At 61.2% G+C, this 55,667-nt stretch carries 52 protein-coding genes and 1 pseudogene (1 of these 53 running past the window's edge); 32 read left to right on the forward strand and 21 right to left on the reverse strand.

The features are described from left to right. The 4 genes and pseudogenes from ACIONG_RS15375 to ACIONG_RS15390 form a co-directional block, all read left to right on the forward strand. Positions 1-221 (forward strand): annotated as a pseudogene (locus tag ACIONG_RS15375) (arginine decarboxylase); the annotation flags it as partial. A 233-nt stretch (positions 222-454) separates the two neighbouring features. After that, a complete protein-coding gene (locus tag ACIONG_RS15380) occupies positions 455-1,798 on the forward strand; it encodes a type VI secretion system Vgr family protein (protein ID WP_213027437.1) in 1,344 nt (447 codons plus the stop codon). Continuing rightward, positions 1,795-2,589, forward strand: coding sequence for a DUF4123 domain-containing protein (locus ACIONG_RS15385; RefSeq protein WP_401300678.1), 795 nt, complete (start codon positions 1,795-1,797; stop codon positions 2,587-2,589). Before ACIONG_RS15380 ends, ACIONG_RS15385 begins: the two co-directional genes overlap by 4 nt. A 17-nt stretch (positions 2,590-2,606) precedes the next feature. Continuing rightward, positions 2,607-3,482: an alpha/beta hydrolase gene (locus tag ACIONG_RS15390; RefSeq protein ID WP_401300680.1), complete on the forward strand. Its 876-nt coding sequence runs from the start codon at positions 2,607-2,609 to the stop codon at positions 3,480-3,482. On the opposite strand, the gene ACIONG_RS15395 is transcribed toward ACIONG_RS15390, so the two are convergent. Both ACIONG_RS15395 and ACIONG_RS15400 read right to left on the reverse strand, forming a co-directional pair. Then, positions 3,476-4,825 carry an MATE family efflux transporter gene (locus ACIONG_RS15395; RefSeq protein ID WP_401300683.1) on the reverse strand — a complete coding sequence of 450 codons (1,350 nt, stop codon included), beginning with the start codon at positions 4,823-4,825 and terminating at the stop codon, positions 3,476-3,478. The genes ACIONG_RS15390 and ACIONG_RS15395 overlap by 7 nt on opposite strands. A 149-nt stretch (positions 4,826-4,974) precedes the next feature. Then, positions 4,975-5,268, reverse strand: coding sequence for a hypothetical protein (locus ACIONG_RS15400; protein ID WP_007914623.1), 294 nt, complete (start codon positions 5,266-5,268; stop codon positions 4,975-4,977). 242 nt (positions 5,269-5,510) lie between these two features. Here ACIONG_RS15400 and ACIONG_RS15405 point away from each other — a divergent pair, with 242 nt between their 5' ends. The 5 genes from ACIONG_RS15405 (at position 5,511) to ACIONG_RS15425 (ending at position 10,034) form a co-directional block, all read left to right on the forward strand. Then, the gene (locus ACIONG_RS15405; RefSeq protein ID WP_007951009.1) at positions 5,511-5,813 is read left to right on the forward strand and encodes a MazG-like family protein; all 303 of its coding nucleotides are present in this window, start codon (positions 5,511-5,513) and stop codon (positions 5,811-5,813) included. Further along, positions 5,813-6,562, forward strand: a complete 750-nt coding sequence (locus tag ACIONG_RS15410) for a methyltransferase (RefSeq protein ID WP_401300686.1) — start codon at positions 5,813-5,815, stop codon at positions 6,560-6,562. The genes ACIONG_RS15405 and ACIONG_RS15410 overlap by 1 nt, the downstream gene beginning before the upstream one ends. Positions 6,563-6,574: 12 nt before the next feature. Beyond that, positions 6,575-7,183 (forward strand): DUF4136 domain-containing protein, encoded by a 609-nt coding sequence (locus tag ACIONG_RS15415; RefSeq protein WP_213027442.1) that lies wholly within the window; start codon positions 6,575-6,577, stop codon positions 7,181-7,183. 54 nt (positions 7,184-7,237) lie between these two features. Then, positions 7,238-7,795, forward strand: coding sequence for a DUF4136 domain-containing protein (locus ACIONG_RS15420; protein WP_401300689.1), 558 nt, complete (start codon positions 7,238-7,240; stop codon positions 7,793-7,795). Positions 7,796-8,045: 250 nt separating this feature from the next. Continuing rightward, positions 8,046-10,034, forward strand: a complete 1,989-nt coding sequence (locus ACIONG_RS15425) for a pilus assembly protein TadG-related protein (protein ID WP_401300692.1) — start codon at positions 8,046-8,048, stop codon at positions 10,032-10,034. On the opposite strand, the gene ACIONG_RS15430 is transcribed toward ACIONG_RS15425, so the two are convergent. Both ACIONG_RS15430 and ACIONG_RS15435 read right to left on the reverse strand, forming a co-directional pair. Then, positions 10,031-12,766 (reverse strand): PAS domain-containing protein, encoded by a 2,736-nt coding sequence (locus ACIONG_RS15430; RefSeq protein ID WP_401300695.1) that lies wholly within the window; start codon positions 12,764-12,766, stop codon positions 10,031-10,033. The genes ACIONG_RS15425 and ACIONG_RS15430 overlap by 4 nt on opposite strands. Then, on the reverse strand, positions 12,763-13,203 hold the full coding sequence (locus tag ACIONG_RS15435; protein WP_401300697.1) for a TadE/TadG family type IV pilus assembly protein: 441 nt from the start codon (positions 13,201-13,203) through the stop codon (positions 12,763-12,765). The genes ACIONG_RS15430 and ACIONG_RS15435 overlap by 4 nt, the downstream gene beginning before the upstream one ends. A 75-nt stretch (positions 13,204-13,278) precedes the next feature. Between ACIONG_RS15435 and ACIONG_RS15440 the strand changes: the two genes are divergently transcribed. Then, positions 13,279-13,749 (forward strand): prepilin peptidase, encoded by a 471-nt coding sequence (locus ACIONG_RS15440; RefSeq protein WP_401300700.1) that lies wholly within the window; start codon positions 13,279-13,281, stop codon positions 13,747-13,749. Positions 13,750-13,873: 124 nt separating this feature from the next. Next, positions 13,874-14,647, forward strand: a complete 774-nt coding sequence (locus tag ACIONG_RS15445; RefSeq protein WP_401300703.1) for a response regulator transcription factor — start codon at positions 13,874-13,876, stop codon at positions 14,645-14,647. A gap of 28 nt (positions 14,648-14,675) precedes the next feature. Here the strand turns inward: ACIONG_RS15445 and ACIONG_RS15450 are convergent, their stop codons facing one another. Continuing rightward, on the reverse strand, positions 14,676-15,092 hold the full coding sequence (locus ACIONG_RS15450; RefSeq protein WP_103306298.1) for a response regulator: 417 nt from the start codon (positions 15,090-15,092) through the stop codon (positions 14,676-14,678). Positions 15,093-15,163: 71 nt separating this feature from the next. Beyond that, entirely contained in the window at positions 15,164-15,373 is a 210-nt protein-coding gene (locus ACIONG_RS15455; RefSeq protein WP_038360610.1) for a Flp family type IVb pilin, read from the reverse strand. Positions 15,374-15,711: 338 nt separating this feature from the next. On the opposite strand from ACIONG_RS15455, the gene cpaB reads away from it, so the two are divergent. The 12 genes from cpaB (at position 15,712) to ACIONG_RS15515 (ending at position 27,911) form a co-directional block, all read left to right on the forward strand. Next, positions 15,712-16,659: a Flp pilus assembly protein CpaB gene (cpaB, locus tag ACIONG_RS15460; RefSeq protein WP_401300706.1), complete on the forward strand. Its 948-nt coding sequence runs from the start codon at positions 15,712-15,714 to the stop codon at positions 16,657-16,659. 21 nt (positions 16,660-16,680) lie between these two features. Next, entirely contained in the window at positions 16,681-17,952 is a 1,272-nt protein-coding gene (locus ACIONG_RS15465; RefSeq protein WP_103306295.1) for a type II and III secretion system protein family protein, read from the forward strand. After that, positions 17,949-19,139, forward strand: a complete 1,191-nt coding sequence (locus ACIONG_RS15470) for a pilus assembly protein (RefSeq protein ID WP_103306294.1) — start codon at positions 17,949-17,951, stop codon at positions 19,137-19,139. The genes ACIONG_RS15465 and ACIONG_RS15470 overlap by 4 nt, the downstream gene beginning before the upstream one ends. Beyond that, on the forward strand, positions 19,136-20,407 hold the full coding sequence (locus tag ACIONG_RS15475) for a CpaF family protein (protein ID WP_401300710.1): 1,272 nt from the start codon (positions 19,136-19,138) through the stop codon (positions 20,405-20,407). Before ACIONG_RS15470 ends, ACIONG_RS15475 begins: the two co-directional genes overlap by 4 nt. A gap of 10 nt (positions 20,408-20,417) precedes the next feature. Further along, positions 20,418-21,302, forward strand: a complete 885-nt coding sequence (locus ACIONG_RS15480; RefSeq protein WP_103306292.1) for a type II secretion system F family protein — start codon at positions 20,418-20,420, stop codon at positions 21,300-21,302. Then, positions 21,299-22,189, forward strand: a complete 891-nt coding sequence (locus ACIONG_RS15485; protein WP_213027450.1) for a type II secretion system F family protein — start codon at positions 21,299-21,301, stop codon at positions 22,187-22,189. Before ACIONG_RS15480 ends, ACIONG_RS15485 begins: the two co-directional genes overlap by 4 nt. Positions 22,190-22,199: 10 nt before the next feature. After that, positions 22,200-22,901, forward strand: a complete 702-nt coding sequence (locus tag ACIONG_RS15490) for a hypothetical protein (RefSeq protein WP_401300714.1) — start codon at positions 22,200-22,202, stop codon at positions 22,899-22,901. Beyond that, positions 22,901-23,179, forward strand: a complete 279-nt coding sequence (locus tag ACIONG_RS15495; RefSeq protein ID WP_401300716.1) for a DUF3613 domain-containing protein — start codon at positions 22,901-22,903, stop codon at positions 23,177-23,179. The genes ACIONG_RS15490 and ACIONG_RS15495 overlap by 1 nt, the downstream gene beginning before the upstream one ends. 107 nt (positions 23,180-23,286) lie before the next feature. Further along, positions 23,287-23,577, forward strand: coding sequence for a hypothetical protein (locus ACIONG_RS15500; RefSeq protein WP_401300718.1), 291 nt, complete (start codon positions 23,287-23,289; stop codon positions 23,575-23,577). A 397-nt stretch (positions 23,578-23,974) separates the two neighbouring features. Beyond that, positions 23,975-24,337 (forward strand): DUF6124 family protein, encoded by a 363-nt coding sequence (locus ACIONG_RS15505; protein WP_103306288.1) that lies wholly within the window; start codon positions 23,975-23,977, stop codon positions 24,335-24,337. A 462-nt stretch (positions 24,338-24,799) separates the two neighbouring features. After that, positions 24,800-25,162 (forward strand): DUF6124 family protein, encoded by a 363-nt coding sequence (locus ACIONG_RS15510; protein WP_103306287.1) that lies wholly within the window; start codon positions 24,800-24,802, stop codon positions 25,160-25,162. Between the two features lie 343 nt (positions 25,163-25,505). Continuing rightward, complete coding sequence (locus tag ACIONG_RS15515) at positions 25,506-27,911, forward strand: autotransporter outer membrane beta-barrel domain-containing protein (RefSeq protein WP_401300722.1); 2,406 nt, start codon at positions 25,506-25,508, stop codon at positions 27,909-27,911. A 128-nt stretch (positions 27,912-28,039) separates the two neighbouring features. On the opposite strand, the gene ACIONG_RS15520 is transcribed toward ACIONG_RS15515, so the two are convergent. From ACIONG_RS15520 to ACIONG_RS15535, 4 genes are all read right to left on the reverse strand, one after another. Then, positions 28,040-29,710 carry a ShlB/FhaC/HecB family hemolysin secretion/activation protein gene (locus ACIONG_RS15520; RefSeq protein WP_401300725.1) on the reverse strand — a complete coding sequence of 557 codons (1,671 nt, stop codon included), beginning with the start codon at positions 29,708-29,710 and terminating at the stop codon, positions 28,040-28,042. 133 nt (positions 29,711-29,843) lie between these two features. Continuing rightward, positions 29,844-31,487 carry a collagen-like triple helix repeat-containing protein gene (locus tag ACIONG_RS15525; protein WP_401300728.1) on the reverse strand — a complete coding sequence of 548 codons (1,644 nt, stop codon included), beginning with the start codon at positions 31,485-31,487 and terminating at the stop codon, positions 29,844-29,846. 412 nt (positions 31,488-31,899) lie between these two features. Next, positions 31,900-32,754 carry a MaoC family dehydratase gene (locus tag ACIONG_RS15530; RefSeq protein WP_401300730.1) on the reverse strand — a complete coding sequence of 285 codons (855 nt, stop codon included), beginning with the start codon at positions 32,752-32,754 and terminating at the stop codon, positions 31,900-31,902. Between the two features lie 2 nt (positions 32,755-32,756). Then, entirely contained in the window at positions 32,757-34,109 is a 1,353-nt protein-coding gene (locus ACIONG_RS15535) for a 3-oxoacyl-ACP reductase (RefSeq protein WP_401300732.1), read from the reverse strand. Positions 34,110-34,348: 239 nt separating this feature from the next. Here ACIONG_RS15535 and ACIONG_RS15540 point away from each other — a divergent pair, with 239 nt between their 5' ends. From ACIONG_RS15540 to ACIONG_RS15550, 3 genes are all read left to right on the forward strand, one after another. Next, on the forward strand, positions 34,349-35,626 hold the full coding sequence (locus ACIONG_RS15540; RefSeq protein ID WP_401300735.1) for an acetyl-CoA C-acetyltransferase: 1,278 nt from the start codon (positions 34,349-34,351) through the stop codon (positions 35,624-35,626). 341 nt (positions 35,627-35,967) lie between these two features. Continuing rightward, complete coding sequence (locus tag ACIONG_RS15545; RefSeq protein ID WP_103306280.1) at positions 35,968-36,864, forward strand: PA4780 family RIO1-like protein kinase; 897 nt, start codon at positions 35,968-35,970, stop codon at positions 36,862-36,864. Positions 36,865-37,096: 232 nt separating this feature from the next. After that, positions 37,097-38,305: an MFS transporter gene (locus ACIONG_RS15550; RefSeq protein ID WP_401300738.1), complete on the forward strand. Its 1,209-nt coding sequence runs from the start codon at positions 37,097-37,099 to the stop codon at positions 38,303-38,305. On the opposite strand, the gene cueR is transcribed toward ACIONG_RS15550, so the two are convergent. The 3 genes from cueR to ACIONG_RS15565 all read right to left on the reverse strand — a co-directional run bounded on the left by cueR (position 38,259) and on the right by ACIONG_RS15565 (position 41,574). Next, the gene (gene cueR, locus ACIONG_RS15555; RefSeq protein WP_096819703.1) at positions 38,259-38,672 is read right to left on the reverse strand and encodes a Cu(I)-responsive transcriptional regulator; all 414 of its coding nucleotides are present in this window, start codon (positions 38,670-38,672) and stop codon (positions 38,259-38,261) included. The two genes, ACIONG_RS15550 and cueR, sit on opposite strands and share 47 nt — an antisense overlap. After that, positions 38,669-41,062, reverse strand: coding sequence for a heavy metal translocating P-type ATPase (locus ACIONG_RS15560; RefSeq protein WP_401300741.1), 2,394 nt, complete (start codon positions 41,060-41,062; stop codon positions 38,669-38,671). The genes cueR and ACIONG_RS15560 overlap by 4 nt, the downstream gene beginning before the upstream one ends. A gap of 128 nt (positions 41,063-41,190) precedes the next feature. Then, on the reverse strand, positions 41,191-41,574 hold the full coding sequence (locus ACIONG_RS15565; protein ID WP_213027459.1) for a hypothetical protein: 384 nt from the start codon (positions 41,572-41,574) through the stop codon (positions 41,191-41,193). A 150-nt stretch (positions 41,575-41,724) separates the two neighbouring features. Here ACIONG_RS15565 and ACIONG_RS15570 point away from each other — a divergent pair, with 150 nt between their 5' ends. Next, positions 41,725-41,922: a cation transporter gene (locus ACIONG_RS15570; RefSeq protein WP_315446400.1), complete on the forward strand. Its 198-nt coding sequence runs from the start codon at positions 41,725-41,727 to the stop codon at positions 41,920-41,922. A gap of 212 nt (positions 41,923-42,134) precedes the next feature. Beyond that, the gene (locus ACIONG_RS15575) at positions 42,135-43,331 is read left to right on the forward strand and encodes a multidrug effflux MFS transporter (RefSeq protein WP_401300744.1); all 1,197 of its coding nucleotides are present in this window, start codon (positions 42,135-42,137) and stop codon (positions 43,329-43,331) included. A 6-nt stretch (positions 43,332-43,337) separates the two neighbouring features. Here ACIONG_RS15575 and ACIONG_RS15580 read toward each other — a convergent pair whose 3' ends face one another. The 3 genes from ACIONG_RS15580 to ACIONG_RS15590 form a co-directional block, all read right to left on the reverse strand. Then, positions 43,338-43,511 (reverse strand): hypothetical protein, encoded by a 174-nt coding sequence (locus tag ACIONG_RS15580; protein ID WP_177431451.1) that lies wholly within the window; start codon positions 43,509-43,511, stop codon positions 43,338-43,340. Positions 43,512-43,665: 154 nt separating this feature from the next. After that, complete coding sequence (locus tag ACIONG_RS15585; RefSeq protein ID WP_401300747.1) at positions 43,666-44,679, reverse strand: zinc-binding alcohol dehydrogenase family protein; 1,014 nt, start codon at positions 44,677-44,679, stop codon at positions 43,666-43,668. 32 nt (positions 44,680-44,711) lie between these two features. Further along, entirely contained in the window at positions 44,712-45,005 is a 294-nt protein-coding gene (locus ACIONG_RS15590) for a putative quinol monooxygenase (protein WP_103306272.1), read from the reverse strand. Between the two features lie 120 nt (positions 45,006-45,125). Between ACIONG_RS15590 and ACIONG_RS15595 the strand changes: the two genes are divergently transcribed. The 3 genes from ACIONG_RS15595 (at position 45,126) to ACIONG_RS15605 (ending at position 48,628) form a co-directional block, all read left to right on the forward strand. After that, a complete protein-coding gene (locus ACIONG_RS15595) occupies positions 45,126-46,055 on the forward strand; it encodes a LysR family transcriptional regulator (protein ID WP_401300750.1) in 930 nt (309 codons plus the stop codon). A gap of 317 nt (positions 46,056-46,372) precedes the next feature. Next, positions 46,373-47,104 (forward strand): ArsR/SmtB family transcription factor, encoded by a 732-nt coding sequence (locus ACIONG_RS15600; RefSeq protein WP_401300753.1) that lies wholly within the window; start codon positions 46,373-46,375, stop codon positions 47,102-47,104. Positions 47,105-47,245: 141 nt separating this feature from the next. Then, positions 47,246-48,628, forward strand: a complete 1,383-nt coding sequence (locus tag ACIONG_RS15605) for an MFS transporter (protein ID WP_401300756.1) — start codon at positions 47,246-47,248, stop codon at positions 48,626-48,628. 117 nt (positions 48,629-48,745) lie between these two features. On the opposite strand, the gene ACIONG_RS15610 is transcribed toward ACIONG_RS15605, so the two are convergent. The 3 genes from ACIONG_RS15610 to ACIONG_RS15620 all read right to left on the reverse strand — a co-directional run bounded on the left by ACIONG_RS15610 (position 48,746) and on the right by ACIONG_RS15620 (position 51,978). After that, complete coding sequence (locus ACIONG_RS15610; protein ID WP_213027464.1) at positions 48,746-49,699, reverse strand: adenosine deaminase; 954 nt, start codon at positions 49,697-49,699, stop codon at positions 48,746-48,748. An 80-nt stretch (positions 49,700-49,779) separates the two neighbouring features. Then, positions 49,780-50,745: a 2-oxoglutarate and iron-dependent oxygenase domain-containing protein gene (locus ACIONG_RS15615; RefSeq protein WP_401300760.1), complete on the reverse strand. Its 966-nt coding sequence runs from the start codon at positions 50,743-50,745 to the stop codon at positions 49,780-49,782. A 159-nt stretch (positions 50,746-50,904) separates the two neighbouring features. Beyond that, positions 50,905-51,978, reverse strand: coding sequence for a BMP family ABC transporter substrate-binding protein (locus tag ACIONG_RS15620; RefSeq protein WP_213027466.1), 1,074 nt, complete (start codon positions 51,976-51,978; stop codon positions 50,905-50,907). Between the two features lie 287 nt (positions 51,979-52,265). Between ACIONG_RS15620 and ACIONG_RS15625 the strand changes: the two genes are divergently transcribed. Beyond that, positions 52,266-53,357 (forward strand): calcium:proton antiporter, encoded by a 1,092-nt coding sequence (locus tag ACIONG_RS15625; protein WP_213027467.1) that lies wholly within the window; start codon positions 52,266-52,268, stop codon positions 53,355-53,357. 133 nt (positions 53,358-53,490) lie between these two features. Here ACIONG_RS15625 and ACIONG_RS15630 read toward each other — a convergent pair whose 3' ends face one another. After that, positions 53,491-54,849 (reverse strand): 8-oxoguanine deaminase, encoded by a 1,359-nt coding sequence (locus ACIONG_RS15630; RefSeq protein ID WP_213027468.1) that lies wholly within the window; start codon positions 54,847-54,849, stop codon positions 53,491-53,493. 253 nt (positions 54,850-55,102) lie between these two features. Then, positions 55,103-55,667 carry the 3' portion of an SDR family oxidoreductase gene (locus ACIONG_RS15635; RefSeq protein WP_315446409.1) on the reverse strand. The gene runs 122 nt beyond the window's last position, so only the last 565 of its 687 coding nucleotides appear in the window; its start codon lies off the right edge, out of view — the gene reads right to left on this strand; it ends in the stop codon at positions 55,103-55,105.

The following is a 55,667-nucleotide window of genomic DNA, read 5'->3' on the forward strand; positions in this document are numbered from 1 at the left end:
TGAACATCTATCAGAACGCCGATGGCAGCGTGTACCACGCCGGCATCGAGACCCACGACACCATCGAAGACATGCTGCGTTACGTGCACTTGTCGCCGGAAGAACTGATGACTCACTACCGCGACAAATGCGCCAGTGCCCGCATCAGTGCCAGCGAGCGCACGCAATTTCTCGATGCCTTGCGTCTGGGCCTGACCCGCTCCTCCTACCTGTCTTCCTGAGGCCAGGTTGCTATCTTGCCGGGTTGTCTGAAATTTTCCCGAAAGCTGTGGAAAATTCGGATGACCCGGTGGGATATATCCCAAAATCTTCGCGAAATGCTTGGCTATCCCCGCCAGCAAAGTCATCCGGTCTGCTTTTCGCGTAGGTCATTTCCTAAGTTGTACTTCAGCTCTCTACTCGGCCATGGCTCTCGGCGAGAATCCCCGACCGCCCCTCCTGTAGAGATCCGCCTATGTTCGATCCAGTCTGCGAGTCGTCGTTTCGTCTCGATGTAGCGGGCCTGTCCGACCCTTTCGAAGTCTTGGCCTTTACCGGTAGCGAAGCCATCAGCGAACCCTTTGCGTTCGAAATCGATGTGTTGATCGACGATCCGCAACTGGATCTCGCCGGTCTGCTTTACCGTTTCGCGTATTTGTGTTTCGGACCGTCAGGGGAGGGCGTGCACGGGCAATTGCAGAGCCTTGTCCAGCATGAACACGGGCTCGGTTCGAGGTTGTGCCGGATTCGTCTGGGGCCCAAACTCGGTTGCCTCGATCTGCGCATCAGTCAACGCATCTTTAGTGGCCGTTCGGTGCCGCAGATCATCGAGCAAGTGCTCAGGGAGCATGGGATTGTCGGCGCTCAGCGACGCTTCGAGCTGCACGGCGACTACCCGGCCCGCACGTTCTGCACGCAATACCGTGAATCGGATCTGCAACTGTTGCAACGTCTGTGTGCGCAGGCGCGGATTCACTATTTCTTCGAGCACGGGCGCGACCGGCATTGCCTGGTGTTCGGCGACGATCAGGCGCAGTTGCCATTGGCAGGCGCTGCGCTGTATCAGGACGTAGATGACGGCCATCGCGTCGCTCCCACCGTGCATCACTGGCAATTTGAAGAAATTTTGCAGGCGGATTCGCGGCAGGCGCAACGAGCCGAAGGGCGCAGCGATCTGACCACGTTGCGCAGCGGTCACTGGCTGCGATTGGTCGGCCATCCTTTCGCTGAGTGCAATCGTCAGTGGTTGTTGACCCGTATTGAACATTGCGCTGATCCGTCCCTCGATCTGCCTTATGCCAACCGGCTGTTTGCCGCTGCGCAGCTGTCGCCGGCGGCGGTTGCGGCAGCGTCACGGCTGCGCATGCATAGCCTGCAACGGGCCTGGGTGGTGACGGTCGACGAACCGCAGCCCGACCGTTTGCGGCCGGTGGCGGTGCAGTTCGACTGGCTCTATCAGGGCGAGGGTGCGGCGCCAAGTCACTGTTGGCTGCCGCTCGCGCCGTCCTTGGCCGAGGCGCCGTTGGCGGCACTGGGTGATGGGGTCGAGGTGGTGGTGAGCTTCTTTGAAGGTGACCCGGATCAGCCGATGATCAGCGGCGTCTTACAACCGCCGATGGCCGTCGCGCAGATCACCGATGATCCTCCGTTGCCGCTGCCGGACAAATTGGTGAGTGAAGGGTTGCAGCAGTTGCTGGCGTCTGGCGAACCGTTGTTGCTGTTGTGCCTGATCCCGGGCGGCGGCAGTTTCAGCCACTGCGCAGAGGCCGTGTGCAGTTGTCGGTTGATGGCTTCGCTTGAACAGAGCGGCGCAACATGAGCGGCGCGGCGCTTGAGCCTATGGCGCAATGGCTGCTGCTCGACAGCCCGGATGCTGCGCGGGCGCTGACGGTGTTACGCCAGGCGTTTCCCGGAATACGGCGCTTCTGGCTGTTCGAGGGAACCGAATTCGAGCCGGTCAGCGAACATGGCCCGGTATTGGTCGACCTGTGCGACAGCTCCGCGTTGTCAGCCTTGTGTCACAGCGATCCGGACACCTGGCGTGGGCTGTTGCTCAGCAGCGACGTGCCTGCGCAGGTGTTGCTGAGTCACTTGCAGCGCATGCTCACGGTCTCGTTCGGATTGAATCATCGGGCCTTGCTCAGCTACTACAACCGCCAGACCGCGAGCTATTTTTTCGACGCCTGCGATGCCGGCGAATTGAGCCGCTGGCTCGGGCCGATCCGCCAGTTGCGCTGGTTCGGCGGCACCTGGGCCGACCGTGCAATCGGCAGTCAGGGCTGGCAGCAGTTGCGCAATCCGGGGCTGGTGGTCGAACCCTTGAACATCGAAGAAAGCCTCACCCGGCGTCAACGCGAACATCTGCAAACGTGCCTGCTGGAACAGCACATCTGGCGGTGGTGCCAATCGCTGGGAACCGACTACATAACGATGGCCTCCCATGTTCAACAGGGGCTGGCGCTGGGCTTCAGCGACCGCACCGTGCTCGATGGCTGGTTGTGGCTACGCTTGCTGCATCCGCGTGCCGTATTGGTGCCGCCACCCGAGGGCTTGACCCAGCAGGAGCGGCTTGAGCATGTTCGGCGCCAATGGCGCGATGGTCCGGTTTGACATGAGGTTTGGCGCCTATGAGAGCTTTTTTTCGGCAAAGGTTTGGCGCGTTGATCGGCGCTGTTGTGCTATTGGCGCTGAGCGCCTGTTCGCCGGTGAAACTGCTCAATGCCTTGACCCCGGACAGCACGTTCGAGAAAACCACCGGCATTGCTTATGGCGACGATCCTCGGCAGAAACTCGATGTGTACGTGCCACGTCGGGCGCTGGCGGATGCGCCGGTGGTGGTGTTTTTCTACGGTGGCAGCTGGAACAGCGGTGCGCGCGAAGACTACGGCTTTGTCGGCGAGGCGCTGGCGTCTCGCGGCATCGTCGCGGTCGTGGCGGATTATCGGTTGTTTCCGCAGGTGCGTTATCCCCTGTTTCTTGAGGATGGCGCGCGAGCGGTGGCCTGGACCCGGGCGCACATTGGCGAGTTTTCCGGCAATCCGCAGCGCTTGTATCTGATGGGGCACAGTTCGGGTGGCTACAACGCGGCGATGCTGGCGCTCGATGGCAGCTTGCTCGGTGCGGTGGGCATGTCACCGAAGGATCTCAGCGGCTGGATCGGCCTGGCCGGGCCCTACGATTTTCTGCCAATCAAGAATCCCGAGGTGCGTCCGGTGTTTTTCTGGCCGGACTCACCGCCGCAATCGCAGCCAATCAATCATGTCAGTCGCGGCGCGCCACCCGCCCTGCTGATCGCGGCGAGCAAGGATGACCTGGTCAACCCGACACGCAACACCGGCGGTCTGGCGCGCAAACTGCGCGAAGCCGGGGTGCCGGTGCAGGATCTGTACTATTCGCGGCCCAGTCACATCACCTTGGTCGCAACGCTGTCGCGACCGTTGCGACGACTGGCGCCGGTGCTCGATCAAGTGGTCGGGTTCATCGAGCACACGCCGACTCAGTGAGCGCCGCCATTGAACCAGCCGTCGTTCCGCTTGAGCCACCAGGCCTGCGCACCGAGGGTCAGGCTGCGCAGCACCATGAACAACAGGAACGTTATCCACAGGCCGTGATTGCCCAGACCTTGCAGTGCCCAGGCGAACGGCACGAGCAAAACCACCGTCATGAGCATGCCGTTGCGCATTTCCCGGGCACGGGTGGCGCCGATGAACAAGCCGTCGAGCAAATAGCTCCAGACCGCAATCAATGGCAGCACGGCGAGGTACGGCAGATAAATGAACGCGGTGTCGCGCACGCTTTGGATATCGGTCTGCATTTCGATGAACAAGTGCCCGGCCAGCAGGAACAGCAGGGCAAAACCGAGGCTGGCGATCAGCGACCAGCCTCCGGCAACCACCAGCGAGCGACGCAAGGCGAGGCGATCACGAGCGCCGATGGCGTGGCCGCACAATGCCTCGACCGCGTGGGCCAGACCGTCCAGCGCATGGGCCGTCAACAGCAAACCGTTGAGCAACAGGGCGTTGGCGGCGACTGTTGCGTCGCCGAGTCGCGCGCCTTGCACCGTGATCAGGAAAAATACCGATTGCAGCGCCAGGCTGCGAATGAAAATGTCGCGATTGACCGCCAGCAGTGGACGCCAGCTCTGCCACAGCTTGAGTGCGGCCCAGACGATGTGCCCGGGATAGGCGCGCAGCGCCTTGCGCGTCAGCAACAAGCCGAGCAGGGCACCGCACCACTCGGCAATCACCGAGGCCCGTGCCGAACCGACCACGCCCCAGTCCAGACCGATGACGAACCACAGATTGAGGGCGATGTTGATCAGGTTGGTGGTCAGCAGAATCGCCAGCGGCGCCCGGGCGTTCTGGGTGCCGAGGAACCAGCCGACCAATGCATAACTGGCCAGCGCTGCCGGCAGGCCAAACAGCCGGGTGTGGAAGAAGTCGCGAGTAAGTTGATCAAGCTCCGCCGATGGCTGCATGAAGTGCAGCGCGACACCGCTCAGCGGAACGCCCAGGGTGCCGAGGACCAGCGCCAGGCCCATCGCCAGCAGCAACCCTTGCAACAGGATCTGCCGCAACGCCGCGCCGTCGCTGCGCCCGGCGGCCTGAGCCGCGAAGCCGGTAGTGCCCATGCGCAGAAAACCCATGGCCCAGGCGAGAAAGGTGTACAGGCTGGCGCCAACTGCCACCGCGCCGAGTTGATGGGCGTGCGGCAAATGGCCGATGACGGTGCTGTCGACCAGCGCCACCAGCGGCACGGAAATATTGGAGAGGATCATCGGCGCGGCAAGCGCCCAGACCTTGCGATGGGTCGGGCGGTCGCGCCAGTCGGCAATCAGAGTGGACATGCGGGCTCCTTGGGGGAGCGGGATTGTAGCGATTCATGCGATCCAATGTGGGAGCGAGCCTGCTCGCGAAGGCGATGTGTCCGTCGGCGTAGATCTCGGGGGTGCCGGCCATTCGCGAGCAGGCTCGCTCCCACAGGGGGGCGGTGGTGTTAATGAATAATCCAGCTCAGCAACCACAACCCCAGCAGCAACCAGATAATCCCGGCAATGATCGACGCATTCATGAACGCGCGAATCGCCGACCACAGCAGCATCAACCCGACGATCAGCGCGATGATGCTGATGATCGACGTGTCCATCCCCAGCGTCTTGGCCAGCCCGTCGACAAAGTTGCCACCGGCATTGCTCAGTATGTTGAACAGGCCACTGAGGCCATCAACGATAAAGCGGATGACCGAACCGAGCGCCTGGCCGAGCCATTCGAAAAAGCTTTCTACCTGCATGTGTGCATCCTGATGAAAGAGCTGAGCCTTGGGCCACAACGCAGGTGGCCGAGTTCCCTGCATGATAGTGGGTTTACTCAATCTCTGTGGGAGTGAGCCTGCTCGCGAAGGCGTTGTGTCAGTGACATCAATGGTTGATGACACAGCGCATTCGCGAGCAGGCTCGCTCCCACACTAGATCACCTGCGCTGCTTGCCTTTGGTGGACATCCCCCCGAAGCTATACGCCTTCAGGAGAGCCCGATGAACCTTGTTGAACTGACCGAACGCCTGCACGCCATTCGCGACCGCAATGACTGGCGGCAATTTCACAGCCCGAAAAACCTCGCCATGGCCGCCAGCGTCGAAATGTCTGAGCTGGTGGAGATCTTCCAATGGCTGACGGAAGACCAGTCGCGCCAGTTGCCGGCGGACAAACTCGCCCACGCCGGGCAGGAAGTCGGCGACATCGTCCTGTATCTGTTGCTGCTGTGCAGCGAGTTGGGGCTGGACATGAATGAAGTGGTGCGCAGCAAGCTCGCTGACAGCGAACGGCGGTTCAGCTGATGAGCGACCGGCATTTCGATCAGTTGGCGACCCGCTTCGCCGAAAAAATCTACGGCGGCGCCAAAGGCGCGATTCGCCTCGCGGTATTGCAGGCCGACCTCGCCGAAGCGCTGCCGGATCGTCCGTTGCGTGTTCTCGACATCGGCGGAGGTCTGGGCCACATGTCGCTGTGGCTGGCCGAACGCGGGCATGACGTGACCTTTACCGAGCCGGCCGAGCCGATGCTCGAAGGCGCCCGCCAGCGCTTCGCCGAGGCGGGGCAGGCCGCGACGTTCATTCAGGCGCCGTGGCAGGAACTGCTCGGGCAGCTCACCGAACCGTATGACCTGGTGATCTGCCATGCGGTGCTGGAATGGCTGGCCGAACCCCACGCGATCCTGCCCGTGCTGCACCAACTGACCAAGCCCGGTGGCTGGTTGTCGCTGGCGTTCTACAACCGCGATGCGCTGATTTACCGAAATCTGCTCAAGGGCCATTTCAAGAAGATGCGCAAGAACGACATGGCCGGCGAAAAGCAGAGCCTGACTCCGCAGCAACCTCTCGATCCGAGGGAACTGGCAACGCAACTCGACGGCCTGTGGCAGGTCGAAAGCCAGAGCGGGATACGGGTTTTCCACGACTACATGCCGGTGGAATTCCAGGCCCGCGCCGAACTCGTGGATTTACTCGAGATGGAGCTCGCTCACCGTCGTCACCCAGGCTTCGCCGGGCTTGGGCGTTACTTGCACTGGATCTGCCGGCCGATCTGATCGGAGCGCGAAATGAAAGCACAAGCGGGGTTATTGCTGATCTGTCTGGGGTTGGCCGCCTGCCAGGGCAGCAACCCCTACGTGGCGCAGTCGCGGCCCCTGCCGCCAGCGCCACCGCAAGCGTCCAACACCTTTGATCGCAGCGCTTACCCGGCGCCACCGCGCGATTATGGGCGTTACCGCAGTTGGGCCTGGCTCAACGGGCAGTTGCCGCCGGGCACGGCCTGGGCGGATTCGGCGCAAGTGGCCGAAGCGGTGAGCAATGCGCTGGATCAACGCGGCTTGCGTCCTCTGCACGACAATCGCCCGGCAGACCTGTTCGTCACAGCCAACCTGCGTCTGGAAACCCGCTTGCGTCAGGTCCAGGACGATTACGGCTACGGCGGGTACGGCGGCTATGATCGTTACGGTCGCGGTTACGGCATGTACAACAGCGTGCCGATCGTACGAACGTATCAGGAGCAGGTTGTGGTGGTGCGGGTCGACCTGTTCGACGCCGGCACCGGGCAACCGGTGTGGAGCGCCAGTGCCGAAACCGCGAACAAGGGCAGCCAGATCGATCGCACCGATGCGATTCGCGAGGCTGTCGAAAAGGCCATGTCGGCGTATCCTCCCAGTTAGCTTCCGGCAGTCGGGAAGCTCCTGCAGGTTCATGTCTTCAAGTGGAGAACAACCATGTTCCGCCGTCTCGCTTTACTGGCCATGGCCGCGCTTCTCAGTGCCTGCGCCGCGAACCAGGTCAACCATGACTTTGATGCCAGCCGCGACTTTGCCGCCTATCGCAGCTGGAGCTGGAAAGACCCCGCCCTGCAATATCGCCCCGACGATCCACGGATCAAGAGCGACCTGACCGAACAGCGCATCCGCCAGGCCGTCAGCGATCAACTCGATCAGCGTGGCTTGCGCCCTGCCGCCGCGGGCGGCAAAGGTGATTTGAGCGTGCAGACCTACCTGATCGTCGAGGATCGTCAGCAGCAAGTGACGACCAACTACGGCGGCGGTTGGGGTGGCCCGTGGAACGGCTACTGGGGCGCGCCGATGTACAACGAAACGCGCAACATCACCTACAAGGTCGCGACCATCCAGATCGACTTGCTCGACGGCAAGGACGGCAAACTGGTGCGGCGCGGCAGCGATGAGCAGATGCTGGCCAGCAAACCGAATCCGGAGGATCGCAGCAATGCCATTCGCGAGACAGTCGCCCGCATCCTCTCCAACTACCCACCGCGTTAACTGCCCTTAACATCAACTCGAACCCTGTGGGAGTGGGCTTGCCCGCGATGACGGCGGCACATCCAGCACTGATGTGTCTGACCCACCGTTATCGCGGGCAAGCCCGCTCCCACAGGTTCATTGGTTGACTAAAGTCAGCATTCCATTAGCAAGGGACTGGCTTGTTGCCAGCAGTCTTATCCAGCGCCGTCTACACTCAAATCCACCAATGGAGGTAGCGCTCGGCAGTGCGCCGGCAAAGGAGTGCGCGATGTCGCCTCGTTCGCAATTCAACGGCCCGGCCCGGCAGCGCGGGGCGATCGGTCTGATGGCGGCGCTGACCCTGGGCCTGGCCTTGGTGTGCATGGTCCTGGTGGTCGACAGCGGCCGTTTGTACATGGAGCAACGCCGCTTGCAGCGGGTGGTTGATGTTGCCGCGCTGGAGGCGGTATCGCGCGGTGGCGATTGCCTGTCAGGTGCCAGCGCCAACGCTTACGCCACCGCCAGTGCGGCGCGCAACAGTTTTACCGTGGGCCAGGGGACGACCCTTGTCGTGACCTGCGGTACCGTGCAAACCGGTGCCAACAACCTGCGCGCCTTCGCCGCCGATGCCAGCAAGAAAGAAGCCATCAGCGTGGTCGCCACCCGGGTCGTGCCCAGCAGTGTGGCTGCGGCGCTGTACGGGTTGTTTTCGCCGGGCAGCGTTTCGCCCACCACTCGCCTGGGCGCCACCGCCGTCGGCGCCTCCTCGATTCTGCCGCCGCAGGCGCAATTGACCATCGGCACCACGCTGGCCACCGTCGATGCGAGCAAGTCGGCGCTGCTCAACACGGTGTGGGGGGGCATGCTCGGTGGCAGCCTCAACCTCAGCGTTGCTGGCTGGCAGGGGCTGCTGGACGCCAATATCAACCTGCTCAGTTACCTCAATCAACTGGCGCTCGATGTCAATGTCGATGCCGGCAACTACACCCAACTGTTGAGCAAGAACATCCAGATCGGCCAACTGATCGACACCGCCATCACCGTGCTGACCAAGGGTGGCACCACCACCAGTGTCGCGGTCAACGGCCTGCTCGGGTTGAAGGCCGTGGTCGGCAGCACTGAAGTGGCGCTGGGCAAATTGCTGCAGTTGCAGACCGGTGCCACGTCTGCCGCGCTCAATGCCAATCTGCAAGTGTTCCAGTTGCTTGAGGCCGTCGTGCAGGTGGCCAACAGTCAGAACGCGCTGAGCGCGACGGTGCCGTTGAGCATTCCGGGGCTGGTCAATGGCTCGGTCAAAGTCAAAGTCATTCAGCCGCCGCAATTGTCGGCCGTGGGCAACCCGATGCTGGCCAAGGCCGACCCCATGGGGGCCAACCGGATTTACGTGAAAACCGCGCAGGTACGCACGTTGATCTCGCTGAACCTGCCGGTGCTGTCCGGCGTCGCCGGGCTGGCCAGCGCCATCGTCAGTACGCCGCTGGTGGGCGGATTGACGGACACACTGAACAACCTGTTGCACCTGAACATTGCCGGTACGCTGAACTCGTTGTTTTGCACGCTCGGTGGCACCTGTCAGCGCACGGACCTGAAGATTCTGCCGACGTCGAGCATCGACATTCTCCTGGAAGCTTCGGCCGCCGACAGCCATGTCACCGATTACAACTGCTTGAGCGATGCGACCAAAAGCCTGACCACCCAGACCAACTCCTCACTGGTCAAACTCAAGGTCGGCAAGATCGACGCGACCAATGCGTTTTCATCCTCGGCAGACGTCACGGTGCAGCCGCTGGCGTTGATCGATGTCGGCGTCATCACCTGCACCATTCCACTGCTGGGTCTGGGCTCGGCCACTTGCGATCCCAACTCGCGCAAGCCGTTTTACGGTGGCGGTCTCGGCGTGATGGTGGACACCTCGGTTGCCAGTACCCAGAACATCCACACCTACAACCAGCCACCGGAAATCAAGCAACCGCCGCTGAACTACAGCTTCGGTACACAAGGCGTGGTCAATAGCCTGAAAGGCACGTTGAGCGGGGTTCAGGTGCAAGCCTACAAACCCACCGGTTCGAGCCTGCTGGGCGGTTTGCTCACCACCACTGCGGATGTCCTGGCTGGCGTCAACAACACGCTGGGCGTGGTCATCGACAACTTGCTCAGCCCGGTGCTTGACCCGATTCTCGACAGTTTGCTCGCCAACCTTGGCATCACTCTGAACAAGGTCGATGTCGGCGCCAACCTCAGTTGTCGACCGCCCGGCCAGCCGACCCTGGTGATTTAATCGTTGAACGCGATCGGCAGCTCGATACAGAACTGAGCACCTTCGTCGCCATTGCGCACACTCAGGCGTCCGCCCATGTTGTCGATGATGCCGTAACTCACCGACAAGCCCAGACCGGTGCCGACGCCGACCGGTTTGGTGGTGAAGAACGGCTCGAAAATGCGCTCCAGCAGACGCGGATCAATGCCGCCGCCGTTGTCCTCGACCCACAACCGCACCACGTGCTCATCGCTCTCGGCACGCACGGCGATCCACGGCTGGAAGTCGCGATTCGCCTCGCGCTTGCCGAGCAAGGCATCGCGCGCATTGACCATCAGATTGATCAGCACTTGTTCGAGTTGATCGACATAGCCGCGCACCTGAACCTGAAACTCCGCCTCGTTGACCCGCAACTCGACACCTTTGCCACGCAAGCCTTCCGACAGCAGCGACAGCGTGCCTTCAATGGCATCGAGGGGGTTGAACGGATGCTGTTCGATTTCCGAGCGGCGGCCGAACACGCGCATGTGATCCACCACCCGTGCCGCCCGTTGCACTTGCGCGTCGATGCGATTGAGCTTGTCGGTCAAATAGTCGATCTGCACATCGCCGTTGCCCAGACGCTTGAGCACATTGACGATGGCCATGCGCATCACGTTCAGCGGCTGGTTGATTTCGTGGGCGAGACCGGTGGCCATTTCGCCGAGGGTGGCCATTTTTGCGCTTTGCGTCAGCTGCTGCTGGGAGCGCCTTACCTCGGTGTTGTCGCGTCCCACCGCTTGCACCTCGATCAGGCGACCTTGCTCATCAAACACCCCACGATCCGACCAGACCCACCACGCGTGCTCGCGACCGGGCAGGCGCAAATTGATTTCGGCGCTGCTCACCGGCTGTTCCGGGGTCAATTGCGCCAAGCGCTGGATGAAGGCTTCGCGCTGTTCGTCGGACATCCAGCCGCCCAGATTCACGCCGGGCAATTGCTCGGGCAGGCATTCCAGATACGTCGCCAAAGGCCGGTTGCCGAAGGTCAGCGTCAGGTCCGGGCGGTAGCGGCAAATCATCGCCGGCGAGTCTTCCACCAGAATCCGGTAACGCTCTTCGCTGGCCTTGACCTGTTCGGCGGCGAGGGTCGCTTCGGTGACGTCCAGCCACAGTCCCACCGCTTCCACGGGCAGGCCGAGATCGTCGCGCAGCAGCTTGGCTTCGTCGAGCAGCCAATGCGCATTGCCCTGACGGTCGAGCACGCGATAGCGCGTGCTCACCGAACCTTCGCGCAGCAACTGGCGTGTGCGTTCGAAATAGCGCGGGCGGTCTTCGGGATGGACGTGTTCGACCAGCCGTCCGTTGTCGCAATCAGCGAGATTCCAGCCGAGCAACGGTTGCAGGCTGGCGCTGAAAAACGTCGGTTGCAGCGCGCCTTCGACATAGCGCTGCACATAGATCACGGCAGGGGCACTGGCGATCAGATTGTCCAGCCGCGCGTGGGCGGCGGCAGCCTGTTGCTGCTGATTCTTGATGTCGCTGATGTCGAGCATGAAGCCCACCAAGCGGCGCTCGGCACCTATGCCCAGCGAGCGACCCTGCAAGCGATACCACAAAGGCAACGGCCGATCACTGGGTTGCAGGCGTACACATAATTCCAGTGGCGTGCCTTCGTCCTGCAAGGCTTGCAGATGGCTGCGCAGCTCATCGCGGTCGGCGGGATGCACCTGAGTGAACCAGTCCTGAATCGGTAGCCGCTCCGCTGGCAAACCCAGACTGGCGGCCAGCGCCGGGGCCAGTTGGACTTCGGCGTTGTCGCTGCTGACCTCCCACCAACCGGTGCCGAGCAGCGCTTGCAGCACGTCAAGGCGTTCCAGTTGCTGGTGATGGCGATGCTCGCGCAGGCGCTCCAGTAAAGGCGCGGCCACGGCAGCGGCCAACAGCAACCAGTCGTGATCGTTCAGGTCCGGTGCCTGTTGCTGCGCGTTATAACTGGCGCAGAGCAACCACGCCGCGACACCTTGAGCGTCGCGGTAGGGCACGGCGAAACCTGCGTGCGGGCCGAACAGCGCGCTCAGGCGCGGTTGTTCGCTGGCCAGCAAACGTTGCGGCAAGGCGCCGTTGAGACTGTCGAGGCCAGTGCCCAGGCGCTGCTGATCACGCCATATCTGCGGTGCCTGCAATGCGGCGTAATGCTGATGAACCTGCCAGCCCTGGCCTTGCTCATCGAGCAGTGCCACCGCCAGACAAGGGATGTGCAAATGCTGACTCAGGCGTTGCAACTGTTCGCCCAGTACCTCGGGCAAGCGGGCGAGGCTGCCCAGGCGCAACTGATCGCGAACCTGCGTGGCCAACAACTGGCATTGCTCGCGACTGCGGGTCTGCCGCCGTTCGCCGAGCAGGTCGCCGATGTCGAGCAATTGCAGCAACCAGCCGTCACCTTGCGCCTGCACCCAGCCGCGCAAATGCAGCGGCGGACCGGCCAGGCTGAAAAAATCCAGGTCGAGCAACTGGCCTTGCCAATCGGCGGGTCGCCCCTCCAGCGCGAGGCTGCTGTGTGGCAACACATACTCCAGCAACGGCGCGGGATGGCTGGTGGACATCCGCTGCGCGAGTACATGGCGCAGCGGCCCGCTCAGATGAAGGACCTGGCCATCGCCATCCAGATGCAGTTGCAGGCCGACGCTCGGCACCACAGGGTTGTCCGGCGGCTGGACCGGTTCAGGGTGTCGATTGAGCAGGCGACCGAACAGCTTTTCACCGGAACTCAAAATTGCAGGCTCGACGAGGCGCGTAGCGTCGCGGGCAGGCGCGGTACCGAACCGATGCCCGGCAACACCAGAAACGGCAGTGCCTGATTCAATTTGCTGGTGGGATAGTTGATGGTCACGGTCAGCACGCCGCCGGTATAGGTGATGGTGCTGTCCGAGGCGGCGTTGAAGTTCAAGGCGCCGGGCAGCCATGCCAATTGCCGGGCCAGCTCGGTTCTGGCAGTGGCCGTGACGGCGGCGGGGTAATTGGCGGTGGCCGGATCAAGTGCCACGCTGCGGCGCACGGCTTCGGCCGTCGATTCATTGAACGACTGCATCAGCAGCAGCGGCAGGCTGTAGCTGACCAAGCCATAAAACACGGCAAAAAAGACGATGAACACCAAGGCGAATTCGATGGCGACAGCGCCTTTTTGCTTGCGGGGGAGGCCGGATTTCATGAGTGCGTCTACCCTGACAATCACTACGTAATATCAGCATAGAATCATTCGGCCAAAACGGACGCTTTTTACCGCATGCACAGCTTTGTCCTACTGATCTGGCTGACACTCTGTGCGGCGCAGGATGCCCGCCAGCGGCATATCGGCAACGGCCTGACCCTGGGGGTGGGCGGGTTGGCGCTGGGGTACTTGTTGATCACCGGTCACACCTGGCTCGGCGCCGACATGGCGCAAGCAGGCTGGGCAGTGCTGCTGGCCGTGGTGCTTTCTGTTCCTGGTTATATCCTGAAACGTTTTGGCGCCGGCGATGTGAAATTAATGACAGCCTTGGCGCTTGCGACGGACGGTACGCTGCTGCTCGGCGCGTTCATCGGTGCAGCGCTGTCCAGCGCCCTGTGGATCCTGCTGGTGCCAAAACTCTGGCTGCATATGAGTCAAGGGCTTAGAGAACGTCTTCGATATCTAGGGCCATACAAGTCAAAAAAGCTGCCATTTGCACCGTTCGTGCTGATCGGAACAGTCCTGACTTTGCTTTGGATCCATTAGTCGCCGCATGCCACTACTGCTATGTACATAGTCGGAAAGTGCGTCTACTTTCAAATCAACGTTATACAGCCTCGTGCTGTCAGTACAGGAACGGTCAGCCTTTGGCCTGGGCATGGAGTGGCAAGTGAACAAGCTTACGTCTGCGGTAAAGGTGCTGGTGGTCGACGATCAGCCGCTGATTGTCGAGGAACTCTGCGAATTCATCGAAAGCAGCAGCTACCGTTGCGTGCCTTGCGAATCGAGCAAGCAGGCGATCGAACAATTCGTCGAAGACCCCGCCATCGGCCTGGTCCTGTGTGACCTGCATATGCCGGACATGGACGGCATTCAACTGGTGCAGGAACTGCAACGGCTGGCGGGCAAGCATCGCGTGTTCGAAGCCATCATGCTCACCGGTCGCGCCGACAAACAGGACGTGATCAAAGCCTTGCGCGCCGGGATCGCAGACTACTACCAGAAACCGATTGATCTGGACGAACTGCTCGAAGGTCTGCAACGCCAGGAAGTGGCATTGCAGGAACGGCAGAAAACCCTGCAATTGGGCCATCTGAATCAGAAGCTGCAATACCTCTCCGAGTCGATCGACGATCTCTACCAGGACCTCGACAAAGTTCGCCGTGGCCCCGCGCCTGCAAGTGACGACACGTCGGCTGAGCTGGAAGGCGTGGAGATACCGGCGATTTTCAATCAGCTGTCGCCACGTCAGCTCGACGTCGCAAGGTTGGTGGGCAAGGGCCAGACCAACTATCAGATCGCCTGTGAATTGGGCATTACCGAGAACACGGTAAAGCTCTATGTCTCGCAAGTGCTGCGACTGACGCATATGCACAACCGCACCCAATTGGCCCTGGCGTTGTCACCTGGCAACTCGGGACGGCAACGGGTGACCGCGCACTGACTTCAACTGACCCCCGCACTCAACGGGGTCATACCCCGCGAACGCTGCTGACCTTGGGTTTGGGAAACAGATTGTCCAGGGTTTCCAGCAAGCGCACGTGATAGATCGGCTTACGGAACAGATCCAGCACCTGCAAGCGCAGCATGTCGCTGACGTCCTCCATGTCCGCGTGCCCGGAGGTGACGATCACCGGCAGATGCTGGCGCGAGGTGTGCTCACGCAGGCGCTTGATCAGCGACATGCCGCTTTCTTCCGGCATGCGCAGATCGGTGATCACCAACGCGATATCGGGATGGCGGGTGAGGTGATGAAGGGCGAGTTTTACCGACGTCGCGGTGTGACAGGTGAAGCCTTCGCCCTCCAGCAACTCCGCAAGCTCCAGCAGTGCGTCCTCCTCATCGTCGACGAGGAGCAACTGCTGGCGTGGAGTGTGTGAGGAGTTCATAGGCAACACCTGCAATGGACTGAGTGCTGACGGTAGAACCCAATGGCTGCATTGACAAGTTATCGGCCCGATCAGGGTGTTGGAGTCAGCGCAGTCTGGATAGCGGTCAGAATCGCGGTGACCTGCGTACCGATGCCGTTACCAAATGCGGCAATCACCAGCGCCACCAGACCGACCACCAGCGCGTACTCGATGGCGGAGGCGCCTTCGGTGTCTTTTGCCAGGCCTTTGAAGAACGCGATTTCGGATTTGATCTTTTGAACAATGAGGGAATACGACATGAGAATTCTCCTTGAGCACGCTAGGTGTTGCGCGTTCGCAACATGATTTCCCTGTGCCAGCATCAGCATTGTCGGCATTTCTCGAGCCTACAACTGTAAGAACGGATTAACCCTAAAGTAGTAGGGGGCCGATTCACGGCATAAAACGACATTTGGCGCTTCAGGCCTCTACTTTCGTTGGATATTTCCGCCTTCGTAATGGCGTTTTGTTCGGGCTGCGCTACCGTCAAATAGCGAAATAGTTACTTGTTCATAGCTGCCTGATTGCGAAGTTATCTCGTTGAACGTCACGGGTCACTGCAAGAGAGACAAAGCGCAGCGGGAAAGGGAGAGCCGTCATGAACAGTCGCGTCACTTTGGGTCTGGCCGGGTTGTTTCTGGTGGGCGCCATCATTGCCGGATATTGGGGGCTGACATTGAGCCGGCCATCAGTGGCCGAACCGGTCGCTGCACCTGCCGTGGTGCCGGTCGTACCGCCCGCCGCCAAGGCCGAACCCGTGGAAGACCCCACACGCCAACCCGTCGTTGTGCTGCTGCGCGACATCGCCCCTTTCGTGAAAATCACCGCGGCTGACGTTGCCGTGGAAAAACTGCGCACCGCGCCCGCCGGCAGTCTGGGCAACGTTGATCAAGTCATTGGCCGCACGCCGTGGCGGCCCTTGTGCGCCGGCAGCTGGTTGAATGAAGAGAGCTTCGAGTCGGGCAGCCAACTGGCACGGATGATTCGTCCCGGTGAGCGCGCACTGGCCGTGGCGGTGGATGAAGTGATCAATGTCGGCGGGCAATTGGCGCCCGGCGATTACGTCGATGTGCTGCTGTTTCTGCGCAAGGACGAAAGCAATCCACAGGCCTCGGCACAACTGGTGGTTCCGGCGGTGCGAGTGCTCGTAGTCGGCAGCCAGAGCGGCCTGACCAACGACGGCCAGCCAAGCAGCCCCGCGCGCAGTGACGACGAACGATTGAAACAGGAACAGCAACGCATGGCCGCGCGCAGCGTGGTGCTGGCCGTGCCTGAGCCTTTGCTCAACCGTTTGATGCTGGCCTCCGGTGCCGGGGTGTTGCGCCTGGCGGTGCGCAGCGCCGATGAGCAACAGCTGGCGAAATACTGGGCCGGCGAAAACGATGTCGCCACCCGGCTCGACACGCCGCGTCGCGACCTGCTCGAGTTCAGCCAGTTGTCCCTGGCGGCACCGCCAAAACCACTCGCTGTGGCCGGACAACCGACGGCGCGAAAACCCACCGTGGAAGTCATCCGCGGTGCCGAAAACGCTCAACCCACTCCCTGATTCGAGCAAGGACGCCTTTACATGCGCACACGCTTTACGCCCCTGTTCAACGGCTTGTTCCGCGCCTCGCTGCTGAGCGTCGCCTCGATCGGCACGGCCGTCGCCGCCGCGAGCAACTGCGCCGCCCTCGGTCCGTTGCCAGCGACACTGGAAGTCGGCGAAGGCCTGCAACAGGCGTTGCAATCGCCCGTGGCAATCACCCGGGTGGCGGTGGGCGATCCGAAAATCGCCGATGTGCGCGTGACCGGCGATCAAGGCATCCTGCTCACCGGCGTTGCGCCCGGCGCCACCACACTGATGATCTGGAGCGCCTGCGCCAGTGCCCCGCGCCAGAGCATGGTGTTCGTACAAGGCAAGGCGAGTGCGGCGATGAAGGCGGTCTCATTGCCGGCCTCCGACGACCCGAATCTGCCCTCGCAAGTGCAGACCGACATTCGCTTCGTCGAAGTCAGCCGCACCAAACTCAAAGAGGCCGGCACCTCGATCTACGGCAAAGGCTCGAACAATTTCCTCTTCGGTGGACCGGGCACGGTGCCCAACACCGGGGTCACGCCCGGCGTCGTGCCGCTGAACAATATCGACCCGCGCATCGCAGTGCCGAGCATCCCGCTGGCCAACGACATGTTCAACATCGTCTGGGGCGGCGGCAGCAGCAAATTCCTCGGCATCGTCAACGCACTGGAAGGCAGCGGTTTCGCCTACACCCTGGCGCGCCCGAGTCTGGTGGCGTTGAGCGGGCAGAGCGCAAGTTTCCTCGCCGGTGGTGAAATCCCGATCCCGGTGCCCAGCGCCAATAGCAACAGTTACTCCATCGAATACAAGGAATTCGGCATCCGCCTGACCCTGACGCCGACGGTGGTCAGCAGTGACCGTATCGCCCTGAAAGTGGCACCCGAAGTCAGCGAGCTGGATTACAACAACGGCGTGACCATCGGCGGCACCAAAGTGCCGGCCTTCACCATCCGCCGCACCGACACCAGCATCTCGCTGGCCGATGGCGAGAGTTTTGTGATCAGCGGTTTGATCAGCACGCAAAACGCTTCACAGGTGAACAAGTTTCCCGGCTTGGGCGACATACCGGTGCTCGGCGCTTTTTTCCGTAACTCCTCGATCAACCGAGAGGAGCGCGAGCTGCTGATGATCGTCACCCCGCATCTGGTTCAACCGCTGGCCGTCAACGCACCGTTGCCTTCGCTGCCGGGTGAAAAACTGCGCAACTACGACCCGAACTGGTATCGCCTGTACTTCCTCGAAAACGGCAACTTCGATAAACGCAGCGGGTTATCGCAATGAGCCAGAGCCTCAGTCAGACCTTCCTCGCCATCACCCGCAACGACACCGATCTTGAGTGGTTGCAAGGTGCCCTGGCGCCGCTCGGGCAAGTGGTCAGCGCCGGGGGCGGCAGCCTTGACGAGTTGCTGGCGCTGGTTGACGTGACCTTTGCCAGCCTGGTCTTCGTCGGGCTCGATCGCGATCATCTGGTGGCCCAGAGCGCCCTGATCGAAGGCGTGCTGGAAGCCAAACCGATGCTCGCCATCGTCGCCCTCGGTGACGGCATGGACAATCAGTTGGTGCTCAACGCGATGCGTGCCGGGGCGCGGGATTTTGTCGCCTACGGTTCACGCTCCAGCGAAGTCGCCGGGCTGGTGCGGCGCCTGAGCAAACGCCTGCCGGCGGTGACGCCGAACGCCCAGCTCGGTGGCTTGACCGTGCTCTACGGCGTGCAAAGCAACGCCGACGGCGCGCTGCTCGCCAACCACATGGCGCTGGTGGTGCAGAAGAGCGGCCAGCAAACCCTGTTGCTTGATCTGGGTTTGCCGCGCGGTGACAGCCTGGCCTTGCTCGGGCTTGAGAGTTCGTTCCATTTTGGCGATGCGCTGCGCCACTTGCGGCGGCTCGATGCGACCCTGATCGACAGCGCCTTCACCAGTGCCGAGGCCGGCCTGCGCATTCTCGCCTACGCGCCTGGCGACGAACCGCTGGAGCGCACCAGCGCCGCCGAGTTGTACATGTTGCTCAGTGCCCTGCGCCAACACTTCCAGCACATCGTCGTCAACCTTACCGGCCAGCCCGACAGTGAGGCGTTGCGCACCTTCGTCAGCCATTGCGACAAGCTGTTGTGGTACACCGACCAGAATGTGCTCGACTGCCGGCGCAACCTCGCGGTGCTCAATCTGTGGCGTGAAAAAGGCATGAAACTCGACCACGGCCGGCTGCTGGTGGATCGCTACCTGCGCAACGTTGCGCCGGACTCCGAGACCCTCGGCAAGACCTTCGGCCTGGAGGTGATCGCGGTACTCGCGTTCAGCCCGGAGATCCGTCTCAACGCAAAAAACCAAGGCGTGACCCTGTTCGAACTGGCCCCGCGTGAGGCCATCAGCCAAAGCCTGCGCACCCTTGGCGAACGCTTGGCGAAACGCTCCGAAGGCCTGGCCAAACCCAAGGCCAACTGGTTCAACCGCTTGCGAGGCACCTCATGAACGGCGAACAACTGTTCGGCGGGCCGCAGCGCCATGCCTCCGGCAACACCGATCACGATGGCCTGAAACTGGTGCTGCACCGCTACATCATCGACGCCATCGAAGAGTCCGGGAAAAACCTGCTGGAGGGCTCGCGGCAGGTGCTGTCGCAATTTGTCATCGACAAGGTCGCCGAATACATCGCGCGCCTGCACCTGGCGATTTCCCGTTATGAAATGGAGCGTCTGGCCGAAGAAATCGTCGATGAGCTGACCGGTTTCGGACCGCTGGAAGTGCTGCTGCGCGACAACGCGGTGACCGAGATTCTGGTCAACGGCCCGCACCGGGTGTTCATCGAACGCGATGGCGTGCTGCATATGAGCGACTTGCGCTTTATCGATGCGCATCACGTCGAGCGGGTCATGCAACGCATTCTCGCGCCGCTGGGGCGGCGTCTCGACGAGTCGTCGCCGATGGTCGATGCGCGCCTGCCCGATGGCAGCCGGGTCAACGCGATCATCCCGCCGATTGCCCTCGACGGACCGTGTCTGTCGATCCGGAAATTTCGCAAAGACATGCTCAAGAGCACCGACCTGATGGCGATGCAAACCATCGATCAGGCGATCTATGACTTCATCGAAGAGGCTGTGGGCAAGCGCTGCAACATCCTCATCAGCGGCGGCACCGGCACCGGCAAAACCACGTTGCTGAACATCCTCAGCCAGTTGATCAATCCCCACGAACGTTTGGTGACCATCGAAGACGTCGCCGAATTGCAGCTCGGCCATCCCCACGTCGTGCGTCTGGAAACCCGCCCGCCGAACGCCGAAGGCCACGGCGAGGTGAAGGCCAGCGACCTGATTCGCAACGCCCTGCGCATGCGCCCCGACCGGATCATCCTCGGCGAGATTCGCGGCGTCGAAGTGGTCGACGTGCTCACCGCGATGAACACCGGCCACGACGGCTCGATGAGCACCGTGCACGCCAACAATGCCCAGGATGCCTTGCTGCGTCTGGAAACCCTGGTCGGCCTGACCGGGCGCACCATCGCCGAACGCACCTTGCGCCAGATGATCTGCGCCGCGCTGGATGTGGTGATTCAACTGACGCGCATGCCCGACGGGCGCCGCTGCGTCAGCGAAGTGGTGGAGGTGGTCGGCGTGCGTGACGACGTCTACGTCACCAACACCCTGTTTCGCCTTGATCGGCGCACCGGCTTCGGCTTCCTCCGCGAGGCGGTCAATCCGGCGGGCGACAAGTTGCGCCGCGAACCGGCGCTCGCGCATTGAGGGCTACGGCATGCTCAAACCACTGTTGCTGATCGTGATTTGTCTGGCCTTGCTCGGGCTGTCGTTGCGGATGTTTTACACCGGCTGGCGTCAGGGCGGTGCCGAGCGGGTGCTTGATCGGCTTAATCAGGGGCAACCCCAACTGACCGCGGATTCGCCGCGCTGGGCCGGTCTTGAGCGCGCCTTTTTGCGCGCCGGACTGGGCCGGCCGACCGAGCGCATCGGTGTCTGGCTGCTGCTCTGGGGTTTCGCGGTGCTCATCGGTTTTGCCTTGGCGGGGTGGATCGGTCTGCTGGTGCTGCTCGTGCTGCCACCGCTGGCATTGCGCGTGTATGTCAGTTGGCGCTACCAGCGCCGGTTGCGGCGCATGATCGAGCAACTGCCGCAATTGCTCGATCACACCGTGCGCAGTTTGAAGTCCGGGCGCACCCTCGCCGATGCGGTGCTGGGTGGCATCGAGGCCAGCGAATATCCGCTCAAAGACGCCATGGGCCGGGTCCAGCGTAACGTGCAGTTGGGCGTGAGCCTGCCGGACGCCGCGTCGGATCTGGCCGAGCTGTACGAGCGTGATGAGTTTCGCCTGTTTGCCCTCGGTCTCAAGGTCAATCATCGCTACGGCGGCAACGCCAGCGAGTTGCTGGAAAACCTCATCAAGATGATCCGCGAGCGTGATCAGGCCTCCCGCCAATTACGCGCCATGACCGGTGAAACCCGTCTCACGGCCTGGGTGCTGGGTTTGTTGCCGATCATCATGGCCGGGTACTTCCTGATGGCCAATCCGATTTATCTGGTCGCCATGTGGCACGACCCGTCCGGGCAGCGAATGCTGGCCACGGCGTTCGGCATGCAGGTGATCGGCAGTCTTCTACTCTGGCGGATGCTGCGCAGCCTATGACCACGCCCCTGATGATCAGCGCCGTGCTGTTGCTCGGCGCCGCGCTGTTGCTGCTGGTCAGCCTGTTGGAGCAGCGCCGCCGCACCCGGCAAGTCAGCCGTCGACTGGAGGGCGACCTGCTGCGGGAAAACCGTTTCGGCAATCTGCTGCAAGTGCTCGGCGACAGCAAGGTCGGCCAGCGCAGCGTCAAACTCGACAATGAAACCCAGGCCCTGCTCAACCGTCTGGGCTGGCGCAGCGCGCGCCAGCGTTCGTTGTTCGCTGCCTGCCAGATCGGCTCACCGTTATTGCTGCTGGCGCTGACGGTGTTGCTGCAATCGGTGTTTTTCCCGGCCGTGGAAAAGCAGTGGATCGCGCCGTTGTTCGCCCTCGGCGTCGGCTATCTGTTGCCCAAGCGACTGCTGGTGATTGCGGTCGCCCGACGGCAGAAACAACTGGCGACCGAGATCGGCACATTCATTCCGCTGCTGCGCATCCTCTTCGAATCCGGCATGGCCGTGGAGCAGGCATTACGTGTCCTCAGCCATGAGGGTCAGGCCTTGCTGCCGGTGCTGACTCAGGAGCTGCGTCTGGTGCTGGCGCGTGTCGACTCGGGTCTTGAACTGGGCGAAGAACTGAACAAGGCCACGCAATTGCTGGCGGTGGATGAGTTCACCGACACCTGCGTGATCCTCCAGCAACTGCTGCATCAGGGCGGCGGCGCGATGAAGTCGCTGCTGTCGCTCAAGCAATTGCTCGATGACCGACGCCTGACGCGTCTGCAGGAATACATCTCGAAGATGTCCGCGAAAATGTCCGTCGTGATGATGCTGTTTCTCTTCCCGGCGTTATTGATTGTCCTCGCCGGCCCGGGCTTCACTGCCCTGGCGAAAGCGTTGGGTGCATGAAGGAGTGGTGATGAAAGCAATGATTGCAGGCATGTGTTTGTTGATGCTCGGTGGCTGCGCCAATACCGGGCAGAACCCGTGGGAGGCGCTGACCAACAGCGCCAGTTGCGGAAAGTTGAGTTCCGATCAGCAACTGTCGCTGAACCTGGCCGATGACATGGCCAATGACGGCAAGCTGCACGCCAGCCTGGCCAACCTGCAAAGCCTGCCGGACAACCTTGCCGATGTGCGTTTGCGCAAGGCCAAGGTCTATCGCCTGCTCGGTCGCAGCGAGGCCGAGCCGTTGTATCGCAGCCTGCTCGGCACCTGCCTCGCTGCCGAGGCCGAGCATGGTCTGGGCCAACTCGCCGCAGCGAAATCCGACTACGGCCAGGCGCAAGCGCACCTGCAACGTGCGGCACGGTTGGCGCCGACCGACGAAAAAATCCGCAACGACCTCGGCGTGGTTTACCTCAACCAGTTGCGCATCGAAGACGCCCGTTTCGAATTCCTCACCGCCATGGAGCTTAAGCAGAGCGATCAACTGGCGGCGCTGAATCTGGTCACGCTGTTGCTCTATCAGGACGACTGGACCCGCGCCGCCGAACTGGTCAGCCGTCTCGGTCTGAGCCCGGCGCAATTCAGTGAGGCCCAGAGCCGCGCGGAAAAACTCAAGTCGCCGAGTCGCGCCACCGTCGCTGTCACGGCGATGCTCAAGTCAGGAGAACTGTGATGAAAACCGCGATGTTTTGTCTGGGCTTGTTGGCACTGCCGCTGACCAGCTACGCCATCGACGCCGGCCCGGCCTCGGCCCAGCAACAGGAAACCGAAGGCTGGCTGCAACTGCAGGGCCGCAACAAAGTCGCCTCGCCGAAAGTGCAAACGGCCACGCCGACCGAGCGTGAACTGACCATGCAGCGTTGGCTGAAAAGCTATCAGCACGAGATCCCGCAGTTTTTCGATCAGGAGCAGGGCGGCAAGGTCGACAGTGGCTCGGGGGGCGGGGGCTGACAGTTTTTCAGCAGGTTTACCGCGTCATCGTTCATCGCTGGCAAGCCAGCTCCCACAGGATTTGCATCAGTCTTGGGTTTGCACATGAACCTGGGGAGCCAGTTGCCATGGGATTTGCATCAGATCTTGGATCTGCAAATGAACCTGGGGAGCCAGCTGCCATGGGATTTGCATCAGATCTTGGATATGCAAATGAACCTGGGGAGCCAGTTGCCATAGGATTTGCATCAGTCTTGGGTTTGCACATGAACCTGGGGAGCCAGTTGCCAGGGGATTTGCATCAGATCTTGGATCTGCAAATGAACCTGGGGAGCCAGCTGCCATGGGATTTGCATCAGATCTTGGATCTGCAAATGAACCTGGGGAGCCAGTTGCCACAGGATTTGCATCAGTCTTGAATTTGCACACGACCCCTGTGGGAGCGGGCTTGCCCGCGATGAGGCCCGCCCAGTCACCCCATGATCAGTTGTTTAAATATGTGTTGATTTACCGGAACTGTCCCACAAGGTTTTCAGGTTGTCTGTCGGACGTGCGCTCTCTAGTCGTGGGCGGTCGCTGACCTCTCAGCGATCGGGTGTGGAAACCTGAATTCTAAGTAGATGCATTGCATCAGCACCGTAATCGTTGCCGACGTCTTCGTTCGTCTGCAAACTGCGTCGCGGCGGCTGTGCGTGGGCAGACTTCGGTCTGGCCGGTTGCCTACTTATCGGTTTTCCACCCCGCGTACAGCTGCCACCTTTTTATCGTGTGGAAACGATCGGGAGGTGGCTCCAACAGCCAAGCAGGAGCTTTTTCATGGACAAACTGATTCCCGACCCACCCCTCGAAACCACCACCCCGCTCGAAGAAATCCTGCGCGCCGAGGACCAGGCCAGAAACCGCGAAGCCATCAAACGCGCCCTCGATTTCTACCTTTGCCCCAATCCCGTCAAACCCCGCCAACCCAGCACGATGTTCCTCGTCAATCCGAGTGTCGACACCGAAAGCCTGCTCGCCCACGCTTGCGAATCGCTGGCCAGTGCCAGCGCGGCGACCAGCAACTTCGCCAATGAACTGAGCGGCACGCAGCGCAGCACGGTGTTGGGCATCCAGCAGGTTGTCATGCTCGCCGAACTGGCGGTGAACCGCGCGCTGGACCGGGTGGACCCGCAGACCTGATCCGCAGGTTTACCGCGTTATCGTTCATCGCTGGCAAGCCAGCTCCCACAAGGTCATATGCTGATTCAAGACTGATGCAAAACCTGTGGGAGCTGACTTGCCAGCGATGAGGCCCGCCCAGTCACCCCATCATCAGTTGTTTAAATATGTGTGGATTTACAGGAACTGTCCCACAAGGTTTTCAGGTTGTCCGTCGGACGTGGGCTCACTAGTCTTGGGCTGTCGCTGACCTCTCAGCGATGGGGTGTGAGAACCCGGCAACTTATGGTCATTCAGTATCTGTGCACGCATAATCGCCGCCAGCTATCCGCTGTTGGTTTGCGTCATGGCGGCTGTGTGCGGGCAGACTTCGGTCTGGCCGGGTGTCCATAACCGGTATTCTCACCCCGCATATAGCTGCCACCTCTTTGCCCCGTGAGAATGGCAAAGGGGTTGCGCTGAAGACTGTGGAGAACTGTTGCAATGGACAAACTGATTCCCGACCCACCCCTCGAAACCACCACCCCGCTCGAAGAAATCCTGCGCGCCGAGGACCAGGCCAGAAACCGCGAAGCCATCAAACGCGCCCTCGATTTCTACCTCTGCCCCAATCCCGTCAAACCCCGCCAACCCAGCACGATGTTCCTCGTCAATCCGAATGTCGACACCGAAAGCCTGCTCGCCCACGCTTGCGAATCGCTGGCCAGTGCCAGCGCGGCGACCAGCAACTTCGCCAATGAACTGAGCGGCACGCAGCGCAGCACGGTGTTGGGCATCCAGCAGGTTGTCATGCTTGCCGAACTGGCGGTGAACCGCGCGCTGGACCGGGTGGATCCGCAGACCTGATCCGCAGGTTTACCGCGTTATCGTTCATCGCTGGCAAGCCAGCTCCCGCAAGGTCATGCGCTGATTCAAGACCTGATGCAAAACCTGTGGGAGCTGGCTTGCCAGCGATGAGGCCCTTTCAGCCATCCCAATACTTGTTGCCTGGCCGTTCTGCGTCGGAGCCGCCGCAGTGGGCTATCGAAAAATTGACGCCATCACTTTGACATTTTAATGGTGTCGAAATGATGGCTCGTGTAGATTGCGCCGCGCCCGGATCAGATGAACTGGTGGGCCGGTAGGGATGCCAAAGTGAATGCGTGAACCCTGCTGAAACCGTATTTGCTGTTTTGGAAGGGAATCTCGCGTGAACACTTCTTGCCTGCGCCGCTCGTTATTGGCGCTTTCCGTTGCTGCTGCCACTTTCAACGCCCCGACTGCGTTGGCCGCCACGCTCAATTACGATCTGAGTGGCGGGCCATTGGTCAGCGTCAGGAAAACGTATGACTTCCTCAATCTCGTCGGCTCGATAAACGTTGTGGAGACTTCGCCGTCGGCCATGACCAGCGCCGCGCAGTTTTCCGGATCGCGGGTCAATGTCGAGATGACCAACAAGGCTGCGATCACCATTGATGGTGCAACCCACGGTGTCGGGATCGATATAAAGTCAGCGGGTATTTCCTGGGTCGGACTCGGTTCGAACCTCATTCATGAGGGCTCGATCACCGTCAATGGTCTGGCCGACAGTGGTGATTCGACCGGTATCGCGCTAAAGGACATGCCGATCACGCGTCACCTGCTCAACAGAGGCACTATCACCGTCACCGGCAATAACGCCACAGGGATTTCGCTGATCGGCACGACCATCGGCGACGGTGTGAACAATGACCTCGGTGGCAACATCATCGTCAGTGGTAACAATGCCCGTGGCATTTACATGGAAAACACCCGGCAATCAGCGTCGATCTACAACGTCAAGACGATCAAGGCCACCGGCAATGGCGCAGAAGGGCTGTCATTGAACGGCGCAGCGTTTGTGCCGAGGGCGAGTGACAGTACCGACAGCATTTTCAACATGGGCACCATTTCCGGCGAAAGCATTGGCATCCATGTGAGCAATCAGCCGGCCGCGCAAGGCTCGTTCAATATCACCCTCGGCGGGGGACTGGTCGAAGGCCGAACGGCTGCCATCCAGGTGGACGATGGGCGCAGTTATTTGTACTGGTGGGGCGGCGACGTCAAAGGCAATTTGCTCGGCCTGTCCGGGATGGCGGTCGATGGCGAAGTCGACTTCGATGGTTCGCTGATCAAGTCCGGTTACGTGGCCATTCAAAAGGCCACGTTGAATCTGGTGCAGCCTCACACCACGATCATCGGCAATCTGGACATGGAAGACGCCGAATCGAATATCGCGATGTCGGTCGGCAATGACACCGATATCAACCGGCCGATTCTGACGGTCAGCGGCACCACCGACATCGCACCGGGCGGACACCTGCAATTGCAGGCGCGCTCCAGCGATTTCCGCACCGCCGCCGCCGGCAACCGATACACCTTGATCAGTTCGGGCAATCTCGTCGGTGGGGAAAACCTCGCCGTCGAGTCGACCTCCGCGCTGCTCTATGTAAAAAGCTATGGCGTCGAAGGCAACGACATCAAGGCATTGGTCAGCACCAAGTCGCAGGATGTGGTGACGGAAAACACGCTTGATGCCGGTGGCAGCCACAACGCTGCAACGGCGGCAGGACATTTGACCAGCCTGATGTCACGCATCGACGAGCAGGATCCGGTGTTCCAGACCTTCGCCAATGCCAGCACCGATGCGCAACTGGCGCGTCTGTCCGAGTCCCTCAGCCCGGATGTCAGCCGAGGCGTGCTGCACGCCGCCACCAACAGCCAGACGCTGGTCTCCGGCGTGATCAACGAACGCTCCAGCCGCGCGCGCAATACCACCGGTTCGAGCGAAAAAGACGTGTGGCTGCAAGCCCTGAGCAGCGATGCCAATCAGGACGAGCGCCGCGGTGTGTCGGGTTATGACGCCGACAGCCACGGGATTGCCGTGGGTGCCGATGGCCAGTTGAACGCAGACACGACGCTGGGCCTGGCTTACAGCTACCTCGATACCGACGTGAAATCCGACCTGGGCAGCAAGACCAAAGTCACCGGTCACGCGCTGACGGTCTACGGCAACTGGGTGCATGACAACTGGTTCGTCGACACCTCGTTGATGTACGGCTGGAACGACAACGAGTCCAAGCGCTACATCGCCGGCACCCGCGCCAAGGGTGATTACGACAGTGATGTGTTTGGCGTCAGTGCCCTGGCCGGTTACAGCCTGCGTCTGATGCCGGATGTCGTGCTGGAGCCGCAAGTCGGCGCACGTTACGCCAACGTGGGCATGGATGCGTATCGCGAGAAAGGCAGCGCCGCCTCGCTGAATGTCGGCAGCCAGCGTTACGAAGTCGGTGAGTTGGGCATGGGCGCGCGTCTGGCTGCTGCGTTTGCAGTCGGCGCAGGCAGTCTTGAGCCTGAAGCGAAACTGATGGCCTGGCACGACGTGATTGGCGACAAGGTGTCCACGCAGTCTTCGTTTGTACAGGGCGGCGATTCGTTCACCAGCCACGGCACCACGCCAGTGCGTGACAGCTATGAACTGGGCTTGGGCGCGAACTACCGGATGGGCGCGTGGAGTGTCGGCGGTGCCTACAACTACGTGACGGCCAGCGGATTTGATTCCGATGGCTTTACGGCGAAGGTGCGTTACGCGTTCTGATCCATCAGATAACCGCGTGATCGTTCATCGCTGGCAAGCCAGCTCCCACATTTGGAATACGTTCCAACCTGTGGGAGCTGGCTTGCCAGCGATGGCGGTCTGTCAGCTCAACAGATTTATCTGACACCCTACAACTGATAACTGAAGCTGATGCTGTAACGCGTCCGCCGATTGAAAGTGTCCAGCGCTTCATCCGACATCGCCTTCGCCGCTTCCAGCGCAATGTTGTAGTACTTGGCGTCGCCGAATCTCAAACCCACCGCCGCCGACGACAAGTTGTTGGCCTGCACCGGCAATTCATTGAACCAACTGCGCGAACGATCGAGCACCACGTACGGTTGCAGGATGCGCACCCAGTTGCCGTCGCGATTGAAACTGTAGTTGACCTCGTAAGCCACACCCCAGCCCTTGTCGCCCGACGCCTGATCATCGGGATAACCGCGCCCGAAATTCTGCCCGCCGAACACTGCGCGTTCGCTGTCGGGGAGGGTGTCGTCGCTCCAGTACAACGCGGCCGACAGCACGCCTTGCCAGTTGTCGAAGAACTTGTCGCTCTGCACGCCGGACAGGCGCACCCGGAAGAAGTCGAGGTCGATGGCGTTGTTGTTGGTCTTCGCGCCCATGCTGTCCAGGCCTTGGTACACGCCACCGCTGAGAATCCGCAATTGCTGGGCATCGGCCTTGCGCCAATCGCTCTCGAAAGCGAGGGCGCGGATGTCGGTGCGTTCTTCGACGCTCAGCGGGTAACCGATAACGTTGTAGCGAGTCTTGTCATTGACCGCGTACAGCCGCGATCCGGCGGTCAGCAGTTCGTTGGAAGCCGCGATCAGGGGGAGGGTGAAGCCGATCGAATAACGGTCGTTCTCCCGATGCGGTTTGAGTTGCAGGCCATTGTCGAGCAGCACATTGGTGCCGGGGTCGGCACGGTAGCGGGAGGCGGAAAGGGCCAGTTGCGTACCTTCGCTATCGAGGAACTGGCTGTAGTCGAGGCGGTAGTAATGTTCTTTGTCGTCACCCGGCGGAAACAGACCGCTGAGGCTCAATTGCTCGCCCATGGACGTCTGCGAATTGCTGCTCACGCCGAGTAAAGCTTGCGTGCCGTTGCGGTTGTCTTCAGTGGTGCTCAGCGTGCTGGTGAATGGTTTGCGGCTGGCTTGCGCGACCAGCGTTGTGGCGCCATCGGTGGTACCCGGCGGCGGTACTTGTGCCTGGATCGTCACGCCGGGGACGCGCGTCATCAACGTGGTATAGCGCTCGAACGTCTTGCGGGTCAGCGGCCGCTCGGCCTGAATTTTCGCCGCCAGTTTGTCGAGCAGGCCTTTGACCCTGCCGACATCACCCTGCATCTGCACATCCCGCACGTAACCTTCGACCAGTACGACGCGGGCGACGCCGTCGTCGAAGTTCTGTTGCGGTAAAAAGGCGTAGGACAGCAGGTAGCCGTCCTGCTGATAGCGCCGGGTGATGTTGCGCGTCGCTTCGATCAGCTCGGCGAGGCTGGTTTCGTGGCCGATCAGTGGTTTGTAATTGTCGGCCAACTCGTTCAGCGGATAGATCGTGCCGCCCTCGATCTGCACGGTTTTGAGATTGACCTTGGTGCTCATCATCAACGGTTGCGCGGCAGTTGCGCCGGGGTCTGGCACCTGCAACGGCGCGGCAGCCGGGCGATAGGCGTCGGCCGGCAAATTCGGCACGGGCAGATTACGGATGGTTTCGTTGCTGTTGAGAAAGCTGGGGAGGGTGTCGGCGAGGGCGGCGGAACTGAGACTGAGGCACAGCAGGGATGCCATAACGCGCATAGGACACTCCATGGTCAGATCACAGCACAGGGCTGGGTTCTCCTAAGAAAAAAGCGGAAGACTCGTGGGAATCTTCCGCCCTCAACCAAGCGTAGGCGCTGTATGTGAGGCCGTCGAATCGGCCAGGTGCAATTTAGCGTTTGTTGCCTCCCAGGGCGCCGGTCAGGCCACCGAGTACTCCGCCCAGACCGCCCGTGGTGCCGCCGCCGGTTGCGGTTCCGGTGCCGCCGTTGACCAGGCCGCCAACCGCTGCAACGGTACCACCGACGTTGTTGACCAGACCTCCGACGGCTGTGGTGACCGGGTTGTTGGTGGCGGCAATCGCGCCACCCAGATTGCTGACCGCACCGCCGACTTGACCTGTGAGCGCGGCGACTGGCGAGCCGAGACCAGTAGCGGCGCCGACTTGCTGGGTCACGTTGGTGACGGCGCTGGTGACCGGATTCAGACCTGCACCGACGGTGGCGCCGACAGTGGCCAGTGGCGAAGTCGTTGCAGTAATCGGTGAGCCCGAACCGCCGAGCACGGTGTTCAGCGAAGCGACGGTGTTACCCAGTCCGCCTGCGGCAACGCCACCGGCACTGACCACGCCGTTGGTATTGCCAGCGTTCAAGCCTGTGCCGACGTTAACCACGGCGCCGCCCACGGTTTGCAACAGACCCGTGCCGCCGAGGCCGCCACCCAGTCCACCGCCGATACCGCCACCAGTTCCTGAGCCGGTGCCGTTGGACACCAGCCCACCCGCCTTGCCAACCGCTGTGCCGACGTTGCTCACGGCACCGCCGAGGGTGTTGGTCACGGCGTTGCCATTGCCAGCAGCGGTGACCTTGCCGCCCAAACCGTTCACGGTGCCGCCGACTTGCGAAATCACGCCTTTGAGCGGATCACCGAGGCCGGTGGTAGCGCCGAGTTTGCCGGTGGTGCTTTCAACCATGGCGATCACCGGGACCAGGCTGGCGCCGACTTTATTGGTCAATTGGCTGGTTGGGCCATTGGTCAGCGTGGTGTCGAGGGTATCGCCGAGCATGGTGACTTTCTCGCCAACGCCGTCGAGCAATGGTGCCACTTTGGTGACCACGCCGCCGACCACGGGAACGCTGCCGGTGGCGGTTGCCAGTTTGCCGCTGAGGTCGGACACGCCGTTGCCGACATCGGTAACAACTCCGCCGACCGAGGCCACGGTGGTGGTCAGGCCTTTAGGGTCGGTCGCCAGTTTGCCGACGCCATTGGCAATGCCATCGCCTAGCGTGGTGACAACGTTGCCGGTGGTGTTCGCCGCGCTCTGCACTACGCCACCGACTACAGGCACGGTGCTCAAGGAGTCGCCAATCTGACCGACGCCATCGCCGACGCCGCTGACGGTTTTGCCCACATCCTGCACCAGGGTGGTGGTTACCAGTGACGGAGTAGTTGGATTGGTCGGGTTGGTTGGATCAGTCGGGTTCGTTGGATTGGTTGGATCCGTCGGGTTGGTCGGATTAGTCGGGTTGGTTGGATTGGTGCCTCCCGTTCCGCCCGTACCGCCAGTGCCTGCAGTGCCGTCTGTGCCACCGGTACCGCCAGTGCCACCGGTCCCACCCGTTCCAGCGGTGCCGCCGCCGGTCCCATCAGTGGCACCCGTGCCGCCGGAGCCATCGGTTCCTGCGCTGCTGGCGGGAGAAGAACTCCCGGAACTGCTTTTATGGCCGCCACCGCCACTGCTGCAACCGGCGAGGCCGAGGGAGAGGATCAATGCCAGAGCGATTGCCGATTTGCACCACACGTCTTGAGTTTTCATGATCGAGATTCCTTGCACCTGTTACAACGTTCGTTGTCTTCGATGGCTCCCCGGTCTATCGCCGGTGATGCCTCCGTCCGTTGTGTCAATCTCAGTCCAAGGGCAGGTTCCAGGCCATTCTCAAGTTGGTATTAACGCCTTTATATATAAGGTGATGCGCAGCGCCTAAGGACTAATACCCAAGATATAGACGCGCAAAAAAAAGCCTTGAGAATCAAGGCCAGGTGTTTGTCGAAGAGGTGGTCAAGGTGCGGAAAAACTTAAGTGATATATACACAATTTACAGGTCGGCCCCTATTTCCCGGGCGCTGAAAACCTTGTGGTGACAGGGAGCTTTTGTGGTGAGGGGATAAATCCCATCACCACAGAGATTCCTTCACACAAATTCTGTTTTCATCACCCACTTCTGGATTCAGGCAATCGGCTGCCAATTGCCCACCATATGCTCCAGATCCCCCGCCCCCACCAGCCGCAATTCGCCACTGGATCCCGCTTCGCTGGCCAGCAACGTCACCTCACTCGGCAATCGCACCGGTTTGCGAAAGTGCACCGCGATCTCCAGATTGGCCTTGGGTAAATGATCCGCCAGCGCCGCGAGTGTGCGGGCCTTGTTCCACAAGCCGTGGGCGATGGCCGTGGGAAAGCCGAACAACTTTGCGCTCGCCGCGCTCAGGTGGATCGGGTTGTAGTCTCCCGACACCTTGGCGTATTGCCGGCCAATGTCTGCCGACGCCTTCCAATGGGCCACTTCCGTCAGCGCTTGCGATGGCTGCCAATGCTGTTCGACGGCTTCACCGTCAAGTTTTACCCCGCGACAGAGCATCTGACTTTCGGCTTCCCACAACGGCCCGAGCTGATCATCCAGCGTGGTCAGCAGATCGAACGTCGCGCCCTTGGGATGCGCTTGCAGATTATTCACGCGCACGCTGACTTGCGCGCGACTGATCGCACCCATCGGCCGCAGCACGCGAATGCGGTTGCTCAAATGAATCAGACCCAGCAGCGGGAACGGAAAATCCTTTGCCGTGAGCAACTGCATCTGCAAGGCAAACGCGAGGATGTGTGGATAAGTCGGCGGCAGCAGACCGTCGTCGGTAAAACCGCAGACCTTGCGATAGTCCGCCAGGCGTTTGCCATCGATGTCGACCCAGCAGCGCAAGCCACTGTCGGGCAGTTGCGTGCCAGTGATCTTGCGTCGCGTCGCCGCCCGCGCATACAGCCCGGGCAGACTCGGTTCGCGGTCCAGTGTGTGCCATTCGATGCTCATGCCTAAGCCCCCAGAACACTTTGTCCACAGACCCGCAGCGCCTGCCCGGTGAACGCGCCGGTGCCCGGTTGCGCCAGCCAAGCCACGGCCTCGGCGACGTCTTGCGGCAGGCCGCCCTGGCCCAGCGAACTCATGCGTCGTCCGGCCTCACGCAGGCCGAAAGGAATGTGCGCGGTCATCTGCGTTTCGATGAATCCCGGCGCCACGGCGTTGATGCTGATGCCGCGTTCCAGCAGTGTCGGCGCCCACGCCTGGGCCAGGCCGATCAAGCCTGCCTTGCTCGCGGCGTAGTTGGTCTGCCCGCGATTACCGGCGATACCGCTGATCGAGGCGAGCAGGATCACCCGCGCGTTGTCTTTCAGCGTGCCGCTGTCGAGCAGGGCTTTGGTCAGCACTTGCGGCGCATTGAGGTTGACCGCCAGCACCGCGTCCCAGAATTCCGGGGTCATGTTGGCCAAGGTCTTGTCGCGAGTGATCCCGGCGTTGTGCACCAGAATGTCGATGCCGTCCGGCAGTTGTTCGATCAGTTGCGTGGCAGCGTCCTCCGCGCAGATGTCGAGGGTGATGCTGCGCCCGCCGAGGCGTGCGGCGAGGGCTTCAAGATCGGTCTTGGCCGGCGGCACGTCGAGCAGGATGACCTCGGCGCCATCGCGTGCCAGGGTCTCGGCAATCGAAGCGCCAATGCCGCGCGCTGCGCCGGTGACCAGCGCCTTGCGCCCGGCCAGTGGTCGCGTCCAGTCGGTGACCGGCGTTGCGCAAGCGGTCAGGCGAATCACCTGCCCGGAAACGAAAGCACTTTTCGGCGAAAGGAAAAACCGCAGCGGGCCTTCCAACTGATCTTCGGCACCGTCACCGACATAAATCAATTGCAGCGTGCCACCGCTGCGCAACTCCTTGGCCAACGAACGGGAGAAACCTTCCAGCGCCCGTTGTGCACTGGCGGCGAACGGATCGCTCAGGGTTTCCGGGGCGCGACCGAGGATCACCAGGTGGGCGCTGGATTCGAGGTTTTTCATCAATGGCTGGAAGAACTCGCGCAGCTGTTTGAGCTGATCGGTCTGTTGCAGATCGCTGGCGTCGAACACCACAGCCTTGAGTTTCGGACCAAGGCCGGGAATCCATTCGGTAGCGCTCGCCGGTTGCTCGCCGTAGCGGTAAATCCCCTCGGTCAAACGATTGGCGAAGGCGCTGACGCGCTCGGCCAGCGGCCCGCCGCCGATCAGCAGCGCACCCTCCACCGGCCGCAGGCGTCCGGCCTGCCAGCGCTCCAGTCGCACCGGCGACGGCAGGCCCAGAGCCCCGACCAGACGATGGCCGATGGACGAGTTGGCAAAGTCGATATAGCGGTCAGACATGGAACGCTCTCCAAATGTTGGGGTTCAAAGTGTGGACTGCCAATGGCAAACAATCGTTCGATCCACGCAATAAGGCCTACGCTAGAACAGCAGAGTAGACCACTGACCCTGTGCGGGCTGGCTTGCCAGCGATGGCGGACTGTCTGCCACTGAAGGTGTTGGATGTGCCGGCCCCATCGCTGGCAAGCCAGCTCCCACAGGGTTCTATGTGAACCTGGACATCTAAAAAGGAGCTTTTCATGAGTCAGCTGCGCCGCGTCGCGATCATCGGCGGTAACCGTATCCCTTTCGCCCGTTCCAACGGACCGTACGCTACCGCCAGCAATCAGGCGATGCTCACCGCCGCCCTCGAAGGCCTGATCGAACGCTACAACCTGCACGGCCAGCGCATCGGCGAGGTCGTGGCGGGCGCGGTGCTTAAATTGTCACGGGATATGAACCTGACCCGCGAATGCGTACTTGGCTCGCGCCTGTCTCCGACCACCCCGGCCTATGACATCCAGCAAGCCTGCGGCACCGGCCTGGAAGCGGCGCTGCTGGTGGCGAACAAAATCGCCCTTGGCCAGATCGACAGTGGCATTGCTGGCGGCGTCGACACCACCTCGGACGCACCGATCAGCGTCAGCGAGGGCCTGCGCAAGATCCTCCTGCAAGCCAACCGCGCCAAGACCACTGGCGACAAACTCAAGACCTTTCTGCAACTGCGCCCCCAACACCTGATCCCGGAATTCCCGCGCAATGGCGAGCCGCGCACCGGTCTGTCGATGGGCCAGCACTGCGAACTGATGGCGCAGACCTGGCAGATTCCCCGCGAAGAGCAGGATCAACTGGCCCTGGAAAGCCATCACAAACTGGCCGCGTCCTACAGCGAAGGCTGGCACAACGATTTGATGACGCCGTTCCTCGGCCTGACCCGCGACAACAATCTGCGCCCGGACCTGACCCTGGAAAAACTCGCGTCGCTGAAACCGGCGTTCGAAAAAAGCGCCAAAGGTACGCTGACGGCGGGCAACTCCACGCCGCTCACCGATGGCGCCTCGGTGGTGTTGCTCGGCAGTGAGGAATGGGCGAAAGAGCGCGGCTTGCCGATCCTCGCTTACCTGCGCGACGGCGAAGCGGCGGCGGTGGATTTCGTCAATGGTGCCGAGGGCCTGCTGATGGCGCCGGTGTACGCGGTGCCACGTTTATTGGCGCGTAACGGGCTGACGTTGCAGGACTTCGACTACTACGAAATTCATGAGGCGTTCGCTGCGCAGGTTTTGTGCACGCTCAAGGCCTGGGAAGATCCTGAATACTGCAAAACCCGTCTGGGGCTGGATGCGCCGTTGGGTTCGATCGACCGCAGCCGGCTTAATGTCAAAGGCAGTTCGCTGGCGGCGGGGCATCCGTTTGCCGCGACGGGTGGGCGGATTGTTGCGAATCTGGCGAAGTTGCTGGATGCGGCGGGCAAGGGCCGGGGGCTGATTTCGATTTGCGCCGCGGGCGGCCAAGGCGTCACTGCCATCATTGAAAGATAAATCGGATCCTGTGGGAGCGGGCTTGCCCGCGATGAGGCCATCAGATTCAATATTTTTATTGACTGGGATATCGCCATCGCTGGCAAGCCAGCTCCCACAGGTTTATGCGGGCATGTTCAAGGACACTTACAGGCCAATGTCAGATTCTGTCGCAAATGCCCTCAACACCGATCAGCAACATTCACCACCGCCTCGGCTATGATTCGCCGCGGTCAGATTTTCGGCACAGTGTGTGCATTCTCAAGGTTCACAGGTCGGCAACCCCTCCCCGAGACGCGAGGATTGCCGTATAACGAGTGACATTCGCGTGTTTGGTAATAAAGGACCCACAATAAAAGCTGATGAAGACTCCAAAACGCATTGAACCCCTGATCGAGGACGGTCTGGTCGACGAAGTGCTGCGCCCACTGATGAGTGGTAAAGAAGCAGCTGTTTATGTGGTGCGCTGCGGCAATCAGTTACGTTGCGCAAAGGTCTACAAGGAGGCGAACAAACGTAGTTTCCGCCAGGCGGCCGAGTATCAGGAAGGCCGCAAGGTTCGCAACAGCCGACAGGCCCGAGCGATGGCCAAAGGCTCCAAGTTCGGTCGCAAAGAGACCGAGGATGCCTGGCAGAACGCCGAGGTGGCGGCGCTGTTTCGTCTGGCCGGTGCCGGTGTGCGCGTGCCGAAACCGTACGACTTCCTCGATGGCGTATTGTTGATGGAACTGGTGGCCGACGAATTCGGCGACGCCGCGCCGCGTCTGAACGACGTGGTGCTGGAGCCGGATCAGGCCCGCGAGTATCACGCGTTCCTGATTTCGCAGATCGTGCTGATGTTGTGTACCGGTCTGGTGCACGGTGACCTCTCCGAGTTCAACGTGCTGCTGACACCGACCGGCCCGGTCATCATCGACCTGCCGCAAGCAGTCGATGCAGCGGGCAACAACCACGCGTTCAGCATGCTCGAGCGTGACGTTGGCAACATGGCCTCATACTTCGGCCGTTTTGCGCCAGAGCTGAAGACGACCAAGTACGCCAAGGAAATGTGGGCGTTGTACGAAGCCGGCACCTTGCATCCGAACAGTGTGCTGACCGGTGAGTTCGACGATCCGGAGGACCTGGCCGATGTCGGCGGGGTGCTGCGCGAGATCGAAGCGGCGCGGCTGGACGAAGAGCGCAAGCAGGCGATTCGTGCGGCAGATGACGAGCCCAAGGGCAAGTCGGACGAGCCACCGCCTCCGCCATGGATGCAGTGATCGTGTAAAGAGAAACCCGGCTTCGGCCGGGTTTTTTTGTGCCCGCCATTTTCCAGACAGCACCCGAAAAACCTGTGGGAGCTGGCTTGCCAGCGAAGGGGCCTGTACAGCCAATACATGTCTTCAGGCTGAACCACCGCTATCGCTGGCAAGCCAGCTCCCACAGGGGATGGTGGTGTTCTTGAAATGCGTGTGGGAATCTTGTCTGCCTCCGCACACTCAAGGACTGAAAGTGACCACCCCCCGCAACGCCTACCTGATCATCACCGCCCGACTGATCTCTGATTTCGGCGCTTTCCTCAACATGGTTGCGCTGGCCACGTACGTCTATCTGCTGAGCAACAGCGCCATGAGCGTCGGCATTTTCCTCGCCAGTCGCGTCGGCGGCGGGATTTTCGCCAGTCTGATCGGCACGCGGTTCTATCGGCGCTGGAGCGGGCGTTTGCCGCTGATTGCATTCGATCTGCTGCGCGCTGGCGTGCTTGGTCTGTTGCTGATCGTGCCGGTCAGCCAGCAAGCACTGCTGTTGCCGCTGATCGCCTTCGGGCTGGGCTTTGGCAACTCAATGTTCGCCATCGGTCTCAACAGCCAGTTGCCCAGGCTGATCGAGCCGTCGCAGTTGCTGAAAACAAACGCGTGGATCACTTCGGCCTCTTCGGCGGCGATGGTCGGCGGCAGTCTGGTCTCGGGGTTGCTGGTAGCGGGTTTTGGCTTCGAAACGGTGTTCGCCCTGAACGCGCTGACCTATTTGCTGGCTGCATTACTGATTGTGCCGCTGCGTTTCGACGCTCCGACCCTCAACACCGAGCCCGAGCGCGGCGAATGGTCGGCCCTCAAGCAAGGCCTGCGCAGTGCGCCGGTGATTGCCGCCATGCTCGCGGTGACGATGGCCGACACCTTGGGTAGCGCCGCGCATAACGTCGGTTTCCCGATCATCTCGAAACTGCTCTCGCCCGAGTCGGCGAGCACCACGCTGGGCCTGATGCTGGCGGTATGGGCCAGCGGCAAACTGCTCGGTGCACGAATCGCCAGCCGCCTGAAAGGCTCGGACAACATCCATCTGGAGCGGCGGTTCTTCTTCGGCGTGGCGCTGATGTCCTGCGGTTTCATCCTGATGTTTCAGCAGCACAGTCTCTACGGATTGCTGTTGTTTTCCTTGCCGGCCGGGCTGGGTGACGGCTTCTCAGAAGTCGGCCTGATGTCGCGGCTGCAACGCGAACCGGAACACCTGCGCCTGCCAATCTTCAGCTTCCTGACGTTGCTGCAAATGACCGGATTCGGCGTCGGCATGTTGATCGCCGCGCCGTTCTACGAGTGGTGGACACCGGGGGCCGTGGTCATGCTGTTCCACGGCATTCCCCTCGGCACCCTGCTGACGGTAAAAGGGCTGGCGCTCAGGCGCGGGCGGGTTGTGCGCAGCAGCCCGACGCCAGCTCCTTGAGGATCGGGCAATCAGGGCGATGGTCGCCCTGACAATGCTCGACCAGATCCTGCAAGGTGTCGCGTAGCTCGCCGAGTTCGCGGATCTTCTGGTTCAACTCGTCGATGTGCTGCCGCGCCAGCGCCTTCACATCGGCGCTGGCCCGCTGGCGATCCTGCCAGAGCGTCAGCAGTTTGCCGACTTCTTCGAGAGAAAAGCCGAGATCGCGCGAACGCTTGATAAAAGCCAGTGTGTGCAAGTCATCATCGCCGTAGACCCGATAACCGCTGTCGGTGCGATGGGCCGCTTTGAGCAAACCGATCGACTCGTAGTAGCGGATCATTTTCGCGCTCAGGCCACTGTGCCGGGCCGCTTGGCCGATGTTCATCGGTGCTCCTCCAGATCCTTGGGTTTCCAGGTTTTCAACAGTAGCGCATTGCTCACTACGCTGACGCTCGACAACGCCATCGCCGCACCGGCCAGCACCGGGTTGAGAAAGCCAAACGCCGCCAGCGGAATGCCGATCAGGTTGTAGACGAAGGCCCAGAACAGATTCTGGCGAATTTTCGCGTAGGTCTTGCGGCTGATCTCCAGCGCCGCCGGCACCAGCCGTGGATCACCGCGCATCAGCGTGATGCCCGCTGCGTGCATGGCGACGTCGGTGCCGCCGCCCATGGCGATGCCGATGTCGGCGGCAGCGAGTGCCGGAGCATCGTTGATGCCGTCGCCGACCATGGCGACGACGCCGATTTTCTTCAGTTCGGCGACGGTGGCGGCTTTGTCTGCCGGCAAGACTTCGGCGTGAACGTTTTTAATGCCAAGGGCCTCGGCCACCACGCGCGCACTGCCGCGATTGTCGCCGGTCAGTAAATGGCTGTGGATATCGCGTGCGGCGAGTTGTTGTACGGCTTGCAGTGCGCCCGGCTTCAAGGTGTCACCGAAGGCGAACAAACCCAGTACACGCAGCTCGGGACTTTGTTCGATCAGCCACGACAGGGTTCGGCCTTCGGCTTCCCATGCCTTGGCGGATTCGCTGAGGTTGCCTGCACTCAATCCGCTTTCTTCCAGCATCCGCCGATTGCCAAGGGCCAGACGCCGACCGTCCAGCGTGCCAGCGATGCCACGACCGGTCAGTGACTGGCTGTCGCTGATATCCGGCACAGGCAGATTTCGCTCAGCGGCTGAGTCAAGCACCGCTTTGGCCAGCGGATGCTCGCTGCCGCGTTGCAGGGCCCCGGCCAATTTCAGCAGCGTATTTTCATCGCCATTGACGGCACTCAAATGCGCGATGCGCGGGGTGCCGGAGGTCAACGTGCCGGTCTTGTCGAACACCACGCTGCTGACTTCATGGGCGCGTTCCAGTGCTTCGGCGTCCTTGATCAGAATGCCGTGCCGCGCCGCCACGCCAGTGCCGGCCATGATCGCCGTCGGCGTGGCGAGACCGAGGGCGCAAGGGCAAGCGATCACCAGAACCGCAACGGCGTTGATCAACGCGGTTTCCAGCGGTGCGCCGTACAGCCACCAACCGATCAGCGTTGCCAGGGCAAGGACCAGCACGGTCGGCACGAACACCTGGCTGACTTTATCCACCAGTTTCTGGATCGGTGCTTTCGCCGCTTGAGCGTCTTCGACCAGACGAATGATCCGCGCCAGCACGCTTTCCGCGCCGAGTGCGGTGGTGCGCACCAGCAAGCGACCTTCACCGTTGATCGCACCACCGGTGACTTTATCCCCCGGTTGTTTCGGCACCGGCAGACTCTCACCGCTGATCAAGGCTTCGTCGGCGTGGCTCTGGCCCTCCAGCACTTCGCCGTCGACCGGGAAGCGCTCGCCGGGTTTGACCAGCACTTGATCGTTGAGGCGCAGGGCACTGATGGCGACATCCTGTTCGCGGCCGTCGATCACCTGAATTGCCCGTTCCGGCCGCAAGGCTTCAAGGGCGCGGATGGCACTGGCGGTCTGGCGTTTGGCGCGGCTTTCGAGGTATTTGCCGAGCAGCACCAGGGCAATCACCACCGCCGACGCTTCGAAATACAGATGTGGCATGCGCCCGGCGGCAGTCGCCCACTCATAAAGACTCAAGCCATAACCGGCGCTGGTGCCGAGGGCGACGAGCAAGTCCATGTTGCCAGCGCCGGCGCGCACGGCTTTCCACGCCGCCACGTAGAACCGTGCACCGAAGATGAATTGCACGGGCGTGGCGAGGGCGAATTGCGCCCAGGCGGGCAGCATCCAGTGAATGCCGAACGGTTGCAGCAACATTGGCAAGACTAGCGGCAGGGCGAGGGCGATCGCGCAGATCAAAGCCCAGCGCTCGTGCTTCAGGCGCTGTTGCTGGTTATCGGTGGGTGGGTTTTCGGCTTGCCAGACGCTGGCTGAATAACCGGCCTTGCTGACGGCATCAAGCAGGTTTTGCGCGTCGATCTGGCCGAGCAGTTCGAGGTGCGCGCGTTCATTGGCGAGGTTGACGCTGACGCTTTTCACTCCGATGACTTTGTTCAGGGCGCGCTCGACACGACCCACGCAGGAGGCGCAGGTCATGCCATCAATTTTCAATTCGAGGGTGTGTTGCGGCACGCTGTAACCGGCGCGCTCAACCGCGTCCATCAACGCCGGCAAGCTGTCGCCGGGCGCCTGCACGCGGGCCTGCTCGGTGGCGAGGTTGACGCTGACGGCACTGGCGCCGCTGACTTTGCTCAAGGCCCGCTCGACACGCCCGGCACAACTGGCGCAGGTCATGCCGGCAATCGGCAGATCGAAAGTGATGGATTCGGACATCGGTCACGCTCCCTGTAGAAGTTGCCTACAGGATCAACCTTGCCATGCGGGCAAGGTCAAGCGCCAATCTTTGAGGCACCATCAATCAATGTGGGAGCGAGCAAGCCCGCTCCCACATGGGGATTTGCTTAGTAACCGAGATCGGTGCGCTTCAAGTACATGCCTTCCTGGTTCATCGCGATTCGGAACTTCAGGATGTCGCCGGCATGCAGTTTGATCTCCTGCGAACCCGGCGCGAGCATGCCCGGGTTGCAGCCCGGCATTTGCCCCGGCAGCAGTTTAAGCCGTAGCGAGACATTGCCCGGCGGCAGATTGAATGAGGTGCTTTGCTCCTGAAACAGGCGCGCCGACAGTTGATCCTGAATGTAAACACCGATCTCGCAGGACGTCGCTACTTCCAGGCGCTCGCGGGAAATGATCAGCACGCCATAATCCTCGCCGGCGGCTTGCACTTGAGGGATAGCGGCAAACAGGCCGAGGAAGCCAAACAGGCTGAAAGCTGACCAGCGCATGGCTGAATCTCCTGAATTTATGTCATTGATGCACGCAGCTTGGCCGAGCGCGGCGCTGATTGCCAGCCCGGCAGTTTATTCAAGAACTTGACCTTGCCATCGTGGCAAGCTCGAAACTGCCGGCAACCTCACTCAAAAGGAGTCATTTGCATGCAAGTGTTCAATGTTGAAGGCATGTCCTGCGGTCACTGTGTCAAAGCCATCACCAACGCCTTACAGGCCAAGGATCCGGCGGCCAGTGTGCGCGTCGATCTGGCGGCCAAGGAAGTCGGCGTCGAAAGTGCGCTGAGTGCTGAGCAGGTCATCGAAGTCATCAGCGAAGAAGGCTACGCGGTAAAACTCGCCTGACACAAATCCCTGTGGCGAGGGAGCTTGCTCCTGCTGGACTGCGCAGCAGGCCCATGGTTTCTGGCCTGGATATAAATCGGGGCCGCTGCGCGCCCCAGCGGGAGCAAGTTGTGGTTTGTCAGATTTTTAATTGTTAGCGAGCTATCGGAATGTTCAAGGCGTTCGGGCGCGGCTAGACTGTCGGGCTGCCGACTTGCCAACCTGGATGCCTGATGAACTTCCGTACCATTCTGATTCTCGGTGCCTTGACTGCCTTCGGGCCGTTGGCCATCGACTTTTACCTGCCTGCCTTTCCGTCCATGGCGCTGGCGTTCGGCACCGACGAAAAACACGTGCAGATGACCCTGGCGGCGTATTTCCTCGGTTTGTCCATGGGGCAGCTGTTGTATGGCCCGGTCGCGGATCGCTTCGGGCGACGGATTCCGCTGCTCACCGGTCTGGCGCTGTTCACGCTGGCCTCACTGGCCTGTGCCTATGCACCGAACCTGGAATGGCTGATCGGCGCACGCTTCGTGCAAGCGCTGGGCGGCTGTGCGGGCATGGTGATTGCGCGGGCGGTGGTCAGCGACAAATGCGATGCGGTGGGTTCGGCGAAAGTCTTCTCGCAGTTGATGCTGGTGATGGGCCTGGCACCGATTCTGGCGCCTATGCTCGGCGGGCTGCTGGTCAACACCACAGGCTGGCAGTCGATCTTTCTGGTGCTGACCGGTTTCAGTGCGCTGGCGGGGCTCGCCGTTGCACTTGGCTTGCCGGAAAGCATGCCAGCGCATATGCCACGCCAACCATTGTCCGGCGCGTTGCGCCAATACGGGCGCTTGTTCAAGGATAAAGTCTTTCTTGGCCACGCCCTCACCGGCGGCATTGCCGTCGCCGGGATGTTTTCCTACATTGCCGGCTCACCGTTCGTCTTCATCAAACTCTATGGCGTACCAGCCGAGCATTTCGGCTGGCTGTTCGGCACCAACGCGGCAGGTTTCATTCTGGTGGCGCAGATCAATGCACGGCTGTTGGCCAAGCGCGGTCCGGCGTTTCTGCTGGCGCGTGCGGTGTGGGTGTATCTGTTGGCGGGGCTGACACTGCTGGCGGTCAGCGCGCTTCATACCGAAGCGTTGTGGCCGTTACTGATTCCGTTGTTCATCTGCATCGCCAGCCTCGGCTGCATCCTGCCCAACGCTGCGGCCTGCGCAATGAACGGCCAGGGGGCGCGGGCCGGCAGTGCGTCGGCGCTGATGGGCTGTCTGCAGTTCAGCGTGGCTTCCGGCGCTGCTTCGCTGGTGGGGATTCTGCACGACGGCAGCGCCATGCCGATGGCCATGGTCATCAGCCTGTGCGGTCTGCTGGTGGTATGCGTCGCGATGCTCACCCGGCGTTTGCAGAATGCCCGGGCGCTGGCGCAAGCGGCTGGCTGAGCAGACTCAGCCGGCGGCGCGCTGCTGGCTGCGGTCGGGAATCTGATGGGGCGCGCAAATTCGCGCTTCGAGGGTGCGAGTGAAGGCCAGGGCCTCGGCTTCACTGCGGAATGTCACGGCGTGTTGATCGAGTCGAACCTGCCATTGAGACTTTGCCACTTCTTTTATCAGGATCTTCATTGCTGACCTCCCTTGCGTAAAAGATGTATCGCAGAGGCTTCGATTCTAGTCCTGAATACGATCGCAATTGTGACAAAGGTCAAGCATCTGACTGACGGCAAAAAAAACACCGCAGCCCGGGCAGGAACTGCCGCAGGCTGCGATCTTTTGATCTTCAGAAATGTTCTAAAACAATTTTCCCTTTGGCTTTGCCGCTTTCGAGCAATTCGTGCGCCCGGCGCAGGTTGGCGGCATTAATTGTGCCGAAATGCTCGCCGACCGTGGTCTTCAAGGTCCCGGCATCGATCAGCTCGGCCACGCGGTTGAGCAGATGGTGCTGCTCGATCATGTCTGGCGTCTCGAACAGCGAGCGGGTGTACATGAATTCCCAATGCAGCGACAGGCTCTTGCGCTTGAGCTTGCTCACGTCCAGTGACTTCGGATCGTCGATCAGCGCCAGTTTGCCTTGTGGCGCCAGGGCTTCGACCAGTTGATCCAAATGCTGATCGGTCTGGGTCAGGCTGGCGACGTGGGTTACGTTGGCGAGCCCCGCGCGTTTCAGCTCTTCACTCAGCGGCTGACTGTGATCGATCACCAGATCCGCACCCAGTTCGCTGACCCAGTCGCGAGTCTGCGCCCGGGAGGCGGTGCCGATCACCTTGAGACCGGTCAATTGTTTTGCCAGTTGGGTGAGGATCGAGCCGACACCACCGGCTGCGCCGACGATCAGCAGGCTCTGACCTTCGTCGGTCTGGCCTTCGCGGATTTGCAGGCGTTCGAATAGTAGCTCCCACGCAGTGATCGCGGTCAGCGGCAGGGCGGCGGCTTCGGCGAAACCGAGCGACTTGGGCATATGGCCGACGATTCGCTCATCGACGACGTGCAGTTCGCTGTTGCCGCCAGCACGGGCGATGGAACCTGCGTAAAAGACTTTATCCCCAGCCTTGAACAGCGTCACTTCGCTGCCGACGGCTTTGACCACACCGGCCACGTCCCAGCCCAGCACCTTCGCTGCGCCCGGTTCAGGCGCCACGTTCTGGCGCACCTTGGTGTCGACCGGATTGACCGAGATGGCTTTGACTTCCACCAGCAGATCGCGCGGGCCGGCGACCGGCTCTGGCAGTTCGATGTCTTGCAGGGAATCGGCGTCGCTGATGGGCAGGGAAGCGTAATAGGCAATGGCTTTCATGGTGGGCTCCGTACAAGTAAGGGAAGAAGGGCTCAGGCGATGCTGCCCAGACGTTTCAATTCGAAGTGTTCGATGCACTGCCCGGCAGTGGCCTGGAAGTTTTGAAAATGCGCGCTGGCGTTGTGCGCTTGCAGAATCGCTTCACTGGCCCAGTGTTCGATCACGTAGAAAACCCGTGGGTCGGCCAGGTCGCGGTGCAAGTCGTACTGACTGCAACCGTCCTCGGCACGGCTCGGTTCAACCAGTGCGCGCAACGCGTGTTCGAGAGTGTCCTGTTGGCCGGGTTTGGCGATCAGGGTGGCAATGGCGGTGAATGGCTGGGACATGTTCGGCTCCACAGAAGCGGGATGAATTCGATGGAGCAGATGATTGGCTATTTCTCCCCGAGATAAAACCGGCTAAAAGAGCAGTCTCTTTCAATATTTTTTTGATAATCGAGGCTGTAAATGCTGCGTTTCGATGACTTGCAGTTATTTGTCCGGGCGGCGGATCTGGGCAGCCTGTCGGCGGCGGCGCGGGTGATGGACATGTCCGCTGCGGTGGCCAGTGCGGCGTTGAAACGCATAGAGCAGCAACTCGGCGCGCGTTTGCTGGCGCGTTCGACGCGCAGTCTGCGGCTGACCGCGGAAGGCGAAGGCTTCCTCGAATACGCCCGGGCGGCATTGAGTCAGCTGGACGAAGGCCGGCGCCTGCTGGCCAGTGGGCAGGATCAGGTCAGCGGGGTCTTGCAACTGTCGGCACCGTCGGATTTTGGCCGCAACCTGCTGTTGCCGTGGCTCGACGAGTTTCAGCGCGAGCACCCGAAGCTGACCGTGCGCCTGTTGCTCGGCGACCGCATTGCCGACCTGTTCCGCCAGCCGGTGGACATTGCCCTGCGCTATGGCGAGCCGGAAGACTCCAGCCTGATCGCCTTGCCCATCGCCCCGCACAACCGCCGTGTGCTTTGCGCCTCGCCAGCCTATCTGGCGCGGCACGGTGAGCCGCGCCAGCTCGAACAACTGGCGCAGCACAATTGCCTGTTGTACATGCTCGGCAGCCGGGTTCATGACCACTGGAGCTTTCACGACGGCAAGCGCGAAGTCGGCTTGACGGTCAGTGGCGACCGCTTCAGCGATGATGCCGACGTGGTGCGGCTGTGGGCGGTGGCCGGGGCGGGAATCGCCTACAAATCCTGGCTCGACGTCGGCGCCGATGTGCTCGCCGGACGCCTCAAAGTGCTGTTGCCAGAGCTGCAATGTGAGCGCGCTCCGCTGAATCTGTTGTGCGCCCATCGCGCACAATTGAGTAAGCCGGTGAACCTGTTAAGGGAAATGCTCGCCAGCCGATGCGCTGATTTGAGTAGTCAATTTCCCGTTTTCCCGAAAGTTGATCATTAGTCGCAGGTAAATAGAGAAATTTCTGTCAGGAACAATCACCACCCGTGCAGGCTGCGAGGCGGGACGGAGCGTGCATCCCGCTTATACTAGCGCCCGCCTCATGCCAGTACCGAAACCCGGCCCGAACGCCGTCAATGCCGAGTTGCCCCTGTTTAATTGTGGGGTTCGCTGCGGTGGCGGGTTCTGCGCCGAAGCATGTTGCGTCAATGGCCTGCCTTGCCCCGGCTCAGGGCGTTTTTCGCGTCTTGGCCGCCGACCCATTACTGGTCAAGATGTCTCCGAGCAGTAGACGATACGATTCCACAGGGAGTGAATACATGGAACATGCACCTTGCATCAGCCAGATCGCCACGTTGCTGGCCGACCCCAAGCGCAGCGCGATGATGTGGGCGTTGATGGATGGCTCGGCCCGGCAGACCGAGGAGCTTGCGCTACTGGCAGGGCTGTCGCCGTCATCGGCCAGTGCGCATCTGGCACGGCTGGCCACCGGCGGTCTGTTGAAGGTCGAAGTCCGTGGTCGCAAACGGTTTTTCCGCCTCTCGGCGCCGGAGGTGGGGGCCGCGATAGAAGCACTGGCCAGCGCCACCATCGCCAGTGCTCCGCGGGAAATCGCCGAGGTGTTCAAGCGCACCACCCCCATGGCCAAACCTCAGTCGGCGCCGTCGTCGCTGTTGCGTGCACGCTTTTGCGATGACCACCTGGGGGGCACGCTGGCCGCCGATCTGTACCAGCGACTGCTCGACGCCGGCTGGATTGAACAGCTCGAACAGCGCGTAGCGGTGACCCACAAAGGTGCGAAGCAACTGGCCGGGCGCGGGGTGTTCATCCAGGCGCTGGCCCATCGCAACGTTCAAGTGGCCTGTGCATGCCCCGACTGGAGCGAGCGACGTCCGCACATGGGCGGCTCACTCGGCGCAGCGTTGTTGCAGTTATTCATGCAGTCCGGTTGGCTGACCCTGCCCAATGATTCACGAGCCCTGCAACTGACGGCCGCCGGCCAGCGCGAGCTGCATCGATTCGCCAAGGAAACCGAGCTGGAAATGGCGTAACAGACGCTGCGCAAGCGTCGCCTGTTACGCCATCAGTCCTGCTGGCGTCGTCTACGGTTGCGAACAGGTCGCATCCAGCACGAACGCCAAGGCACTATCGCGCACACTCGATCCGGGGATATTTCGGATGGGGGAGGCGATATGGATACTCAAGGCTTCAGCGCGGCAGAACGCCTGGAACGACTGCCGATCAGCGGTTATCACCGGATCATTTTCATCATCATCGCGCTGGCGTTTTTCTTCGACTCCATGGACCTGGCGATGATGACGTTCCTGCTCGGCTCGATCAAAGCCGAGTTCGGCCTGAGCAGCGCACAGGCAGGATTGCTCGCCAGTTCGAGCTTCTTCGGCATGGTGCTCGGTGCGTCGCTGTCCGGCATGCTCGCGGACCGCTTCGGGCGCAAACCGGTGTTTCAGTGGAGCATCGTCCTGTGGGGCGTGGCCAGTTACCTGTGCTCGACGGCGCAAACGGTCGAGGCGCTGACGCTGTTTCGAATTCTGCTGGGGATTGGCATGGGCATGGAGTTTCCCATTGCGCAGTCGATGCTCTCGGAGTTGATCCCGGCTCAGCGGCGTGGGCGTTATATCGCGTTGATGGATGGCTTCTGGCCGCTGGGTTTTGTTGCTGCCGGTGTGCTGTCGTACTTCCTGTTGCCGGTGATTGGCTGGCGCGACATCTTTCTGGTGTTGGCGGTGCCGGCGGTGTTCGTGTTGGCGATCCGTTTTTTCATCCCCGAATCACCGCGCTGGCTGGAACAGGCCGGGCGGCAGGAGGCGGCGGACAAGGTCCTCGACGGCATCGAACAGCGCGTACGCGCATCGCTCGGCGCTACCACGTTGCCCGCGCCGGTGCGGTTGCCCCGCACCGTGACGCCACCGGGCCATTTCTTCTCGGCGCTCAAGCAGATCTGGTCGCCACAGTATCGCCAGCGCACAACGATGATCTGGAGCCTGTGGTTCTTTGCGTTGTTGGGTTTTTACGGGCTGACCTCGTGGTTGAGTGCATTGCTGCAACAGTCGGGCTTCGCCGTGACCCAGTCGGTGTATTACACGGTGCTGATTTCGCTGGGCGGGATTCCCGGATTTTTGATGGCGGCGTGGCTGGTCGAGCGTTGGGGGCGCAAACCGGTGTGCATCGTCACCTTGCTCGGTGGCGGGGTGATGGCGTTTCTCTACGGGCAGAGCGCGGTGTTCGGCGGCAACGTTGCCCTGTTGATCGGCACGGGGCTGCTGATGCAGTTCTTCCTGTTCGGCATGTGGGCGGTGCTCTACACCTATACGCCAGAGTTGTATCCGACCTCGGCACGGGCGACGGGCTCGGGATTCGCCTCGGCGATCGGCCGTGTGGGTTCGCTGCTCGGGCCGTTGGTGACCGGGCTGGTGTTCCCGATTACCGGGCAGGGTGGGGTATTTGCGCTGGGGGCGCTGTGCTTTGCGATAGCGGCGGGGGTGGTGTGGCTGTTCGGGATGGAGACGCGGGGCAAGACGCTGGAAGAGCTGACTGAGCGCGAGATTTCCAGCTAAACATAACTCCTGTGGGAGCGGGCTTGCCCGCGATGGCGGACCGTCAATCAACATTGATGTTGGAACTGATGGCCTCATCGCGGGCAAGCCCGCTCCCACAGTTTTTCGTATTGCTCTTTATGGTTTTACCAACCGCGCATCCAGGCTGTTCTGCGCCAGGCGCTTGGCCTGATCCTGGGTCATGCCCAGGTGTTCGTGCAGCGCATAAAAGTTCTCGGTGACATAACCACCGAAGTACGCCGGGTCATCGGAGTTCACCGTGACTTTCACGCCGCGCTCAAGCATGTCGAGAATGTTGTGCTGCGACATGTGATCGAACACGCAGAGTTTGGTGTTCGACAGCGGGCACACGGTCAGCGGGATTTGCTCGTCGATAATCCGCTGCATCAGACGCTCGTCTTCGATGGCGCGCACGCCATGGTCGATGCGCTGGATTTTCAGCAGGTCGATGGCTTCCCAGATGTACTCCGGCGGGCCTTCTTCACCGGCGTGAGCGACGGTCAGGAAGCCTTCGTGACGAGCGCGATCGAACACACGCTGGAACTTGCTCGGCGGGTGGCCCATCTCGGAACTGTCGAGGCCGACGGCAACAAAAGCGTCACGGAACGGCAGCGCCTGATCGAGGGTTTTCTGTGCTTCGTCTTCGCTGAGGTGGCGCAGGAAACTCAGGATCAAACCGCTGGTGATGCCCAGTTGCTGCTCGCCATCCTTCAGTGCGGCGGCGATGCCGTTGAGCACCACTTCGAACGGGATGCCACGGTCGGTGTGGGTTTGCGGGTCGAAGAACGGTTCGGTGTGAATCACGTTCTGCTCTTTGCAGCGCAGCAGGTAAGCCCAGGTCAGGTCGTAGAAATCCTGGGAGGTGCGCAGCACGTCGGCGCCCTGGTAATACAGGTCGAGGAATTCCTGCAGGTTGTTGAAGGCATAGGCCTTGCGCAGGGTTTCGACGTCGTTCCACGGCAGGGCGATCTTGTTGCGTTCGGCCAAGGCGAACAGCAGCTCGGGCTCCAGCGAGCCTTCCAGGTGCAGGTGCAGTTCAGCCTTGGGCAAGGCGTTGAGCCAGTCGTACATATTCTTTTCTCATCAGGTGCAATGACGGCATTCTACAGATGCTCGCCGAAACAATTGGCAAAACCTGACCAAGCGATCCATCACACTGCTTCCTGCTCACGACGATAAGCGTAGGTATCGGCGAAGCGCGACAGCAGGAACTCGGCGCAGGTGGTCGTCGGATATTTCGCCGGATGCTGTGCGTCCTGGCAACCGGGCAGGCATTCGATGCGCGTGTCCGGGTGCGGCTCGGCGAAAAACGGCATCGAATAGCGATCCACCCCAAGAGGACTGATCACTCGGTGCGGTGTCGAGCGATAACGGTCATTGCTCCAGCGCGCCATCATGTCGCCGAGGTTGACCACGAAGGTGCCGTCGATGGGGGGCGCGTCGATCCATTCGCCCCGCACATTCTTCACCTGCAAGCCCCCGGCGCTGTCTTGATACAGCAGGGTGATACAGCCGTAATCGGTGTGCGCGCCGGCGCCTTGCTGCTCAGCGGAACTGGCGGTGTGGCGGGGCGGGTAGTGGATCATGCGCAGCACGCTGACCGGCTCATTGAAGCGGGTGTCGAAAAAATCCCGTTCGATGCCCAGCGCAAGGGTCATGGCGCGCAGCAGGGTTTGCGCGAGGGCCTGCATGTCAAGGTAATGCTGTTCCATCAGCGCTTCCCATCCTGTTTGCGAAGGATGACGGTTTGGTCCGCGCAGCGGTTTTTCTGCGAGCACCTCGGGATGGCTGGCCGGCAGGTGCAGACCCATGTCGAAGGTTTCTTTGAGGTCGCTGGGTTTGCTCGGGTCGAGTTGCTCCGTGGCGACGGCGCCGTAGCCTCGGTGGTGGCGAGTCTGGGTGATGTCGATCTTGAGTTTGTCGGCGACGGGCAGGGCGAAGAAACGTTGCGCGTGATCCAGCAGATCGTCGATGCGCTGGGCGGAGATCGGATGGCCCTTGATGTAGAAGAAGCCCCATTCGCGGCAGGCTCGGTCGATTTGCGCGGCGACGGCGGGCCAGGCGTTCTGGTCGTCGCTGTAGAGCGGGCTGATGTCGATGATCGGAAGCTGATCCATACAATTGTCCTGAAGAAACGTTAACTTGAGAACACTGAAAAACCCTGTGGGAGCTGGCTTGCCAGCGATGAGGCCATCACATTCAACATCATTGTTGCCTGTCAGACCGTCATCGCTGGCAAGCCAGCTCCCACAGGGTCGGTGTTTTTTTCGAGGGGATTACTTCGGCATCTCGGCCTTCATGCCTTCCACGTAATAGTTCATCGACGCCAGTTCCGCATTGGTCGCGCTCACACCTGCGGGGATTTTCTCGACACCGCTCTGATCCTTGATCGGCCCGGTAAATGGCTGCAACGCGCCGCTCTTGATGTCGGCAATGATTTGCTCGGCCTCGGCTTTCACCGGTGCCGGTACCAGATCGCTGATCGGCAATTCAACTGTGCCTTCTTTCAACCCGCCCCAGTAATCCTGAGGTTTCCAGGTGTGGTCGATCACGCTTTGCGTCGCCTGGATGTAATGCGGCGCCCAGTCATTGACGATCGAGGTCAGCACCGCTTTCGGGCCGAAGTGCGCCATGTCCGAGGCGTAACCCACGGCGTATACGCCACGGCGTTCTGCTGCCTGAATCGGCGCCGGGCTGTCGGTGTGCTGGAACACCACGTCGACGCCCTGATCGATCAGCGCATTCGCGGCATCGGCCTCTTTGCCCGGATCGAACCAGGAATTGACCCACACCACTTTGATCTCGGTGCCCGGGTTGTATTTGTTCAGGGCCAGTTGAATGGCGTTGATGTCGCGGATCACTTCCGGGATCGGGAACGAGGCGACGTAGCCGATCTTTTTGGTTTTGGTCATCTTCGCGGCGAGGAAGCCGCCGACGTAGCGGCCCTCATACGTGCGCGCCAGATAGGTGCCGAGGTTCTTGTCCTGCTTGTAGCCGGTGGCGTGTTCGAAAGTCACCTTGGGAAACTGCTTGGCAACTTTCACGGTCGGGTTCATGTAGCCGAAAGAGGTGGTGAAGATCAGGTCGTACTTGTCCTTGGCCATGTTGCGGATCACCCGCTCGGCGTCGGCGCCCTCGGCGACGTTTTCCACGTAGTTGGTGGTGATCTGATTGCCGAGTTTCTCCGCGAGTGCCTTGCGCCCCTGCTCATGCTGATACGTCCAGCCGTGGTCGCCGATCGGGCCGATATAGACGAAACCAACCTTCAGCGGATCGGCAGCGCTGGCGCTCAGGCTGATCCCCAGACCGATGGCGGCGCACAGCAGTTTGTGCAGCGGACGTATTTGCATGAATTGGAGCTCCATTTTGTTGTGTGTGCTCCGGGCCAATGCAAATTGCTGACCAACAGGACAACAAACCTTCCGAAACTGCGTAACGGCCATCGCGAGCAGGCTCACTCCTACATTTGGAACGCGTTCCCCTGTAGGAGTGAGCCTGCTCGTGATAACGCCCTCAAGGCCAATAAAAGTGCACTTGGCAAAGTCTCGCTATCAGTTGGTGCGCTAAGGTGTAACGAAACGTTAGCGCCGCCCCGCAGTCAGTAGCTCATTCGACTCTCTTGGCAAAAAGGCCCGCCATGTTCTCAATCCTCAAGCAAGAAAGCTTTCTGCTACTGGCGGTCATTGCCGCGTGCGTCGCCTATCCGCTGGAGCACTGGATGCTGCACAGCGGCCAGATCGTTGCGCTGATCTCTGGCCTGCTGCTGATCGCCTTCATCGTCGCCGCGTCGATGCGCGTCGCCCATCACGCCGAACTGCTCGCGGAAAAGGTCGGCGATCCCTACGGCACGATGATTCTCACGCTGGCCGCGGTGCTGGTGGAAGTGGTGATCCTGGCGATCATGATGAGCAACGAAGCCTCGGCCACGCTGGTGCGCGACACGATCTATTCGGCGGTGATGCTCGACATTAACGGCATCCTCGGCCTTGCCGCGCTGATGGGCGGGATCAAGCACGGCGAACAGTCCTACAACGACGATTCGGCGCGCAGCTACAGCGTGATGATCCTCACCGCGATGGGCGTGTCGATGGTGGTGCCGGAGTTTATTCCCGAGGCGAACTGGAAGATTTATTCAGCGTTCACCATCGGTGCGATGGTGGTGCTTTATGCGTTATTCCTGCGCATGCAGGTCGGCCCGCACAGTTACTTTTTCAGTTACAGCTACCCGGACAAACGCCGCAAGAAAGAGCCGGTGGAGGAGGAACCGAAACCGCTCAGCCTGGGCTGGTCGATCGGCATTCTGGTGTTCGGTGTCGTGGTGATTGGCGCACTCGCCGAAGTGATGTCCAAAACCCTCGATCTGGGCCTGGAAGGCACGGGCGCACCGCCGGTGATTACGGCGATTCTGGTGGCGGCGATTTCCGCAGCGCCGGAGATTCTGACCGCATTGCGCGCGGCGCTGGCCAACCGCATGCAGTCGGTGGTCAACATTGCGATGGGGGCGTCACTGTCGACGGTGATTTTGACCGTGCCGGTGATGGAGGCGATGGCGCTGTATACCGGCCAGCCGTTTCAGATGGCGATGACGCCGGTGCAGACGGTGATGATCTTCATTACCTTGATCGTCAGCGCGATCAACCTGAATGACGGCGAGACCAATGCCATTGAAGGCATGACGCATTTTGTGTTGTTTGCGACGTTCATCATGCTGTCGCTGCTGGGTCTCTGATAGCCACATTGATCGTTCCCACGCTCCGCGTGGGAATGCCGCCATGGACGCTCTGCGTCCGCTGCTGGGACGCGGAGCGTCCCGAGATGCATTCCCACGCAGAGCGTGGGAACGATCAGATGGGGAGGGGGAATCAGGTACCGGCGATCAACTGGCGAGCCGCCTGGCTGTGATCGGCAATCAGGCCTTTGAGATCCAGTCCTTCAACCTGGCCATCAATCACCCGCCACTTGCCGCCAATCATCACCCGATCGGCACGGTCCGCACCGCACAGCAGCAGCGCCGAAATCGGATCATGGCTACCCGAGAACCGCAGCTCATCGAGCTTGAACAGCGCCAGATCCGCCTGCTTGCCCACCGCCAGTTCGCCGATGTCGGTACGGCCCAACAGACTCGCCGAGCCCTTGGTCGCCCAGCCGAGTACGCGCTCCGGGGTGATCTTCTCGGCGCCATAACGCAGGCGCTGGATGTACAGCGCCTGACGCGCTTCAAGGATCATGTTCGAGGCATCGTTGGACGCCGAACCATCCACGCCCAGACCAAACAGGGCGCCAGCGTCGGTCAGATCGATACTCGGGCAAATGCCGGAGGCCAGACGCATGTTCGAACTCGGGCAATGGCAGATACCGGTGCCGGCCTGGCCGAGGCGGGCGATTTCGTCCGGGTTGAAGTGGATGCCGTGAGCCAGCCAGGTGCGCGGGCCGAGCCAGCCGACGCTGTCCAGATAATCCACGGTGCGCAGGCCGAAACGCTGCAGGCAGAAGTCTTCTTCGTCGAGGGTTTCAGCGAGGTGCGTGTGCAGGCGCACGTCCAGTTTGTTCGCCAGTTCGGCGCTGGCCGACATGATTTCCGGGGTCACCGAGAACGGTGAGCATGGCGCCAGGGCGATCTGGATTTGCGCGCCATCGCCACGCTCGTGGTACTCGTGAATCAGGCGCTGACTGTCGTCGAGAATCACCTGACCTTCCTGCACGGTCTGCTGCGGTGGCAGGCCGCCGTCCTTCTCGCCGAGGCTCATCGAGCCACGAGTGAGCATGGCGCGCATACCCAGTTCGCGCACGGTTTCGACTTGCACGTCAATGGCGTTTTCCAGACCGTCCGGGAACAGGTAATGGTGGTCGGCGGCGGTTGTACAACCGGAGAGCAGCAACTCAGCCAAGGCCACTTTAGTGGCGAGCGCAAGTTTCTCGGGGGTCAGGCGCGCCCACACCGGGTACAGGGTTTTCAGCCACGGGAACAACGGCTGATTGACCACCGGGGCCCAGGCGCGAGTCAGGGTTTGATAGAAATGATGGTGAGTGTTGATCAGGCCTGGCAGGATCACATGCTCACGGGCATCGAACACTTCATTGCACGGCGCCGAAGGCTGTTGACCGGCAGCGAGCACTTCGACGATCACGCCGTCTTGCAGCACTAGACCGCCACGGGCATCAAGCGCGTTGGCAGTGAAAATGGCGAGGGGATTTTTTAACCAGGTACGGGTCGCGGGCATTTTGCCGGCTCCTCTGAAAGTGGGGTTCAGGGTTGCCAGCTCAGTGATGCCCTGTCTGCTGATCCAGGGTCGCCGCGAAAGACGAGGTGCGCAGTTTCAAACAAATTGTTGCATCGGGCAAGCCCCGCCCGACCGGACAACTCATATCCCTGTGGGAGCTGGCTTGCCAGCGATGGCGTCGGATCAGCACCTTATATGGCCACTGACACTCCGTCATCGCGGGCAAGCCCGGCTCCCACAGGATTTGGGTTGTTTACCAGGGAATGGTTTCACCCTTGTAATTCACAAAGTGATGCCCGCCCTTGCCGGTAAACGCATTCACCTGATCAATCAAACCGCGCGTGCTGGTTTCGACATCAATGTCAGCGCCTTCACCACCCATGTCGGTCTTCACCCAACCCGGATGCAGCGACAGCACGGTGAGCTTCTGCTCGCCCAACTGGGTCACGAAACTGTTGGTCATCGAATTCAGTGCAGCCTTGCTTGCCTTGTACAACGCCAGTTCCGGCGCATCGGGCATGGTCACGCTACCAAGCACCGAACTCATGAATGCCAGCACGCCGCTGCCATCGCGGATCTGCCCGACAAAACGCTGGGCCAGATTGATCGGCGCCACGGCATTGGTGAAAAACAGTTGCCCGACTTCGGCCAGGGTCGCCCCGCCCGGTGTTTGTACATCCGGACCTTTGACCCCGGCGTTGACGAACAGCAGGTCGAAGGTTTCGCCCTTGAGTTGCTGACTCAGGGCGATGACCGCTTGCTGATCATCCATATCCAGCTTCTCGATGCGCACCTTGCCCAGCGCTTGCAGCGCCTCG

Origin of the sequence: Pseudomonas sp. NPDC087817 (assembly GCF_044742875.1) — a bacterium.
Classification (GTDB): domain Bacteria; phylum Pseudomonadota; class Gammaproteobacteria; order Pseudomonadales; family Pseudomonadaceae; genus Aquipseudomonas.

Coding starts and splice junctions, on each gene's coding strand:
- ACIONG_RS15380 (WP_213027437.1), top strand. CDS start 455: ATGTTCGATCCAGTCTGCGAGTCGTCGTTTCGTCTCGATGTAGCGGGC.
- ACIONG_RS15385 (WP_401300678.1), top strand. CDS start 1,795: ATGAGCGGCGCGGCGCTTGAGCCTATGGCGCAATGGCTGCTGCTCGAC.
- ACIONG_RS15390 (WP_401300680.1), top strand. CDS start 2,607: ATGAGAGCTTTTTTTCGGCAAAGGTTTGGCGCGTTGATCGGCGCTGTT.
- ACIONG_RS15395 (WP_401300683.1), bottom strand. CDS start 4,825: ATGTCCACTCTGATTGCCGACTGGCGCGACCGCCCGACCCATCGCAAG.
- ACIONG_RS15400 (WP_007914623.1), bottom strand. CDS start 5,268: ATGCAGGTAGAAAGCTTTTTCGAATGGCTCGGCCAGGCGCTCGGTTCG.
- ACIONG_RS15405 (WP_007951009.1), top strand. CDS start 5,511: ATGAACCTTGTTGAACTGACCGAACGCCTGCACGCCATTCGCGACCGC.
- ACIONG_RS15410 (WP_401300686.1), top strand. CDS start 5,813: ATGAGCGACCGGCATTTCGATCAGTTGGCGACCCGCTTCGCCGAAAAA.
- ACIONG_RS15415 (WP_213027442.1), top strand. CDS start 6,575: ATGAAAGCACAAGCGGGGTTATTGCTGATCTGTCTGGGGTTGGCCGCC.
- ACIONG_RS15420 (WP_401300689.1), top strand. CDS start 7,238: ATGTTCCGCCGTCTCGCTTTACTGGCCATGGCCGCGCTTCTCAGTGCC.
- ACIONG_RS15425 (WP_401300692.1), top strand. CDS start 8,046: ATGTCGCCTCGTTCGCAATTCAACGGCCCGGCCCGGCAGCGCGGGGCG.
- ACIONG_RS15435 (WP_401300697.1), bottom strand. CDS start 13,203: ATGAAATCCGGCCTCCCCCGCAAGCAAAAAGGCGCTGTCGCCATCGAA.
- ACIONG_RS15440 (WP_401300700.1), top strand. CDS start 13,279: ATGCACAGCTTTGTCCTACTGATCTGGCTGACACTCTGTGCGGCGCAG.
- ACIONG_RS15450 (WP_103306298.1), bottom strand. CDS start 15,092: ATGAACTCCTCACACACTCCACGCCAGCAGTTGCTCCTCGTCGACGAT.
- ACIONG_RS15455 (WP_038360610.1), bottom strand. CDS start 15,373: ATGTCGTATTCCCTCATTGTTCAAAAGATCAAATCCGAAATCGCGTTC.
- cpaB (WP_401300706.1), top strand. CDS start 15,712: ATGAACAGTCGCGTCACTTTGGGTCTGGCCGGGTTGTTTCTGGTGGGC.
- ACIONG_RS15465 (WP_103306295.1), top strand. CDS start 16,681: ATGCGCACACGCTTTACGCCCCTGTTCAACGGCTTGTTCCGCGCCTCG.
- ACIONG_RS15470 (WP_103306294.1), top strand. CDS start 17,949: ATGAGCCAGAGCCTCAGTCAGACCTTCCTCGCCATCACCCGCAACGAC.
- ACIONG_RS15475 (WP_401300710.1), top strand. CDS start 19,136: ATGAACGGCGAACAACTGTTCGGCGGGCCGCAGCGCCATGCCTCCGGC.
- ACIONG_RS15480 (WP_103306292.1), top strand. CDS start 20,418: ATGCTCAAACCACTGTTGCTGATCGTGATTTGTCTGGCCTTGCTCGGG.
- ACIONG_RS15485 (WP_213027450.1), top strand. CDS start 21,299: ATGACCACGCCCCTGATGATCAGCGCCGTGCTGTTGCTCGGCGCCGCG.
- ACIONG_RS15490 (WP_401300714.1), top strand. CDS start 22,200: ATGAAAGCAATGATTGCAGGCATGTGTTTGTTGATGCTCGGTGGCTGC.
- ACIONG_RS15495 (WP_401300716.1), top strand. CDS start 22,901: ATGAAAACCGCGATGTTTTGTCTGGGCTTGTTGGCACTGCCGCTGACC.
- ACIONG_RS15500 (WP_401300718.1), top strand. CDS start 23,287: ATGGGATTTGCATCAGATCTTGGATCTGCAAATGAACCTGGGGAGCCA.
- ACIONG_RS15505 (WP_103306288.1), top strand. CDS start 23,975: ATGGACAAACTGATTCCCGACCCACCCCTCGAAACCACCACCCCGCTC.
- ACIONG_RS15510 (WP_103306287.1), top strand. CDS start 24,800: ATGGACAAACTGATTCCCGACCCACCCCTCGAAACCACCACCCCGCTC.
- ACIONG_RS15520 (WP_401300725.1), bottom strand. CDS start 29,710: ATGCGCGTTATGGCATCCCTGCTGTGCCTCAGTCTCAGTTCCGCCGCC.
- ACIONG_RS15525 (WP_401300728.1), bottom strand. CDS start 31,487: ATGAAAACTCAAGACGTGTGGTGCAAATCGGCAATCGCTCTGGCATTG.
- ACIONG_RS15530 (WP_401300730.1), bottom strand. CDS start 32,754: ATGAGCATCGAATGGCACACACTGGACCGCGAACCGAGTCTGCCCGGG.
- ACIONG_RS15535 (WP_401300732.1), bottom strand. CDS start 34,109: ATGTCTGACCGCTATATCGACTTTGCCAACTCGTCCATCGGCCATCGT.
- ACIONG_RS15540 (WP_401300735.1), top strand. CDS start 34,349: ATGAGTCAGCTGCGCCGCGTCGCGATCATCGGCGGTAACCGTATCCCT.
- ACIONG_RS15545 (WP_103306280.1), top strand. CDS start 35,968: ATGAAGACTCCAAAACGCATTGAACCCCTGATCGAGGACGGTCTGGTC.
- cueR (WP_096819703.1), bottom strand. CDS start 38,672: ATGAACATCGGCCAAGCGGCCCGGCACAGTGGCCTGAGCGCGAAAATG.
- ACIONG_RS15560 (WP_401300741.1), bottom strand. CDS start 41,062: ATGTCCGAATCCATCACTTTCGATCTGCCGATTGCCGGCATGACCTGC.
- ACIONG_RS15565 (WP_213027459.1), bottom strand. CDS start 41,574: ATGCGCTGGTCAGCTTTCAGCCTGTTTGGCTTCCTCGGCCTGTTTGCC.
- ACIONG_RS15570 (WP_315446400.1), top strand. CDS start 41,725: ATGCAAGTGTTCAATGTTGAAGGCATGTCCTGCGGTCACTGTGTCAAA.
- ACIONG_RS15575 (WP_401300744.1), top strand. CDS start 42,135: ATGAACTTCCGTACCATTCTGATTCTCGGTGCCTTGACTGCCTTCGGG.
- ACIONG_RS15580 (WP_177431451.1), bottom strand. CDS start 43,511: ATGAAGATCCTGATAAAAGAAGTGGCAAAGTCTCAATGGCAGGTTCGA.
- ACIONG_RS15585 (WP_401300747.1), bottom strand. CDS start 44,679: ATGAAAGCCATTGCCTATTACGCTTCCCTGCCCATCAGCGACGCCGAT.
- ACIONG_RS15590 (WP_103306272.1), bottom strand. CDS start 45,005: ATGTCCCAGCCATTCACCGCCATTGCCACCCTGATCGCCAAACCCGGC.
- ACIONG_RS15595 (WP_401300750.1), top strand. CDS start 45,126: ATGCTGCGTTTCGATGACTTGCAGTTATTTGTCCGGGCGGCGGATCTG.
- ACIONG_RS15600 (WP_401300753.1), top strand. CDS start 46,373: ATGGAACATGCACCTTGCATCAGCCAGATCGCCACGTTGCTGGCCGAC.
- ACIONG_RS15605 (WP_401300756.1), top strand. CDS start 47,246: ATGGATACTCAAGGCTTCAGCGCGGCAGAACGCCTGGAACGACTGCCG.
- ACIONG_RS15610 (WP_213027464.1), bottom strand. CDS start 49,699: ATGTACGACTGGCTCAACGCCTTGCCCAAGGCTGAACTGCACCTGCAC.
- ACIONG_RS15615 (WP_401300760.1), bottom strand. CDS start 50,745: ATGGATCAGCTTCCGATCATCGACATCAGCCCGCTCTACAGCGACGAC.
- ACIONG_RS15620 (WP_213027466.1), bottom strand. CDS start 51,978: ATGCAAATACGTCCGCTGCACAAACTGCTGTGCGCCGCCATCGGTCTG.
- ACIONG_RS15625 (WP_213027467.1), top strand. CDS start 52,266: ATGTTCTCAATCCTCAAGCAAGAAAGCTTTCTGCTACTGGCGGTCATT.
- ACIONG_RS15630 (WP_213027468.1), bottom strand. CDS start 54,849: ATGCCCGCGACCCGTACCTGGTTAAAAAATCCCCTCGCCATTTTCACT.